We start from the raw sequence: 55660 nt of genomic DNA on the forward strand, positions 1-55660 counted from the left end.
CGTCAAGGGCGCCCGCCGGCGACTGCGAGTCATATGCGAATGGTGATCATCTCTTTCGTACGACAACGAAGTCGGCGAGTGCGGTGAGCTGCTCCCGTACCTGTCCCGGCATGTCGACGCCGTGCAGCGCCTCGATGGCTACCGCGTGCTGACGGCGGGCTTCCTGAGCGGTCCACTCACGGCCGCCCGCCTCCTCGATGAGTGCCGCGCGTGCGGCGAACTCCTCCTCGGAGAAGCTGGCGAAGTCGCTGCTCTTGGCGTCGGCGGCCAGCAGCTCTCCCAGCCGGGCGGAGGCCGGTCCGCCCGCGGCGAGCGCGGCGACGACGGGCAGGGACTTCTTGCGCTGGCGCAGGTCGCTCCAGGTCTGCTTGCCCGTGGACTCCGGGTCGCCCCAGATCCCGAGCAGGTCGTCGACGGCCTGGAAGGCGAGGCCGAGGTGGTAGCCGTACGCCTCCAGGATGTCGGCCGTGCGGTCGTCGGCGCCGCCGAGCACGGCACCGATGGACACGGCACAGGCGAGCAGCGCGCCCGTCTTGTTGCCCTCCATCTCCAGGCACTCCTCGACGGTGACCCGTTCGCGGTGCTCGTAGGAGATGTCCTGGGCCTGCCCGTCGATGAGCTTGCGGGTGGCGGTGGTCAGCCGGCGGGCGGCCCGGCCGGCCTCGACGGTGCCGAGCTCCAGCAGGATCTCGTTGGCCAGCGCGAAGAGCGCGTCGCCGACGAGGATGGCCTGGGCCGGTCCGTGCACCTTCCACACGGTGTCGCGGTGGCGGCGCTGCTCGTCGCCGTCCATCAGGTCGTCGTGCAGCAGCGAGAAGTTGTGCACGAGTTCGACGGCGACCGCGCCGGGGATCCCGGCCTCGGCCGGAGCGCCCGCCACCTCGGCGGACAGCAGGGCGAGCGCGGGGCGCACGGCCTTGCCGCCGTCGCCGTCGGCGGGCCGGCCCTGGGCGTCGATCCAGCCGAAGTGGTAGGCCGCGACGGTGTCCATGGGCGGCGCCAGCCGGTCCACGGCAGCGCGCAGCACCGGCGCTGACAGGGCCCTTCCACGCTCCAGAAGCGCGGTGACGTCCGTGGTGTCCGCCACGGTGTCGGAAGCCGGGTTCGCCGGGGTCACAGACTCTCCTCTTGTTCCGGTGGTACTGCTCATGCCGCCTCCTGCAGCGGATGTTCGTGGGGCCGTCCGAGGGCGTGCAGCGCTGCGTCCGCGGCGCTGAATCCACTGCGGACGGCGCCCTCCATCGTGGCGGGCCAGCCGGTGGCCGTCCATGCGCCTGCCAGGTGGAGTCCTGGGGCACGGGTGTGCGCACCCGGCCTCAGCCGTCCCACGCCCGGGGCGGGCGCGAAGGTCGCGGTGCGTTCCCGGGTGACGAAGAAGTCGCGGACGCCCGCGCCGCGCGTGGCGGGCAAGAGCTTCTCCAGCTCGGGGAGGTAGCGCCCGCGCAGCTCGGCGACGGGCAGGTCGATCTCGTCCTGGGCCGCGGACTGGGACAGTGCGAGGTACTGTCCGCCGCCCTGGAGCCCGGAGGTCGCGGTGCGGTCGAAGACCCACTGCACGGGTGAGCCGAGCGCGGCGAAGAACGGCCGGCGGAGCACCTTTCGGTCGTAGACGACGTGCACGTTGAGGATCGGCGAGTCCGTGAGGTCCAGGAGCCGGCCGGGGTTGTCGATCGCCCCGTCCGGCAGCAGTCCGTGGGCCTCGCCCTGGGGTACGGCCAGGACCACGGTGTCGGCCTCGAACCGCTCCCCGTCCGTCCCGACGGCCCACCGGCCGTCCTCGGTCCGGGTGAGGGAGGCGACCCGGGTGCGCGTGTGGATCCGCACGCCCGCCGATTCGAGCGCCTTGCGGGCGAGGGTGTCGTGGAGTTCGCCGAGCGGCACGGCGGCCCAGCCGATGTCGGCGGCGCCGGGCTCGGAGAGCAGGCCGGTCTTGAAGACCATGGCGGCCAGTGCCATGGAGGCGTTCGGCGCGGTGGCGTTGAGCGTGGCGACACCGACGAGGTCCCAGAGGGCTTCGACGGTGCGCCGGGACTGCCCGTGGCGGCGCAGCCAGGTCGCGAAGTCGACGCCGTCGAGCGCGGGGTCGGCCGGGTCGAGGCGGCCGAGCGCGAGTGCCGCGCGGGCGACGCCCGCCTTCTCGGCGAGCGAGAGGTGCGGGTAGGCGGCGAGTCCGCCGGCGAGGTGCAGCGGCACGGGCAGCCCGGTGCGGCGCAGTCGCCCGAGCCGCGGTCCACGGGCCCGGCCGACGTCGAGCACGGGCACGTCGAGACGTTCCTGCAGCGGGGCGAGGCCGGTTCCCCCGACGCGGTCCAGGAACCAGCGGTAGCCGGTGCAGCAGCGCAGGAAGACGTGCTGGCCGTTGTCGACGGACAGCTCGCCGCGGCGGAAGGAGAAGGCGAGGCCGCCGAGCCGGGGGCGGCCTTCGAGCAGGGTCACGTCGAGCCCCGCGTCGGCGAGACGGAGGGCGGTCGTCACTCCGGCGAGACCGCCGCCGACGACCACCGCGCGCGAGGAGCGCGGCTCCTGGCCGGTCATGCGTGCTCCTTCCGTCGTGCCGTCGCAGTCAGGGACGCGTGGGGTGGGTGCGGGGTTGCGCGCCCGGTGCCGTCCGCGGGGCGCATCAGGCACGTCCCCTGCTGGTACGGCGCGAGATGTAGCGGGCGTCGAGGCCCGACAGCCCGCGTACGGCGACGTAGGCCTTCTCGTGGCCGGGCAGCGAGACCCTGCCGCGCAGGACGGCCTCGGGGTCGCGCTCGATCCGGTCGAGGAGCCGTCGGTAGATCCCGGCCATGGCGGCCACGCAGGCGCCGCTGCGCCGGTCCAGCATCGGCAGCAGCCGGTAGCCCTCGGCGAACAGCGCGCGGGCGCGCCGGACCTCGAAGTGCACCAGGCCGGCGAAGTCGGAGCCGGGGGGCGGCGTGGCCCGGTGGAAGCCGGCGGAGCAGCCGAACTTGGCGAGGTCGTCGGCGGGCAGGTAGGTGCGCCCGTTGCCCGAGTCCTCGCGGACGTCGCGCAGGATGTTGGTGAGCTGGAGTGCGAGGCCGAGGGTGTCGGCGTACTCCGCCGCCCGGTCTGCGCCTGGTGCGCCCGGTTCCGTGCCGAAGACGCCGAGGCTGAGCCGTCCGATCGCACCGGCGACGCAGCGGCAGTACGTCCTGAGGTCGTCCCAGGTCTCGTAGCTCTCGCCGCGCACGTCCATCAGGACGCCGTCGATGAGTTCGTCCAGGCCGCCGAGCGGCAGCGGGAACCGGCGCGCGGTGTCGGCGAGCGCGACGGCGACCGGGTCGGTGTCGTCCTCGTCGACCGCGCCGTCCCTGATCCGGTCGAGCAGCGTCCGGGTGTCCTCCAGCCGGGTCCGCTTGGTCTCCGGGGCCAGCTCGCCGTCGCCGATGTCGTCGACGCGACGGGAGAAGGCGTACAGCGCCGACATGGCCTGCCGCTTCTCGTACGGCAGCAGTCTGATGCCGTAGGCGAAGTTACGGGCCTGCTGTCCGGTGACGGCCTCGCAGTAGCTGTACGCGGCCTGTACCGGTGCCGACATGTACGTCGTCTGTCCCTCCACGGTCCGGCTCACCCCTCTCTGTGCGCTTTTCGCAGGACTACTCCCACTTCGCGCAGCAGCAGCGGCGCGGTGGGTCTGGGCGGTCCGGGCAGTACGTCGAAACCGGCGGCGGAGATCGCGGCGAGGGCGGCTCGCCCTCCGCCGACGAATCCGGCGAGCAGGAGTTTGAGCCTGCCCCGGACGCTGCCCACCAGGGGGATGCCCTCGTCCAGCAGGTCATGGGCGCGCTGCGCCTCGAACGCGATCAGGGCGCGCAGCGACGCGCTCCCGGACGGTACGGCCAGGTCGGATTCGGTGACGTGGAAGCGGGCCATGTCGTCCGCGGGCAGGTAGATCCGGTCCCGGGCGAGGTCCTCGGCGACGTCCTGGAGGTGCTCGGCGATCTGCAGGGCGGTGCAGACGGCGTCGGAGCGGCGGATCCGTTCAGGGCTCGCGGTACCGGTGATCTGCAGGACGAGGCGGCCGACGGGGTTGGCCGACAGCTCGCAGTAGGCGAGGAGCTCCTCGTACGTCCCGTAGCGGCGGACCTTCTGGTCCTGCCGGTTGGCCTCGATGAGCCCGAGGAAGGGGTCCGGGGTGAGCGCGCAGCGCCGCACGGTGGGGCGCAGTGCGCGCATCAGGGGGTGCAGCGGGCCGTCCGCGGTGTCCGCGAAGACGCGGTGGAGGTCGGCCTCCAGGGCGTCGAGCACGGCGAGCCGGTCCTCGGCGGCTCCGGGGTCGACGCCGAGGTGGCGGGCGTCGGCGCCACCGGGCGCGAGATCGCCGTCACCGATGTCGTCGACGAGGCGGGCGAAGCCGTAGACGGCCATCAGGTCCTCGCGCCAGGCGCGGGGCAGGAAGAAGGGGGCCACGGGGAAGTTCTCGTCCGCGGCCTTGTCGAGGGTGGGGGTGGCGTCGGTACGCGCCTGTCGCGTACGGGTCACGGCGTACCAACCGACGCGGAGACGGCGAACCCACATCGGAGCTGGAGATTTCCCATCATTGCCGTCATATCTCCCGTTCTACACTGCTGACCCAAAACATCCCTTTTCGGACACGCCGCTCGCCGCCCCGAGTGCGACAGGCTCACAACGGGTGATGTGCTGGGGGGCGTATCACCCCACATTGCCGCGAATCAGCTCCGGTACAGCTTACGTTGTGCAGCTCACAGGACCGCGCCGGGGTGCGACGCGTCCCGCTGCGACCCTTCGATCTCCGCCAACCTTCCCCGGATTCCGGTCGATTGACGTCATCCGGCGGGAGGAGATACCCGGTGCCCTCCGCCCCGCGCACCGCAGTGGCCCCCGCCGCTGTCTGCGGCGGGGGCCACTGGAACGGAGGGACCTACTTGCCGGTCTCCCGCTCGTACGCCTTGAGCACTTCTTCGGTGGGGCCGTCCATCAGGAGTTCGCCCCGCTCCAGCCACAGCACGCGGTCGCAGGTGTCGCGGATCGTCTTGTTGTTGTGGCTGACGAGGAAGACGGTTCCGGCCTCCTTGCGCAGCTCGCGGATCCGCTCCTCGGAGCGCACCCGGAACTTGCGGTCACCGGTGGCCAGCGCCTCGTCGATCATGAGGACGTCGTGGTTCTTGGCCGCGGCGATCGAGAAGCGCAGCCGCGCCGCCATGCCGGAGGAGTAGGTCCGCATGGGCAGCGTGATGAAGTCGCCCTTCTCGTTGATCCCCGAGAAGTCCACGATGTCCTGGTAGCGCGCGCGGATCTCCTCGCGGCTCATGCCCATCGCGAGACCGCCGAGCACGACGTTGCGCTCGCCGGTCAGGTCGCTCATCAGCGCGGCGTTGACGCCCAGCAGCGACGGCTGGCCGTCCGTGTAGACCTTGCCGTGCTCGGTCGGGAGCAGTCCGGCGATGGCCCGGAGCAGGGTGGACTTGCCCGAGCCGTTGGTGCCGATGAGACCGATCGCCTGGCCGCGGTAGGCGGTGAAGGAGACCCCCCGCACCGCGTGCACCTTGCGTACGCCGCGCGGCTCGTGGTTGCCGCGCCGCATGATCCGGCTGAGCGCCGCGGTGGCGCTGCCCTTGCCGCCCCCCGTCCCGTTGACCCGGTACACGATGTGTACGTCGTCGGCGATCACGGTGGGGATGTGTCCCTGGGACGATTCCTCAGCCACGGCCGTACCGTTCCTCTGCCTTCCAGAAGTACACGAAGCCCAGGACACCCACGACGAGCGCCCAGGCGAGCCCGACGGCCCAGACGTGCTGCGGCAGGTTCTCGGAGCCGTAGCCGTCGATCAGCGCGAAGCGGACCAGGTCCATGTAGATGGCCGCCGGGTTGTACTGCAGCACGTCCGCGATCCACTGCGGCTTGTCGGCCAGCATCACCGGGATGGAGAACATGACGCCCGAGGCGTACATCCAGGTCCGCATGACGAACGGCATCAGCTGCGCGAGGTCCGGGGTCTTGCTGCCCAGCCGGGCCATGACCAGGGCCAGACCGGTGTTGAACACGAACTGCAGGGCCAGCGCCGGGATCATCAGCAGCCAGGAGAGCCTGGGGTAGCTGCCGAAGCCCACGGCCACCGCGAGCAGCACGATCATCGAGTACAGCAGCTGCTGGAGCTGCTGGAGCGAGAACGAGACGGGCAGCGAGGCCCGGGGGAAGTGCAGGGCGCGGACCAGGCCGAGGTTGCCGGCGATGGACCGCACCCCCGCCATGACCGAGCTCTGGGTGAAGGTGAAGACGAAGACGCCCGTGACCAGGAACGGGACGAAGACCTCCTGGCTCATCCCCCTGCTGGTGCCCAGGATGAGCCCGAAGATCAGGAAGTAGACCAGGGCGTTCAGCAGCGGGGTGGCGACCTGCCACAGCTGGCCGAGCTTGGCCTGGCTGTACTGCGCGGTCAGCTTGGCCCTGGAGAACGCCAGGATGAAGTGCCGGCGGCCCCAGAGCTGCCGGACGTACGCGAACAGCCCGGGCCTGGCACCGCTCACCGTCAGACCGTACTTGTCGGCCAGCCGGGAGGCGCTCAGCCCCTCGTCGGCGGACGGCGGGCTGCTCAGCGCAAGCCCGCCGTCGTGGGTCGTATCACTCACAGGTAAGAACTCTCGTCTTCACAATGCGCAGCCGGACGCGGGTGCGGCCAAGGCGGACAGGTCCCGTACACAACGAACAGGGCTCATGGTCTCAGAGGCGAGCCTCTCAGATCACAGGCGGTCGGCCCAGTCTGGTGAGGCGCCACACCGTACGCCACCTCATGGGGCGCCGGGGCCCGCAGGGTGTCGTCCAGCCTTCCCGGAAACCTCCGAACCACGCCTTGAGCGCGGGCCTGGAGGGCCTGCGGACCAGCGTGAGCAGCAGCCAGACCCCGACGTACACGGGGACGAGCGGTGCGGGCAGGTTCCGGCGGGCCAGCCAGACCCGGTTGCGGGCCACCATGCGGTGGTAGACCGCGTGCCGCGAGGGAGCGGTGGTGGGGTGGTTGAGCACCATGTCCGCGCGGTAGTCGATCATCCAGCCGGCGTCCAGGGCCCGCCAGGCGAGGTCGGTCTCCTCGTGCGCGTAGAAGAAGTCGTCGGGGAGCGGGCCGACCTCGGCGATCACCCGGGTACGCACGGCGTTCGCCCCGCCGAGGAACGTCGTCACCCGGGACGAGCGCATCGGGTCGGCCGCCCGCAGCCGCGGCACGTGCCGGCGCTGGGTGGCCCCGGTGTCCGGGTCGGCGATGCGGAAGGTGATGATGCCGAGTTCCGGGTCGGCGTCGAAGGCCTGCCGGCACAGCTCGGCGGTGTCCTTCTTCGGCAGCAGCCCGTCGTCGTCGAGGAACAGCAGCGCGTCCACGTCGGTGCCGGCGGCGCCGAACGCCTCGATGCCGACGTTGCGTCCGCCGGGGATACCCAGGTTCTCGGGCAGCTCCACGGTCCGCACGCCCGCGGGCACGTCGGGCACCGGGGCGCCGTTGCCGACCACGACCACCTCGATCCGGTCGCCGTCCTGGACGGCGACCGAATCGAGCAGGGCACGCAGTTCGTCCGGGCGGTTGCCCATGGTGATGATGACCGCGCCGAGTTTCATGGGGGAGCTCACTTCAGCCTGCTGGACGCCAGGATCGACACCAGGTGCAGGACGGTCTGGAGAAGGGCGATGCCGGCCAGGACGGCGACCGCGAGGCGGCTGAAGAAGAGGTCGTCCCTGACCGTGTCGAGGACGGCGACCACCAGGATGACGAACGACGCCTCGATGCCGAGGATCAGCCGGTGGAACTTGAGCGCACCGGCGGCCCGTCGGGCGAACGCCATGCCGGAGGAGCGCGGCTCGGACGCGGCCTCCTTGACGGGCGGCAGCCCGCCCTGGTGACGGGCGACCCCGACGAGGTCGGTCTCGGCCTTGATCAGGATGGCGCCGAGCGCGGCGAGCGTGCCCAGGAAGGCCCACAGCCAGTCGACGCGTCCGGGGCCCCACAGGTCGGCGGCACGCAGGCCGAAGCCGACCAGCACCGCCGCGTCGCACAGATAGGCGGCCACCCGGTCCAGGTAGACGCCGCCCAGCGAGAACTGCTTCTTCCAGCGGGCCACTTCACCGTCGACGCAGTCGAACAGCAGGTACAGCTGGACCGCGAGCACACCGAGCAGGGCCCCGGGGATGCCGGGGATCAGCAGGGCGGGCACCGCGAGCACACCGGCGACGGTCATCACGTAGGTCAGCTGGTTGGGCGTCACCCTGGTGGTCACCAGGCGCCGGGTGATGCGCAGCGAGACCTCGCGCATGTAGAGCCGACCTGCCCAGTGCTCGCCACTGCGCCGGTCCTTCACGCCCGGAGGGTGCACGACCGGGCGGAGTTCAGCTATGGATGGCTTTTGCATAGTCGGCGTACGCGTCCCTGATCTGGTCGGTGGACAGGTTGAGGTGTTCCAGGATCGTGAAGCGTCCCGGGCGCGTCTGCGGGGCGTACTCGACGGCCCGCACGAACTCGTCGGCGGTGAAGCCGATCTCACCCGGCAGTACCGGCAGCCCGTGGCGCCGCAGCACGGACGCCATGTGCCGCGACTCCTCGCGGGCGCCCCGCAGGTGCATGGCGAAACAGGCGCCGAGGCCGACCTGCTCGCCGTGACTGGCCGCACGCTTGGGGTACAGCAGGTCGAAGGCGTGGTTGATCTCGTGGCAGCCGCCCGAGGCGGGCCGGGAGTCACCGGCGACCGACATCGAGATGCCGGTCAGGACGAGCCCTTCGGCCAGCACCTTGAGGAACGCGTCGTCGCCGACCCCGCCGGGGTGGCGCAGGACGGCTTCACCCGCCTGCCGGGCCATGGCCGCCGCGAGTCCGTCGATCTCCTCGCCCTGGATCTCGTGGGCGAGCTCCCAGTCGGCGACGCAGGAGATGTTGGAGACCGCGTCCCCGATGCCCGAGCGCACGAAGCGCGCGGGGGCCTCGCGGATCACGTCGAGGTCGATCACGACGGCGATCGGGGTGGGGACCCCGTAGGAGCCGCGCCCGTTGTCGTTGTCCAGGGTCGCGACCGGGGAGCAGAGCCCGTCGTGGGACAGGTTCGTCGCGACGGCGACCATGGGCATGCCGACCCGCGCCGCGGCGTACTTCGCCACGTCGATGATCTTCCCGCCGCCGAGGCCGACGACGGCGTCGTAGCGGTTGCCCTTGATGCCGTCGGCGAGCCGGACCGCGGAGTCGATCGTGCCGTCGGTGACCGGGTACCAGTCGGCTCCCGGCAGCAGCGGGGCGATCCTCTCGCGCAGGGCGCGCCCCGATCCTTCGCTGATCGCGATGGCGAGCTTGCCCGACGCGGAGATCCGCTGGTCGGCGAGGAGACCGGCCAGATCGTCCATGGCGCCGCGCCGGATGTCGACGACGACCGGGGACGGGATGAGGCGGGTCAGTACAGGCACGCGATCTCCCTGCCGCGGGCGAGGTCGTCGTGGTTGTCGATCTCCACCCAGGTCACCTCGCCGATCGGGGCCACGTCGATGGTGAGGCCACGGTTCACGAGCTCCTGGTAGCCGTCCTCGTAGTAGAGGTCGGGGTCGCGCTCGAACGTGGTCCTGAGCGCGTCGGCGAGCTCCTCGGCGGCCTCGGGCTCGATCAGTGTGACGCCGATGTACTCGCCGGTCGCGGTGGCCGGGTCCATCAGCTTGGTGATCCGGCGCACCCCCTTCTCACCGTCGGTGATGACCTTCATCTCCTCGTCGGCGAGGTTCTTCACCGTGTCGAGCGCGAGGATGATCCTCCTGCCCTCACCGCGGGCGTCCAGCAGGGTCCTCTCGACGGAGACCGGGTGCACGGTGTCGCCGTTGGCGAGGATGACGCCCTGCTTCAGGACCTCACGGGCGCACCAGAGGGAGTAGGCGTTGTTCCACTCCTCGGCCTTGTCGTTGTCGATGAGCGTCAGCTTCACGCCGTACGTGGCCTCGAACTCGGCCTTGCGGGCGTAGACGGCTTCCTTGCGGTAGCCGACGACGACCGCGACCTCGGTGAGTCCGACCTCGGCGAAGTTGGCCAGGGTCAGGTCGAGGACCGTCTTCTCGCCGTCCACGGGCACCAGGGCCTTGGGCAGGGTGTCCGTGTAGGGACGCAGACGGCGTCCGGCACCGGCAGCCAGTACGAGGCCGATCATGCGAGTTCTCCTTCGTCGTGTACGGCGGGGGCCGAGGAGGACACCCAGAAGCGGATGGACTCCACGAGCACCACCAGAGCCACGGCCGCCGCGAGCGCGGTCAGAGCCGTGGTGAAAGCTGAGGCTCCGGTCAGTACGGCGGCGAGTACGGCCACGACCAGGGTCCGGCCCTCGTGCCCGCCGATGGTGCGCACCAGCCACTGGGGCGGGGCGCCGGTACCGCCTCGGATGCGGTAGACCGTGTCGTAGTGATGGTAGGCGACTGCTGAAACCAGGCCGAATGCCGCGGGAACGGCGTGCGGCACATCGCTGCGGGCCGCCAGGACGAGGACCGTGCAGTATTCCGCGGCCCGGAAGACCGGGGGCACCAGCCAGTCGAGCGCGCCCTTGAGCGGCCGCGAGACCGCGAGGCCCGAGAAGACCGCGTACACCGCCGCGGCGCCGACGGTCAGCGGGCCGCCGTAGGGCGTGAACAGGGCCGCGGCGACCAGCACCAGGGCTCCGGTGAACGCCAGCAGCGGGGCGGTGAAGCCACCGCCCGGGCGGCGGACCACGGCGGCGACCGCCTGCGCGAGCGGTCCCGAGTCGGCGAGGTCGGCCAGCGCACCCGCCGCCCGGTCGGTGCGCCGCGCCTTGCGGGTCAGCGAGCGGAGCAGCCGGCCGGCCGTGGTGTAGCAGGCGGCCAGGGAGCAGCCGACGAGGAGGGCGTAGAAGACGATCCGGGGCGTGGTGACCGCGGTCAGCACGGCGATCATGGCCCAGCGTTCACCGATGGGCAGGACTATCATCCGGCGCAGCCAGACCGTCCAGCCGACGCTGTCGAGCCTGTCGGAGAGCGCGGCGGTGGGGCTCGTGTTGGAGACCGCGTCGTGGTTGGCCTCGTTGAACGAGAAGTCGACGACGTGGCGGCAGGCCTGGAGCACCATCGCGCCGAGTGCGAGGACCCACACGTCGTCGCCGCCCCGGGCGGCACCGAGGGCGAGGCCCGCGTAGTACGCGTACTCCTTGGCCCGGTCGAAGGTGGCGTCCAGCCAGGCGCCCATCGTCGAGTACTGCAGCGAGTAGCGGGCGAGCTGCCCGTCGGTGCAGTCCAGGACGAAGGAGAGGAGCAGGAGCACGCCGGCCGCGACGTAGCCGCCGCGGGTGCCGGTCGCCGCGCTGCCGGCCGCGATCAGTGCGGTGATCAGCGATGCGGTGGTGACCTGGTTCGGGGTGAGGCCCCGGCGGGCGCACCAGCGGGCGATGTAGCGGGAGTACGGGCTGATGAAGTAGGTGGTGAAGAACCCGTCGTGGGCCTTCACGGCGCTGCGCAGCCGTACGGCCTCGTCGTCCACGGCGGCGACGGCGGCCTGTGCGGCGCCCCGGTCCTCGGGGCCGGTGGGTACCGCGGCGGTGAGCGAGCCCAGCTCGGGTCGCTGCACCGGGGTGCCCTCGGCGTCCAGGGCCACCGCGAGGCGGCCGGGCACCGTGCGGTCCTCGGCGACGGGTTCGGCGCCGGGGGCGGCCACGGGGCTGCCGGCGCCGACCGCGGCCACGACCCTGCGCAGGGCGCGGAGCAGCGCGGGCCGTGCCTCGGGCTGCGCGGTGAGCGCTCCGGGGACGGTGGCGGCGGCGAAGCGGGGGTCGGTGAGTCCGAGCCTGAGGGCGTGGACATGGCCGACGAAACGGGGGTCGACGAGGGCGACGCGCCGGTTCGCGGGAACCGCCGCGAGCAGTTCGGCGGCCTCGGTCGCGCCGGTGGCGGCCCTTACGTCGAAGCCGAGTGACCGCAGATCGTCCTCGAGCGACGATCCGGGTACCGGCGCACCGGTGAGGATGGCGGTCGACAGACGAACTCACTCCTTGGTGCTGACGGGAACGGCGCGCGACAGTGCGGCCCGGAGGCGGGCCGGCGGCGCATCGGCTGAGGCTATCGGATGAACGGAAGGCCGAGTTCACCGACCGTTTGTGCTCCGTTCGGGCGAACCGGCCATGATGCGGCGCCGTTCGCGATCATCATCGTCGATCAGTGCCTCGCCCCACAAACCGCACCCGGCCCACGACCTGCGGGCCGGGCGGGGGGAGGGCCGCGCCGTGCCGGGCGCCGGTCGGCCTAAGCTGACGCGTATGACGTGGTTGATCACAGGCGGGGCCGGTTACATCGGGGCACATGTGGCGAGGGCCATGACGGGGGCCGGGGAGAAGGTCGTCGCGCTGGACGACATCTCGACGGGCATCGCCGGGCGGCTGCCCGCGGACGTCGAGCTGGTGCGCGGCTCGGCCCACGACCGGGGGCTGCTCGACCGGGTGCTGGCCGAGCACGCGATCACGGGTGTGGTGCATCTCGCGGCGAAGAAGCAGGTCGGCGAGTCCGTCGAGAAGCCGCTGCTCTACTACCGGGAGAACGTGGCCGGCCTCGCCGTGCTCCTGGAGGCCGTGGTCGCGGCAGGTGTGCGGAGGTTCCTGCTCTCCTCGTCCGCGGCCGTGTACGGCGTCCCGGACGCCGACCTCATCACCGAGGAGACCCCGTGCGCGCCCATCAACCCCTACGGCGAGACCAAGCTCGTCGGTGAGTGGATGGTGCGGGCGGCGGGGCGGGCGCACGGGCTCTCCACGGCCTGTCTGCGGTACTTCAACGTGGCGGGTGCCGCCGGGCCCGAGCTGTCCGACACGGGTGTCTCCAACGTCGTGCCGATGTTCTTCGACCGGCTGACGCGCGGTGAGGCGCCGCGGATCTTCGGCGACGACTACCCGACGCCGGACGGCACCTGTGTCCGTGACTACATCCATGTCGCCGATCTGGCGGACGCGCACCTCGCCGTGGCCGGGAAGCTGGCCGGCCAGGCCGCGGGCGAGGACCTGACCGTGAACATCGGCCGCGGCGAGGGTGTCTCGGTGCGGCAGCTCGCGGACCTGGTGGGCGAGGTCACCGGCCGGCCCGTGGAGCCCGTGGTCGAGGCACGCAGGCCGGGTGACGCGGCCCGCGCCGTCGCGTCGGCCGCCCGGATGACCGAGGAGCTGGGCTGGACGGCCCGGCGCGGGGTGCGCGAGATGGTCGAGTCGGCCTGGGAGGGCTGGTGCCTGCGCCATCCCGAGGCCCGCGCCGAGTGAGCCGGGGCATTGCGCCGACGCTCTGACCTGCAAACGTTTCCGCAGGTCAGAGCACATGACAACGGTGTTCAGTCCCGTGTTGCCCGATACCCCCGGCCCGTAGTTCACTGTGCCGTACCGGGCGGTCGGCGCCCGAGTGCCACGAGGCGTTCCGGAGGCGTTCCATGGGGGCTGGCCACGATCACGGGCATACGCGCCAAGGGCCGCCGGGCACGGCCGCCGCCGCGTACCAGGGCCGCCTCAGGGTCGCACTGGGGATCACGCTCGGCGTCATGGTCGTGGAGGTCGTCGGCGGGCTGCTCTCCGACTCCCTCGCGCTGATCGCGGACGCGGCCCATATGGCGACCGACGCGCTCGGCCTCGGCATGGCCCTGCTCGCGATCCACTTCGCCAACCGGCCGGCCGGACCCAACCGCACCTTCGGCTTCGCCCGCGCCGAGATCCTCGCGGCGCTGGCCAACTGTCTGCTGCTCCTGGGGGTCGGCGGCTATCTGGTGTTCGAGGCCGTGGACCGCTTCATCACCCCGGCCGGGACGCGCGGCGGACTCGCCATGGCCTTCGCCGCCGTGGGTCTGGTCGCCAACGTCGTCTCCCTGTCCCTGCTGATGCGCGGGCAGAAGGACAGCCTGAATGTGCGGGGCGCCTATCTGGAGGTGGTCGCGGACACCCTCGGTTCGGTCACGGTGCTGGTCTCCGCGGGCATCATCATGGCCACCGGCTGGCAGGCCGCCGACCCGATCGCCTCGCTGCTGATCGGTCTCATGATCGTCCCGCGGACGGTGAAGCTGCTGCGCGAGACGCTCAACGTGCTGCTGGAGTCGGCGCCCGAGGGCGTCGACATGGAAGAGGTACGCGCCCACATCACGGCCCTGCCCGGGGTGCTGGACGTCCACGACCTGCACGCCTGGACGATCACCTCGGGCATGCCGGTCCTGTCCGCGCACGTGGTCGTGCACCAGGAGATGCTGGACTCGATCGGGCACGAGAAGCTCCTGCACGATCTGCAGGGCTGCCTGGGCCATCACTTCGACGTCGAGCACTGCACCTTCCAGCTGGAGCCCAGCGGGCACGCGGAGCACGAGGCGAGGCTCTGCCACTGAGCGGGACCGGGTGTCAGGGTCCCCGCGTACGTTCGAGCGCGGAGCCCGGGGGAGAGAAGGAGCTGAGGTCGATGACTGTCGCGACGACGGCTGCCCGGCGCAGCAACCGGTCCTTCCTCATCTCCCGGGTTCTCGGCTAGCTCCGCGGCTGTTCCACGCCGCCGGGTCGGCCGGAACCCACCCGGGCCGAGGCGGCGGTGGCCGACGCGTTGCGCACCGACCCCGACGCCTGGCTGCCCGGTCTGTCGTACGTGGCCGAGGCCCCGGACGGTTCCGTGGCGGCACACGCCTGCTGACCCGGTGCCGGATCGGGGACGCGCCCGCGCTCGCGCCGGCCCCGGTGGCGACGGCCCCGGGTCATCAGCACCGGGGAGCGGGCCGGGCGGTCGTGCGGGCGGCTCTGGGCGCGGCGCGGCTGCGGGGCGAGTCACTCGTCCTGGTGCTCGGTCATCCCGGCTGTCCCCCGGCGTTCGGCTTCGTACCGGCGTCGCGTTTCGGGATCCGGGCCGGCTTCGACGTTCCCGACGAGGCGATGATGGCGCTGGTCCTGGACGCGTCCGTGCCGGTACCGGCGGGCACGATCCGCTATCCGGCCGCCTTCGGGGTCCGACGCGGCGTCCGCCCCGGCGTGCCCGTCGGGGTACCGGGGCGGACATGCCAGCTCCCGAAGTGCGGACAAGCGGCTTTTGTACGGCAGACTTGTCCGACCAGAGGGCTCGGCGCACCAGGCCGGGTGCCAAAGCGAAGGATGGGTATGCCGACCACACCAGCCACCGCGGCGCACAGCTCGTCGAACGGCACCGCAGACGCGATCATGCTCGAACTGGTCGACGAGAGCGGCACCACCATCGGCACCGCGGAGAAGCTCGCCGCCCACCAGGCTCCCGGTCAGCTGCACCGGGCGTTCTCCGTCTTCCTCTTCGACGAGCAGGGGCGGCTGCTGCTGCAGCGCCGCGCGCTCGGCAAGTACCACTCCCCCGGTGTGTGGTCGAACACCTGCTGCGGTCATCCGTACCCGGGTGAGGCGCCCTTCGCGGCAGCCGCCCGGCGCACGTACGAGGAGCTGGGGATCTCCCCCTCGCTGCTCGCCGCCGCGGGCACGGTGCGCTACAACCACCCGGACCCGGTCTCGGGGCTGGTGGAGCAGGAGTTCAACCACCTGTTCGTCGGCATGGCCCAGGAGCAGCTGCGGCCGGACGCCGAGGAGGTCGGCGAGACGGCGTACGTGACCGCGGGTGAGCTGGCGGAGCGGCACGCGGCCGCCCCGTTCTCCGCCTGGTTCATGACGGTGCTGGACGCCGCGCGCCCCGCCGTCCGGGAGCTGACGGGTCCGTCCGCGGGCTGGTGACATCGCGCGGCGGACGCGGGCGGCGGCGCGGGCGACGGAACGGGGTTCGCGGCGCGTCGTGTGGGGGACGTGGGCGGCGACGGGGCGAGGTGCGGGGACGTCGCGGCCGACGTGGGTGGTCAGAGCCGCGTCTTCAGAGGCAGCGCCGCCCAGATGACCTTGCCGCCTCCCGCCGTGTGCTCCACGTCGCAGGTGCCGCCCGCCTCGGCGGTGACCTCACGGACCAGCAGGAGCCCCCGCCCGCCGGTCTGCCCGTAGTCGGCGACCAGGGCGGTGGGGCGGTAGGGGTGGTTGTCCTCGACGGAGACCCTGATCCATTCGGCTCCGACGGCCACCTCGACGGCGAGCTCGGGCGAGAGCAGCGCCGCGTGCCTGACCGCGTTGGTGACCAGTTCCGAGACGATCAGCAGCAGGCCGTGCAGGACGTCGTCGTCGACGGGTACGCCCTGCCGGTCGATCAGGTCCCGCACCGCGTGCCGGGCCTGCGGTACCGAGGCGTCGACGGCGGGGGCGGTGAAGCGCCACACCCCTTCGTACGACGAGGGACGGGCCGGAACACTCCCGCGGCTCTCCATGGACCGGCACCCGCTCTCGACTCGTACCTCAGTGACTATCGAGTAATGAGTGTCGGGAAGAGCCTGGTCCGTACCGACACTCTGACCACAAGTGGTCGGTTATAGAAACAATGTGGCCGAGTGGGTATGACAGCGTCAGATGAAGGGGCTATTTCTCGTCCGCTTCGGGCGTCATCTGGTCGGTGACCAGGCTGACGACGCGTCGGCCGCCGACCCCGATCGCGATCAGCCCGAGACCGTCGAAGAGCAGGGCCAGCGAGAAGAAGCAGCCGAGCACGTAGAGGCTGCTGTGCGGCCAGTCGAAGAGCACCAGCAGTCCCAGCAGCAGCCCGAACGCCCCTTGCAGGAGCGTCCAGCCGAACTGCGGGCCGCGCACGACCACGCTGCCGACCAGCCGGAACACTCCCCCGGTGAGGAAGAGCAGTGCGGCGAACATGGTCAGCGCCTCGGCCGTGCCCTCCGGGTGACGCAGGACGACGACCCCGGCCGCGATGTTCAGCGCGGCGACGACCACGCCCAGCCAGAAGTACGGGGTGCCCCGGGCCTGGATCGCGTGGAGGAGGCCGACGAGGCCTCCGACGAGCAGCAGCCAGCCGAAGAGGAACATCGAGGTGAGGGTGGCGACACCGGTGTAGACGAGGCCGACGAGCCCCGCGATCACCAACAGGACACCGAGCACTGCGAGCCCGCCGAAACTGCGGTTGAGCTTCTTGCCCTCGGTCGTGGGTCCGGCCATCGACAGCTCCTCAGGGTGCGTGCCCGCTTCGCGACCCCTTCCCGATCATAGGTACGGAGCGTACGGATAGCATCCGGCGCATGGATCCCAGGGAGCAGGCGCGGCTGGAGCACACCGTCTCGGACGGCGTCGCCCGCGTCGTCATCAGCAACCCCGCCAAGCGGAACGCCATGACCACGGACATGTGGCGTTCGCTGCCCGGCCTGCTGGAGCGGCTGGCCGCCGACCCGGCGGTCCGGGTCCTGGTGCTCACCGGCGCCGGTGACACCTTCTGCGCCGGCGCGGACATCGGCTCGCTCCGGGAGCCGGGCAGCCCGGCGCAGGAACTCGCCGTGCGGGCGGAGGAGGCCCTGGCGGCCTTCCCCCGCCCGACGCTGGCCGCGGTGCGTGGGTACTGCGTGGGCGGCGGTGGTCAGCTCGCGGCGGCCTGCGATCTGCGGTTCGCCGAGGAGGGCGCGTCGTTCGGTGTCACCCCGGCCAGGCTCGGGATCGTCTACCCCTCCTCGTCGACGCGGCGGCTGGTCGCGCTGGTCGGCCCGGCCACCGCGAAGTTCCTCCTCTTCTCGGGCGAACTGATCGGCACGGAGCGGGCCCTGCGCGCGGGCCTGGTGGACGAGGTGCTGCCGGCGGGTGGACTGGAGGCGCGGGTGCGGTCGTTCGCACGGGTACTGGCGTCGCGTTCGCAGCTGACCCAGGCCGCGGCGAAGGAGTTCGCCGACGGCCGTACGGACCGGGACGCGTACTGGTCGCAGCAGGCGCGCGCAAGCGGCGACACCGCGGAGGGGGTCGCCGCCTTCCTGGAGCGCCGTACGCCCCGCTTCGCCTGGACCACGCCGTCGGCGGGGACGGCCGCTAGCGCAGGATGAACCGGCTGCCGTCCCGGAACTTCTCGACCAGGGCGGCCGGGGCCTTCGCGGGTGACCCGGCGTCGTAGGGCGGCTGGGGGTCGTACTCGGTGAGGAGCTGGACGGCCTGGGCGTGCTCGTCCCCGGCGATCCGGCCGAGCAGGGTGAGACCCATGTCGATGCCGGAGGACACCCCGGCGGCCGTGACGTACTTGCCGTCGAACACGACGCGCTCGCCGGTCGGCTCCGCCCCGTAGGTCCCGAGGACGTCGAGGGCCAGCCAGTGCGAGGTGGCGCGGCGGCCGTCGAGCAGTCCGGCCGCCGCGAGCAGCAGCGACCCGGTGCACACCGAGGTCGTCCAGGTGCTGGTGGCGTCGGCCGTGCGCAGCCAGCCGAGCAGGGTCTCGTTCTCCATCTGTGCGCTCTGCCCGGGACCGCCGGGCACGATGACCAGGTCGGGGGCGGGGACGTCGGCGAGCGTACGGTCGGCGACGAGCGAGAGGCTGCCGCTGTCGTTGCGCACCGGCCCGGTCCGCTCGGCGACGAACACGGTCTCGGCTCCGGGGGTGCGGCTGAGGATCTCGTAGGGGCCCACGGCGTCGAGGGCGGTGAAGCGGTCGAAGAGCACGATGGCGATCTGCACAGGATTCCTCGGGGTCGGTGTCAGGACTGCACGGGCTGTGGGCGGAAACGCCGCCGGTATTCGGCCGGCGCCGTTCCGAGTGCCTTGACGAAGGCGCGGCGCATCGCCTCCGGGGTGCCGTAGCCGCTGGCGCGGGAGATTCCGGCGACACCGTCGGTGGTGTCCTCCAGGAGGCGGCGGGCCTGTTCTAGGCGGACCCGCTCGACGTAGCGGCCCGGGGTCAGACCGGTCTCGGCCTGGAAGGCGCGGGCGAAGTGGCGGGGTGAGAGCCGGGCGCGGGCCGCGAGGGCCTCGACGGACAGATCGGCGTCCGGGTGTTCGGTGATCCAGTGCTGTACGTCCCGCAGCGGCTCGCGGACGGCGGTCTGGGCGGTCAGCTGGGCGCTGAACTGGGCCTGGTTCCCCGGGCGCCGCAGGAAGACGACGAGGTGGCGGGCCACGGTGAGCGCCGCGTCGCGGCCGTGCTCCTCCTCCACCAGGGCGAGTGCCAGGTCGATGCCGGCGGTGACGCCCGCCGAGGTGGCCAGCCGTCCGTCGCGTACGAAGATCGGGTCGGGGTCCACCTCGACCGCCGGGTGGTCACGGGCGAGCGTCTCGCAGACGGCCCAGTGGGTGGTCACGCGGTGGCCGTCGAGCTGCCCGGCCTCGGCGAGCAGCAGGGCCCCCGTACAGACGGAGACCAACTGCCCGGCGTGCGGGGCGTTCTCACGCAGCCAGCCGATGAGTGCCGGATCGGGGGCGCGGGTCCCGGACCCGCCGGGGACGAGGAGCACGTCGGGCACGTCCGCGTCGGCGAGAGGGCCGTCCGGGACCAGGGTGAGGCCGTTGGAGCAGCGGACCGGCGCACCGGTCAGGGAGGCGGTGCGCAGCTCGTAGGAGATCCCGGGGAAGTGGGAGGCCCCGGCGAAGACCTCCATCGGGCCGCTCACGTCGAGGCTCAGCACGTCCTCGAAGAGGACGACGAGTACGGATCGCTGCTTCATGTCCGCCATCCTGGGCGGCGCGGCCGGATGGCCGCAATGACGAGTTCCCCACCTTTCCTGCCATCCTGGGGTCACTGGTGAGATGCGGTCCATGTCACCCGGGCCCCGGGGTTCCTAGCGTACTGACCAGTCGGTAACGTGCTGGTATGAGCACTCTCCCGCCGCGCGCAGGGCGCCGCTGTCACAACTCGGTCAACCCCTTGCACTCCTGCGTCTACTTCTCCCCCGACCTGGGCAAGGAGTTCGCCGAGCTCGGCGTCGACGACCCGAGCGCCGCCTATTTCGCCGCCCGCGGCGCGGCGCTGGGCGCCGTCGGCGCCGGAGCGGTCACGGCCACCTTCTACAACTTCAACCACGAGCTGGTGGCCCGCCATCTGCCCGCCGTGTGGTCCGTGGTCCCGCCCCGGGCGGCACTCGGCGCGCGGCTGCGTGCCGCCGACTCGACGCTGCGCCGGGTGCTCGGCGAGGACGCCGTCGCCTCCGCCGGGATGGTGGAGGCCGCCGGGCTCGCCCTGCGCGCCGCGGAGGCCTGCACGCGCCACGCCCGGCCGCTGTACGCCGCCCACGCCGATCTTCCGGTGCCGGACGAGCCGCACCTGGCGTTCTGGCACGCGGCGACGCTGCTGCGCGAGCACCGGGGCGACGCCCACCTCGCCGCCCTGCTCGCGGCCGGACTCGATCCCGTCGAGGCCATGGTCAGCCACACCGCGACCGGCAAGGGCATGACGCCCCGCTGGGTCCTCGCCACCCGTGGCTGGCGGCGTACCGACTGGGACGCGGCGGTGGAGCGGCTGCGCGGGCGCGGCCTGCTGGACGACGCGGGCGAGCTGACGGACGCGGGCACGGCCCTGAGGGCGGACCTGGAGGAGGCGACGGACCGGATGGACGCCGCGCCGTACGAGCACCTGGGGGCGCGGGGCGTGGAGCGGCTGACGGAGCTGGCGCGCGGTTACCTGTTCGCCGCGGCGGCCGCCGGGGCGTTCCCGGACGGCCTCGTCGGGAAGGGCTGAGCCCGGGGTCGTCCAGGGGACGGATGAGCGCGGCCGATGTTTACCGGCCGCGGTCCGGGTCAGGCGCACAGACACGACAGCCCCGACGAAGGAGAACACCATGCGCACCATCGCAGACATCTTCCGCACCATCGGCTCCGCCGTGGGCACGGTGGTGACACTCCCCTTCCGCCTGGTGGCCAAGCTCTTCGGCGGCGCGTCGCGCGGCGGCCGGACCCGGCGCGCCTGAGCGAACGCTCCGGCGGCGCCGCGTCCGACGAGGTCACGCGACACGGCACCCGGCCACCCGGCACAATGCAGGCGAAGGGGACCACCCCGGATGTGGACCATTGCGTGGCCCACAGCCAGCACAGCCAGTACGAGAAGGCGAGTCGGGAAAACCGTGACGACGTCCATCGAAGGCAGGATCGCCGAGGAGCTCGGCGTACGCGAGCGTCAGGTGAAGGCCGCCGTCGAGCTGCTCGACGGCGGCTCGACCGTGCCGTTCATCGCGCGCTACCGCAAGGAAGCGACCGAGATGCTCGACGACGCGCAGCTGCGCGGGCTCGAGGAACGGCTGCGGTATCTGCGGGAGCTGGAGGACCGTCGCACGGCGGTCCTCGACTCCGTACGCGAGCAGGGCAAGCTCGACGCGGCGCTGGAGGCGCAGATCCGGGCGGCCGACACGAAGGCGCGCCTGGAGGACATCTATCTGCCCTTCAAGCCGAAGCGCCGCACGAAGGCGCAGATCGCTCGCGAGGCGGGGCTGGAGCCACTGGCGGACAGACTGCTCGGCGACCCGTCGGTGGACCCGTCGGCCGCCGCGGCGGCGTTCGTCGACGCGGACAAGGGTGTGGCGGACCCGGCGGCGGCCCTGGAGGGTGCCCGCTCCATCCTGGCCGAGCGTTTCTCGGAGGACGCCGACCTGACCGGTGAGCTGCGTGAACGCATGTGGTCGCGTGGGCGGGTCGTGGCGAAGGTGCGCGACGGCAAGGAGGAGGCGGGCGCGAAGTTCGCCGACTACTTCGATTTCGCGGAGCCGTTCACCGCGCTGCCCTCGCACCGGGTCCTGGCCATGCTCCGGGGCGAGAAGGAGGACGTCCTCGACCTGGTCCTGGAGCCCGAGGAGCCCCGGGACCAGGCCGAGCAGCCGGGCCCGTCCACGTACGAGAACATGATCGCCCGCCGGTTCGGCGTCGCCGACCGTGGCAGGCCGGGTGACAAGTGGCTGGGCGACACGGTGCGCTGGGCCTGGCGGACACGGATCCTGGTGCACCTCGGGATCGACATGCGGCTTCGGCTGCGCACGGCGGCGGAGGACGAGGCGGTGCGCGTCTTCGCGTCGAACCTGCGTGACCTGCTGCTCGCCGCACCGGCCGGCACCCGTGCGACGCTGGGGCTCGACCCCGGCTTCCGTACCGGGGTGAAGGTCGCCGTCGTGGACGCCACCGGCAAGGTCGTCGCGACGGAGGTCATCTACCCGCACGTGCCGGCGAACAGGTGGGACCAGTCGCTGGCCACGCTGGAGCGGCTGGCGAAGGAGCACCAGGTCGACCTGATCGCGATCGGCAACGGTACGGCGTCCCGCGAGACCGACAAGCTCGCCGGTGAACTGTGCGACAAACACCCCGAGTTGAAGCTCACCAAGGTGATGGTGTCGGAGGCGGGCGCGTCCGTTTACTCCGCGTCGGCCTTCGCCTCGCAGGAACTCCCCGACATGGACGTGTCGTTGCGTGGCGCCGTGTCGATCGCCAGGCGGCTGCAGGACCCGCTGGCCGAGCTGGTCAAGATCGACCCGAAGTCGATCGGCGTCGGCCAGTACCAGCACGACCTGTCCGAGGTGAAGCTGTCGCGTTCACTGGACGCGGTGGTGGAAGACTGTGTGAACGGTGTCGGCGTCGACGTCAACACCGCCTCGGCACCGTTGCTCTCCCGGGTGTCGGGCATCGGTTCCGGCCTCGCCGAGAACATCGTGGCGCACCGGGACACCAACGGTCCGTTCCGGTCCCGCCGGGCACTGAAGGACGTGGCCCGGCTGGGCCCGAAGGCGTACGAGCAGTGCGCGGGCTTCCTCCGGATCCGGGGCGACGACCCGCTGGACGCGTCGAGCGTGCACCCGGAGGCCTACCCCGTGGTGCGGACGATGGCGAAGACGACGGGCGGGGACGTCGCCTCGCTCATCGGCAACACGGGCGTCCTGCGGTCGCTGCGGGCCGACGACTTCGTGGACGAGAAGTTCGGACTGCCGACGGTCTCGGACATCCTCAGGGAGCTGGAGAAGCCGGGCCGTGACCCGCGCCCGGCCTTCAAGACCGCCACGTTCAAGGAGGGGGTCGAGAAGATCGGCGACCTCGCGGCCGGGATGGTGCTCGAGGGTGTCGTCACGAACGTCGCGGCGTTCGGCGCGTTCGTGGACATCGGCGTGCACCAGGACGGCCTGGTGCACGTGTCGGCGATGTCGCGGACGTTCGTCAAGGACCCGAGGGATGTCGTCAAGCCGGGCGACATCGTGAGGGTGAAGGTCATGGAGGTCGACATCCCACGCAAACGGATCTCGCTGACGCTGCGGCTGGACGACGAGGCCTCGGCCGCGCAGAGCGGCGGCCAGGGGCAGGGCCGGCGACGTGAGCGCAACGGTCAGGGCGACGGCGAGCGCCCGCCGCGCCAGCGGCAGGGCGGTCAGGGGCAGAGCGGACAAGGTTGGCGGCAGGAGGCGCAGGGTGGCGGCCAGGGACAGCGGCAGGGTCACGGCGGCGGCCAGGCGCGTGGGCGCGACGGTGACCAGGGCGCCGTCGCCCGTCCGGCCGCCGCTCCGGCCAACAGCGCGATGGCCGACGCGTTGCGGCGCGCAGGACTGACGGGTCCCGACCGCGGCGGCCGTAAGCGCTGAGGCGACGGAGCGGGCGGACGGGACTCCTCCCGTCCGCCCGCTCCGTGCGTTCCGGGCCCCGGAGCGCACGGAGCGGGCGGCACACGGCCGTTACGTGGAACGGGCATCGCCCGAAGCATTGACATGCTCAGGACCCGCCGTCACCCTGATGCCAGTCACCGAAGAAAGCGCTTGCAGAACGAACGGCGCCAGTCGGCACATCGCACGGGCCGCGCACCGCACATCCGCGCGGACGACACCGTCGCCGATTGGACCACCCCCGGGCGGCCATCGCCACCATGGCCGCCCGGGACCCACGGCCACCCCGGCACATCGCGCCGGCTGATCGTCCGTACCAACTTCTTGACCGTCCGAGGTGGGTGACGTACCGTCACCGCTGTTCATATACGCGAACCTGGTTCATTGATCAGAATTTGTTCGAGAGCCAGGCACGCCCTTCACCACCGCACCCATCCACTGACAGGTGCCTGCGGAGTACACCGCAGGCGGTGAGAGGAATTTCTAGTGCGTACCAGGAATCAGCACGTCAGAAGGCGTGGCGGCCGCGCGGCCGCCTCACTTGTCGCCACGGTTTCGGTGATCGCCGCAGGCCTCACCGCGCTGTTCGCGACCGGCTCGGCGACAGCCGCACCCGCCGCGGGCTCGTACAGCCTGAAGAACGCGGCCAGCGGACTGTGTCTGGGCGTACCGGGGGCGAGCTCCGCCGCGGGCACCCAGCTCGACCAGAGCGCCTGCGACGGCGCGGCCGACCAGACGTGGAAGCTCACCGCCTCCGGCAGCGGCTACACGCTGGCCGCCGCGCACAGCTCCCGGTGCGCCGGGGTGAAGGACGCCTCCACCAGCGCGGGCAAGGCCGTCGAACAGCAGAACTGCGTTGGTACGGCGACCCAGGTGTGGACGCTGACGGCGGTCAGCGGCAACACCTACCGGGTGGTCAACGGCAACGGCGGCAAGTGCCTGAACGTCAAGGACAGCTCGACGGCCTCGGGCGCCCTGGTCCAGCAGAACTCCTGCGACTCGGTGACCAGCAAGAACTGGACGTTCACCGCGTCGGGCACGACCCCCACGGACCCGCCCACCGATCCGACCGACCCGCCGACCGACCCGCCGACGGACCCGGGCTCCCGGCCGTCCTGGCCGACGGCCAACGGCAGCCAGGCCGTCTCCGCGACCATCGAGGTCTCGGGCACGTACGACGGTGGCCTGAAGCGCCTGTACGGCTCGGGTGACCTGGGCAGTGGTGGCCAGGACGAGGACCAGCCCCCGATGATCAGGCTGGCGGACGGCGCCACCCTGCAGAACGTCATCCTCGGCGCTCCGGCCGCGGACGGTGTGCACTGCGCGGCTACCTGCACCCTCAAGAACGTCTGGTGGGAGGACGTGGGCGAGGACGCGGCCACCTTCCGCGGCGGCTCCTCCTCGACGGTCCGTACGATCGACGGCGGTGGCGCGAAGCTGGCGGAGGACAAGGTCTTCCAGCACAACGGTGTCGGCACCCTCATCGTGAAGAACTTCCAGGTGGACGACTTCGGCAAGCTGGTCCGCTCCTGCGGCAACTGCTCCACGCAGAACGCCCGGCACATCCAGCTGCAGAACATCTGGGCGACGGCCCCCGGGACGAGCCTGGTCGGCATCAACACCAACTACGGCGACACGGCACGGATCTCGGGCGTCACGATCTACGAGGACGGCGACCGTGACATGAAGATCTGTACCAAGTACAGGGGAACGACCAGCGGCGAGCCGAGCGAGATCGGTTCGGGAGCGGACGGCACGAACTGCCTCTACTCCTCGTCCGACATCCGCTACGTCGACTGACGTCGTCCGCCGGGCACCGCTTCCCCGCACCACGGACCCGCCCTTCCCGCACACCGGGAGGGGCGGGTTCCCGCGTCAGTCGGTCTCGACGACCTTGCCGTCGACGACCTCGACCCGGCGGGTCGTGTGGACGGCGTCCAGCATCCGCCGGTCGTGCGTGACCAGCAGGAGGGTGCCGGTGTACGCGTCGAGCGCCGCTTCCAGCTGCTCGATCGCCGGAAGGTCCAGGTGGTTCGTCGGCTCGTCCAGGACCAGCAGGTTGACGCCCTTGCCCTGGAGCAGTGCGAGGCCGGCGCGGGTGCGTTCGCCCGGGGAGAGTGTCGTGGCCGGGCGCAGCACATGGGCGGCGCGCAGACCGAACTTGGCGAGCAGGGTGCGGACCTCGGCCGGTTCGGTGTCCGGGACGGCCGCGCAGAAGGCGTCCAGCAGGCTCTCCGGGCCGTGGAAGAGCCTGCGGGCCTGGTCGACCTCGCCGACGACGACGCCCGAGCCGAGCGAGGCGTGCCCGGAGTCCAGCGGCAGCCGGCCCAGCAGTGCGGCGAGCAGGGTGGACTTGCCCGCGCCGTTGGCACCGGTGATGGCGACGCGGTCGGCCCAGTCGATCTGCAGGGTGGCCGGGCCGAAGGAGAAGTCGCCGCGGGCCACGGCGGCGTCGCGGAGGGTGGCGACGACGGATCCGGAGCGTGGGGCGGAGGCGATCTCCATCCGCAGATCCCACTCCTTGCGGGGTTCCTCGACGACGTCGAGGCGCTCGATCATGCGCTGCGTCTGCTTGGCCTTCGCGGCCTGCTTCTCGCTGGCCTCGCTGCGGAACTTGCGGCCGATCTTGTCGTTGTCGGTCGCCTTGCGGCGGGCGTTCTTGACGCCCTTGTCCATCCATCCGCGCTGCATCTGCGCGCGGCCCTCCAGCGCGGAGCGCTTGTCCGCGTACTCCTCGAACTCCTCGCGGGCGTGTGAACGGGCGCGGTCGCGCTCCTCCAGGTAGGAGGCGTAGCCGCCGCCGTAGAGGTTGATCTGCTGCTGGGCGTGGTCCAGTTCCAGGACCTTGGTGACCGTACGCATGAGGAACTCGCGGTCGTGGCTGACGACGACGGTGCCGGCCCGCAGCCCGGACACGAAGCGTTCGAGGCGCTCCAGGCCGTCGAGGTCCAGGTCGTTGGTGGGCTCGTCGAGCAGGAACACGTCGTAGCGCGACAGCAGCAGCGACGCCAGTCCGGCACGGGCCGCCTGGCCGCCGGAGAGCGCGGTCATGGGGAGGTCGAGGCCGACGGTCAGGCCGAGGTCGGCGGCCACCTCCTCGGCGCGTTCGTCCAGGTCGGCGCCACCGAGGGCGAGCCAGCGCTCCAGCGTCTCGGAGTACGCGTCGTCCGCGCCGGGCGCTCCGTCGACGAGCGCCTGGGTCGCGGTGTCCATCGCGGTCTGGGCGTCGGCGACACCGGTGCGGCGGGCGAGGAATTCCCGTACGGACTCCCCCGCGCGACGCTCGGGCTCCTGCGGGAGGTGTCCGACGGTGGCACCGGGCGGGGAGAGCCGCAGTTCCCCCTCCTCGGGCCGGTCGAGCCCGGCGAGCAGTCGCAGCAGCGACGATTTACCCGCACCGTTGGCTCCGACGAGACCGATCACGTCGCCGGGGGCGACGACGAGGTCGAGTCCGGCGAAGAGCGTGCGGTCGCCGTGCCCGGCGGCGAGTTCCTTGGCGACGAGAGTGGCAGTCATCAGGGTGCCGATCCTAACGAACCCGCGCGGGCGTGTTCTCCCTGGATGGCCGTGGGACGACGAGTGCGGGCGAGTGCGGTGGGACGACCCCGGTGGGACGACGGGCCGCGGTGACCGGCACGCTCCCCGTCGCGCTCCCGTGCCGCGCGTTCCCGACGCGCGTTCCCGACGCGCGTTCCCGACGCGCGTTCCCGACGCGCGTTCCCGACGCGCGTTCCGCGGGTACCGGGGTGACGGTGGCGGCCCGACCGGTGCGCCGGGCCGCGGTACCCGGTCAGGCGGACGGGCCTTCCTTGTGCCGCTGATCGGTGGTGATCTCCGCGGTACCCGGACCGATCCGGATCTCGAAGTCCCCGTCGTACTTGGCGTGGCCTTCGATGACAGCGGATTCGACGGCTTCCACACCGAACTCCCTGCGGACGATCATGGGGTCCTGCCGCAGGTCCCGCATCAGCGAGACACACATCCCGATCATCACGAGGGTGAAGGGGGCGGCGACCAGGATGGTGAGGTTCTGGAGCCCCGCCAGCGCGTCGCCCTTGCCGTTGCCGATGAGCAGCATCACCGCCGCGACGGCACCCGTGACGACGCCCCAGAAGACGACGACCCACTTGGCGGGTTCGAGCACGCCCTTCTGGGAGAGCGTGCCCATCACGATCGAGGCGGCGTCCGCGCCGGAGACGAAGAAGATACCCACCAGGACCATGACCAGGATGCTCATCACCGTGGCGACGGGGAACTCCTGGAGTACGCCGAAGAGCTGGGCCTCCGGGGTGTCGCCGACGTCACTGAGCCGGCCGGCGTCCTCCAGCTCGATCGCGGAGCCGCCCATCACGGCGAACCAGACCAGGCTGACGGTGCTGGGCACCAGGATCACGCCGCCCACGAACTGCCGGATCGTCCGGCCCCGGCTGATCCTGGCGATGAACATGCCGACGAAGGGCGTCCAGGAGATCCACCAGGCCCAGTAGAAGACCGTCCAGCTGCCCAGCCAGTCGGCCACCGCGCCCTCGCCGGTCGCCTCGGTGCGCCCGGCGAGCTGGGCGAGGTCACCGAAGTACGCGGCGATCGAGGTGGGCAGCAGGTCGAGGATGATGATGGTGGGCCCGGCGATGAAGACGAAGACCACCAGGATCAGCGCGAGCACCATGTTGATGTTCGAGAGCCACTGGATGCCCTTCTCCACGCCGGACACCGCGGAGGCGACGAAGGCGACGGTCAGGACGGCGATGATCGCCACGAGGAGACCCGTGCCGGTCTTCTCCATCCAGTTGAGCTCCTGGAATCCGCTGCCGATCTGGAGCGCGCCGAGCCCCAGGGAGGCCGCGGATCCGAAGAGGGTGGCGAAGATGGCGAGGATGTCGATGATCCGGCCGCCGGTCCCGTGGGCGTGCCGGGTGCCGATGAGCGGTTCGAAGACGGCGCTGATCGTCTGCCGCCTGCGCCGGCGGTAGGTGCTGTACGCGATGGCGAGACCGACGACCGCGTAGATCGCCCAGGGGTGCAGCGTCCAGTGGAAGAGCGTGGTGGCCATCGCCGTCTGCATCGCCTCGGCGGCGTCGGCGGGGCGGGTGCCGGGGGGCGGATCGACGAAGTGGGCGAGCGGCTCGCTCACTCCGTAGAACATCAGGCCGATTCCCATGCCGGCGCTGAACATCATGGCGACCCAGGAAATCGTCCGGAATTCGGGCTTCTCACCCTCCTGGCCGAGCGAGATCGTCCCGTAGCGGCTGATCGCGAGCCAGAGTGCGAAGACGACGAACCCGGAGGCGGCCAGCATGAAGGCCCAACCGCCGTTGTGGATCAGCCCGTTGAGCAACCGGGTGGAGACGCTTTCCAGCGAGTCCGTCGCCGTGGAGCCCCAGACCACGAAGGCGACGGTGAGCCCCGCCGTGACGCCGAAGACCACCCGGTCGGTCGTGGGGCGCCGGCCGTGGTGCGGGATCTCCGGCAGATCGGCCGTGACCGGCAGGTACTCACCCCGCCCGCCCGTTCCCTGCTCGTCGTGTGACACAGATGGCACCTTTCACGCAGTGCGAAATTTGGCTCTCCGTAGGCAGTACCACACGCGGTGCTCATCTCACGGGATCAACAAGCTGTAACGGCTTGACCGTTTGTGAGCCGATATGTCGCCCTTTGTCCAACAGGAGCGGAACCAGCCCTCGGGCCGGCTGCCGCAGAGGCACGTACGCTCCGCCGTCGTCGGGACGGGAAGTGACACCGTGCAGGGCCAGTTCGTCGGCGACGTCCGCGTACTGCTCCGGGCCGAGCCGGTAGCCGCAGGGCGGGTCCGGGAGGGTCTCGTCCGGTTCGGCGGGATCGTTGTCGGCGCCGCCCAGGTGGACCGTGCCCCGGTCGGCGAGGCCGGCGCGGCGGGCCGCGACGGCGGCGGCGGCGGCGGCGATCCGATCGTGCCGCTCCCGGACGAAGGGGAACAGCCCGTCGAGTGCGGCCTGCTGATAGGCCTGTACGCGTGAAGAGCGGGCCTGTACGCGTGGGGGACGGGACTGTACGCGTGAAGGGGGAGGGCACGGGCGAGCGGTGGAGCATCAGCGACTGCATGCGGCGGGCGGGGGCAGGGCGCCCGCCCTCGTATCGGCGTGTGCGGAAGGTACTCCGGCCCGCTCCCGGGCAACAGGGTGCGAACATCCGTCCGGCCGCCCCGACCGGGCGGTTAGGCTGACCGCGTTCGTGCTGAACCCGCCAGTTCCGGCCCTTCCCGGCCGGGTCACGCGTGTACGAGGAGCGTCCCTTGCCCGACCCGATCCCCGATCCGCAGCGTGACGCCCGGCCCACCCTGGAAGCCGTGGCGGCCCGTGCGGGCGTGTCCCGGGCGACCGCGTCCCGGGTCGTCAACGGTGGCGCGGGGGTACGGCAGCCCCTGGTGGAACAGGTGCGCAAGGCGGTCGACGAGCTCGGCTACATCCCGAACCACGCGGCGCGGACCCTGGTCACCCGGCGCAACGGGGCGGTCGCCGTGATCATCGACGAGCCCGAGTTCCGGATCTTCTCCGACCCGTTCTTCTCCCGCCAGATCCGCGGTATCAGCCGCGAGCTGACGGCGCACGACGCCCAGCTGGTGCTGCTCCTGGTCGAGGGCAGCGGCGACTTCGACCGGGTGACCCGCTATCTGGCCGGTGGCCATGTGGACGGCGTACTGGCCTTCTCCCTGCACACCGACGACGAACTCCCCGCGATCATCCGGCGGTTCAGGGTGCCGACGGTCTACGGCGGCCGTCCGGAGCATCCGGCACCGGGCGCCGAGGCGGTGCCACCGGTGCCGTACGTCGACTGCGACAACCGGGGCGGCGCGCGTGAGGCCGTACGCCATCTGGTCTCGCTGGGCCGGCGGCGGATCGCGCACATCGCCGGGCCGCGCGACCAGACGTCCGCACTCGACCGGATCGACGGCTACCGCGATGTACTGCCCGACGGCGATCCGGCTCTGATCGTGGACGGCGACTTCACCGCCGAGGGCGGCGCCCGGGCCATGGCTCAGCTGCTGGCGGCCCGGCCGGATGTGGACGCGGTCTTCGTGTCCAACGACCTGATGGCCTCGGGTGCCCTGCGGGTGATCCGCGAGCAGGGGCTCCGGGTGCCGGAAGACGTGGCACTGGTCGGCTTCGACGACATGGAGTCGGTCGCGGAGAAGACCGACCCTCCCCTGACGACGGTCCGTCAGGACGTGGAGGGGATGGGGCGGTTGATGGTCCGGCTGCTGATGGGGCGGCTGAACGGCGACACGGGCGAGTGGCCCGCGTCCGTGATCACCCCGACCGAACTGATCCGGCGCGCCTCGGCCTGAGACCCGGCCCGCCCGTCCCCGCGTCCCCCCGGTCCTTCCGCTCCGCGTGCCAGGCCGCCCGTGCGGACCGGGCGAGCGGCAGATAGCGCAGCCGCTCGGGGAGCGCCGGCACCACCATCCGGATCACGGCGCACAGCCGCCGGAGCCTGCGCTCCTGGTCCGGGGTCCACGCGAGCCCGATGGCCGCACGGGCGTCCGGCGGCATCAGGCCCACGGTGATGAAGGCGCGGAACCGGGAGAGCGGGGGAAGCAGGAGCGGCCACACCGCCCTGACCAGCGGACGGACGGCCGGCGGGCCCAGGTCGGGCGGGGGTACGGGGCGGTCGGCGGCGACCAGCTCCCGGACGACCACGGTCGCCTCCACCTCCTCGGCCAGCATCTTCCGGTAGTAGGGCCAGAACTCCTCGACGGTCTGCGGCATGTCCCGGTCGTGGATGCCGAGGATCCGCCCCACCTGGAGCCACTCCCGGTACAGCGCCCGCTCCTGCGCGTCGGTGAGGGGGCGGACGAGATAGCGGGCCGCGTGCTGGTAGACCGGGAAGCCGGTGGCGTGCACCCAGGCGTAGTTCGCGGGCGTGAGCGCGTGGTAGCGGCGCCCACGGGTGTCGGTGCCCTGGATGGTGCGGTGCAGCTTGCGGAGCCTGCGCCCCTCCTCGGCGGCGGCCTCTCCCCCGTACACCCAGAGCTGGAGCGAGCGCAGCGAGCGTTCGCCGCGGCCCCACGGGTCCGTGCGGAAGACCGAGTGCTCGTCGACGCCCGCGCCGACCGCCGGGTGGGCGACCTGGAGTGTGAGGGCCGCGGGCAGCATCAGCAGGCCTCGGACGTCGCCGGCGAGGCTCCACAGCACGCCGCCCGGCGGGGGCGGGGCCGGGTCTTCTGCGCTGGTCATGCGGGGGCTCCCAGGGTCGGCGGTTGCTCGGACCGGTGCCGGGCCGTGTGTGTTCCAGTATGCGATCGCGGGGACGGCGGTGAGGTGCGGGGGTGGCGGGCCCGGGGCCCGCGCGCACCCCTTCCTGGAATCTGTGTCAGCAGTGTTGACGCACCCGGTGAAACAAGTCAATAGTATTTGTATCTTTGACTCTCAGGGGGTGAGGGAAAGGTCAAATGTGCTGCGCAGTGGGTGAGTTGAGCCGTGCACGAGCCCCCGCTCCCGGCCCCTCGGAGCCCGCGAACGCCGCGCCCACTCCGCCCGGGACATCCGAACCGCCCCGGAGCCGAACCGCCCCGTGGCCGAACCGCCCCGTGGCCGCTCCGGCCCGTAGCCGCACCGGCTCCATCACCGAGGAGGTTGCCCACCATGGGCCGTTACAGCCGACTGAGCGAGATCCGCCGGATGGATCCCGCCCGCGACTGCGCCGAGATACTCCGGCTGATGTCGCAGTACGAATTCCCCTGGGACTACCGGCAGGGCATCAGCGTCGCCTTCCTGCGCGACTACGGCGTCCCGAGGATCTCCGTACTGCTCGACCGCACCCAGGAGTTCGAGCGCAACGGTCAGAAGCGCTACGACGACACCGTCCTGTTCGGGTACGAGATGGCGGCCGACGGCTTCGATTCCGAGCGTGCGCACGCCGCCGCACGGCACCTCAACCGCATCCACGGCAAGTACCGCATCCCGAACGAGGACTACCTCTACGTGCTGGCCACGACCGTCGTCGGCCCCAAACGCTGGATCGACCGCTTCGGGTGGCGGCCCCTGTGCGCGCAGGAGGCCTCGGCGCTGGCGGAGGTGGGGCGGAGGATGGCCCTCATGATGGGCATCGAGGGCGCCCCCGACACCTACGAGGGGTTCGAGGAACTGCTCGACTCCTACGAGGACCGGATGTTCGCCTACGATCCGGCGAACCGCCGGGTCGCCAACGCCACCTTCCGGGTCATGGCGGCCTGGTACCCGGCCCCGCTGCGCCCGCTGGTGGCCAGACTCTCGCTCGCCTTGCTGGACGAGCCGCTGCTGCGCGCGCTCGGCTTCCCGGCCCAGCCGCCGTGGATGCGGGCGACGGCCACGCGGATGGTGCGTGCCCGGTCGCACGGCGTACGGCTGCTGCCCGCCAGGCCGCGCTGGCTTCCTTCCCGCCCCCGGCCACGCAGCTACCCCTTCGGATACCGGCTCGACGACCTCGGCCCGCACTGGGCCCAGGGCCGTCCGCTGGAACCCCTGCCCCTGGAGAAGTCATGACGACCGAGACGGACCGTGCCGTGCACGGCATCGAGGACATCCGCGCCGCGGTGGCACGGGCCAAGGACGCCGGCCGCACCTGGGCCGCGCTCGGGGCGCGGGAACGGCGCGCGGCCCTGCTCCGGTGGAAGCGCGCGCTGGCCGGACGGGCGGACGAGTTCGCCGAGGTGATCGCGGCCGAGACCGGGAAGCCGCCGCACGACGCCCGCGCCGAGGTGCTGCTGGCGGTGGTCCATCTGGACTGGGCCGCACGCAACGCCCGCCGGGTGCTGGGCCGGCGCCGGGTGTCCTCCGGTCTGCTGTCGGTCCATCAGCGGGCGCTGCTGGCGTACCGGCCGCTCGGGGTGATCGGGGTGATCGGGCCGTGGAACTACCCGCTCTACACACCGATGGGCTCGATCGGCTACGCCCTCGCCGCGGGCAACGCCGTCGTCTTCAAGCCGTCCGAACTCACCCCCGGGGTCGGGGTCCTGCTCGCCCGGAGCTTCGCCGAGGCCGTCCCTGACCACGCGGATCTGCTGCGGACGGTCACCGGCCCGGGTTCGACCGGTGCCGCCCTCGCCGGGGCGGACGGCCCGACCGGCGTGGACAAGATCGCCTTCACGGGCTCGCCGGCCACCGCCCGCAAGGTGGCGGCGGCCTGCGCGGCCACGCTCACACCGCTGCTCGCCGAGTGCGGGGGCAAGGACGCGGTACTGGTGGCGGCGGACGCCGATCTGGACGCGGCGGCGGACGCGATCGTGTGGGGGGCGATGGGGAACGCCGGTCAGACCTGCGCCGGTGTGGAGCGGGTGTACGCGGTGGCGTCCGTGCACGAGGAGCTGTGTGCGCGCATCGTGCTCCGGGCGCGGGCCCTGACTCCCGGCGAGGCGTACGGGCCGCTCACCCTGCCCTCCCAGCTCGACGTGGTGCGCCGCCACGTGGAACAGGCCCTGGCGGACGGCGGCCGGGCCGTGCTCGGCGGCCCCGACGCCTCGCTGACCCGCACGGTGGGACCGGTGGTGCTGACCGGCGTACCCGAGGACTCGCCGGCCGTCACCGAGGAGACCTTCGGCCCGGTCGTCGTCGTGAATCCGGTGCGTGACATGGACGAGGCCGTCGAGCGGGCCGACGCGTCGGCGTACTCGTTGGGCGCCGCGGTCTTCACCCGGTCCCGGGCGGCCGGGCTCGCGGTGGCCGAACGCCTCGACTCCGGTGCGGTGTCGGTGAATTCGGTGCTCGGCTTCGCCGCGATCCCCTCGCTCCCGTTCGGCGGGTCGGGCGAGTCGGGATACGGGCGGATCCACGGCGAGGAGGGGCTGCGGGCCTTCGTGGCGCCGCACTCCGTCACCGTGCGGCGGTTCGCGCCGGCGGTGGACCTGACGTCGTTCGCGACGCCCCGGGCCAAGGCCGCCCGGGCCGTCGAGCTCGGCAGGAAGCTGCACGCCCGGTTCTGAGCGCGCTCATCCCGTGCTGATCAGGGGCACCAGATAGCGGCGGGCGAAGGCACGCACCTGCTCGTCGTCGTCGAGTTCGAAGCAGCTCACCGGATTGAGGAGGAAGGAGACGGTGATCCGCACCATGAGCTCGGCGACCGGAGTCGGATCCGTCTCCGGCCGCCCTTCCGCGCGCTGGGCGTGGCGCAGCCGGTCGGCCAGGTACGCGCGCATCGCGAGGAAGGCCGGGCCGCTCTCCAGGGTGAGGAAGGGGAGCATGATCTCCGGCTCCAGCTTCAGCAGTCCGCCCACCAGGGGGTGTTCACGGATGTGCTGGAGGACGGCGGCGAAGCCGGCGACGAGCCGGTCCTCCATGGTGGGCAGGGCGGCCACGGCGCCGTCGACGTCCATGACGAAGCGGCGGTACTCGCGCAGGAGGCAGGCCGAGACCAGGCTGTCCTTGTTGCCGATCCTCCGGTACACGGTCACCCGCGAGACCTTGGCCCGTTTGGCGACGTCGTCGACGGTCGAGCGGCGCAGCCCGAAGGTCATGAACTGCTCGCGTGCCGCGTCGAGGATCTGCTCACTGAGCGCGTCCGAGGGCGGCGACTCGGCCAGCGCGCCGGCCAGCAGTGCCTCGTTGGTGCTCCGTGCCGGCATGAGCCCTCCCCGTTCCGCCGCGACCACTCAACCACAACGACCATGGAACACAGATACCCGGTCCGTCACTTTGTAACTTTCTCCCTTTCAGGAGGCACGTCTTGTCCGTCACCCATGACCTCCCCCGCTCGCTCTCCGCCGAACAGCGGGCGTTCGTCGCGGCCCTGCGCGATTTCGCCCGGCGCGAGTGCGGGACGCGCGAGCAGCGCGACGCGCTGGCCGCGGAGACGGGCGGCCCGCACGCCCCGTCGCTCTACGCCCGGCTGGCGGAGCTCGGCTGGCTCGGGGTGTGCCTGCCCGAGGCGTACGGAGGTGCGGGCGGCGGGATGACCGACGCCTGCCTCTTCCTCCGGGAGACGGCGCGGGGGCTCGTACCGGCGGGCGGCTTCATCACCTCGGTGATCACGGCGAAGGCGTACGAGCGTTTCGGCAGCGAGGCCCAGTGCGAGGCGGCGGTCGGTGGTGCGGTGGCCGGCCAGGTGCTGTCCATCGCGATGTCGGAGCCGGAGGCCGGGTCCGACGTGGGCGCGCTGCGGTGCGGGGCCGGGCGCACACCGGACGGCTGCTGGCTGGTGAACGGCCACAAGACGTGGATCTCCAACGCGCATCTGGCCGAGCACATCCTGCTGGTGGCCAGGACCGGTACGAGCGGAGCGAAGCACGACGGGCTGACCATGTTCCACGTCCCTGCGGGAACGCCGGGCATCCGGATACGGCCGATCGAGACGATGGGCGGCCGTGAGGTCAACGACGTCTACTTCACGGATGTCCGGCTGCCGGCCGACGCCGTGGTCGGCACGGCGGACCGTGCCTGGACCCAGCTGATGGCGGGGCTCAACGCGGAACGTCTCTTCCTCGCGGCGAACATGCTGGGTCTGGCGGAGCGGATCCTGGAGGACACCGTCACCTATGTGCGGGGGCGCGAGCAGTTCGGCCGCCCGGTCGGTTCCTTCCAGGCGCTGCGGCACCGGCTGGCCGACCTGGCGACCGAGATCGAGTGCGCGCGGCTGCTGGTCTTCGACGTGGCGGCGGCCTGCGACGCGGAGCCGGAGCGGCTGTTCCCGCGTGAGGCGTCCATGGCGAAGCTCAAGGCGACCGAGACGGCGAAGCTCGCCGCGCTGGAGGGCATGCAGATGATGGGCGGCTACGGCTACGCGACCGAGTACGACATGGAGGGCCATCTCCGGGCCGCGGTCGTGTCGACGGTGTACGGCGGGACCAGCGAGATCCAGCGGGACATCATCGGCAGGAGCTACGGGCTGTAGCCCCTGCCCCGGCTCCTGGTCATGCCTGCCCGTGGTCGTACACCGTCACCGCGACGCCTCGGTCCACCAGCCGCCCGGCTATGAGGGGTTCGACCCTGGACCAGGTGCCGCCGGCCAGGCCGCAGCCGATGCGCGGCATATGGACCGACGCCTCCAGCTCGGCGGCCCGCACGGCGACCTTCTCCAGCCCCGCGTCGATCGCCTCGTAGCGCACCGGCACACCCTGGCTGCCGGTGCGCGTCCCCCGCTGCCCGACCAGATTGGCCACCCATACGCAGGGCCCGGCCCGGACGAACTGGACGGCTCCCAGGCCGAAGTCGTTGCCCGCGCGCTCCCGGTGCCAGCGGCGGTACGCTGCCTCCGGCTCGGGCCAACGGCGGGAGAGGGCCAGGACGAAGCCCTTGCCCCAGCCGCCCAGATCGTTGCAGCAGTGCACGATCAGCTTGACGCCCTTGCCCTGCGGCGCGGTGGCGTCCCCCCGTACATAAGTGATCCCCGACATGCCCTCACCGTACGGGCCACCACTGACAGCCCACCGGGAGCGCTCCGGTTCCGGCCGGGCGTCCATGGCCCGAACCGGGGTGGGCGGCGCCTCGATGGCGCCGGAGACTTTCACAACACTGGTGAGACAGCAATACTGTTGCACTTGATCCGCGCACGGGCACAGCAGGACCGAGCAGTCGGCGACAAGGGAGCAGTCATGGCCACCGGGACCGAGGAACCGACGCTCACGGTCGACGAGCTGGCGGCACGCGCGGGAGTCACCGTGCGCACCGTCCGTTTCTACAGCACCAGAGGTCTGCTGCCGCCCCCGGTGATCGGGCCGCGCCGCGTCGGGCACTACGGTCCGGCCCATCTCTCGCGCCTCGCCCTGATCGAGGAGCTCCAGCACCAGGGCATGACACTCGCGGCCATCGAGCGGTATCTGGAGCAGCTGCCGCCGGACCTGAGCGCGCACGATCTGGCGATCCACCGGGCCCTGGTGGCGTCCTGGGCGCCGGACTCCGCCGAGGACATGACGCGGGCGGAGCTGGAGCGGCGTGCCGGCCGGGCCCTCACCGCCTCGGACGTGGACCGGCTCGCGGCGATGGGGGTGCTGGAGCGCCCCGGCGCCGACGACGACGTCTGCCGGGTCGACGTCGGGCTGCTGCGGCTCGGGGTGGAGCTGCTGGACGTACCGATCGCCCACGAGACGATCCTCGCGGCGCGTACGGTCCTGCTGGAGCACACCCGTTCGGCCGCCCACGAGCTGACGCGGCTGTTCCGGGACGAGGTGTGGAATCCGTACCGGGAACGGGAGTCGGACCCTGAGCATGTGAAGGCGATGAAGTCGCTGTCCGCCCATATGCAGCCGATGGTGCTCCAGGCCCTGCTCACCGCCTTCCAGCGGTCGTTGAAGGAGGAGCTGCGGGCCGCGTTCACCAAGGAGTGAACGCGGCCCCCGGGGGCGTGCCGGGTCAGTCGTGGAAGGTCTCGCCCTTCTCCGCCTTCTCCAGGAGCAGCGCGGGCGGCAGGAAGCGGTCGCCGTAGCGCTCGGCGAGCTGCCGGGCACGCGCCACGAAGCCGGGCAGGCCGCCCTCGTACCCGTTGACGTACTGGAGTACGCCGCCGGTCCAGGCCGGGAAGCCGATGCCCATGATGGAGCCGATGTTGGCGTCGGCGACGGTCATGAGGACGTTCTCCTCCAGGCAGCGGACGCTGTCCAGGGCCTCGGAGAAGAGCATCCGTTCCTGCATGTCCTCGAAGGGCACGTCGGTGCCGGGCTTCGTGAAGTGCTCACGCAGCCCGGGCCACAGCGCACCCCGCCTGCCGTCCTCGCCGTACTCGTAGAAACCCGCTCCCCCGCTGCGTCCGGGGCGCCCGAACTCGTCGACCATCCGGTCGATGACCTCGTCCGCGGGGTGCGTGTTCCAGGTGCCGCCCGCCTCCTCGACGGCCCGCCGGGTCTCGTTGCGGATCTTGCGGGGCAGGGTGAGCGTGAGCTCGTCCATCAGCGAGAGGACCTTGGCCGGGTAGCCGGCCTGCGCCGCCGCCTGCTCGACCGACGCGGGCTCGACGCCCTCGCCGACCATCGCGACGCCCTCGTTGATGAAGTGGCCGATGACGCGCGAGGTGAAGAAGCCGCGGGAGTCGTTGACGACGATCGGGGTCTTCTTGATCCGGCGCACCAGGTCGAAGGCGCGGGCCAGTGCCTCGTCGCCGGTCTTCTCGCCCTTGATGATCTCGACGAGCGGCATCTTGTCCACGGGTGAGAAGAAGTGCAGCCCGATGAAGTCGACGGGGCGCGTGACCCCTTCGGCGAGGGTGGTGATGGGCAGCGTCGAGGTGTTGGAACAGAGCAGGGCGTCGGGGTCGACGACGTCCTGGATCTCCTGGAACACCTTGTGCTTGAGCGCGGTGTCCTCGAAGACCGCCTCGATCACGGCGTCGCAGCCCGCGAGGTCGGCCGGGTCGCCGGTCGGGGTGATGCGGGCCAGCAGCTCGTCGCGCTGCGCCTCGGTCGTGCGGCCCCGGGAGAGTGCCTTGGCGAGCAGCTTCTCGCTGTACGCCTTGCCCTTGGCGGCGGCCTCGGCGGAGACGTCCTTGAGGACGACGTCGATGCCGGCGCGGGCGCAGGAGTACGCGATGCCCGCGCCCATCATCCCGGCGCCGAGGACGGCGACCTTGCGGACCTGGCGTGGTTCGACGCCCTTGGGACGGCTGGCACCGGAGTTGACGGCCTGGAGGTCGAAGAAGAAAGCCTGGATCATGTTCTTCGAGACCTGGCCGGTGACCAGTTCGGTGAAGTAGCGGGCCTCGATGGTCAGCGCGGTCTCGAAGTCGACCTGCGAGCCCTCGACCGCGGCGGCCAGGATGTTGCGGGGCGCGGGCATGGGGGCGCCCGCGAGCTGCTTCTTCAGGTTGGCCGGGAAGGCGGGCAGGTTGGCGGCGAACTTCGGGTGGGACGGGGTGCCGCCCGGGATCCGGTAGCCCTTGACGTCCCAGGGCTGCTGCGACTCCGGGTGGGCGTCGATGAACGCGCGGGCCTTGTCGAGCATGTCCTCGGGGCTGGCGGCGACCTCGTGGACCAGGCCGTTCTCCAGGGCGCGCCGCGGGGTGTACTGGGTGCCCTGGAGGAGGACCTTGAGCAGCGCGTCGGCGATGCCCATCAGCCGTACGGTGCGGGTGACGCCGCCACCCGCGGGCAGCAGGCCGAGGGTGACCTCGGGCAGGCCGATGCGGGAGCCGGGTGCGTCCAGGGCGATGCGGTGGTGGGCGGAGAGGGCGATCTCGTAACCGCCGCCGAGCGCGGCGCCGTTGATCGCGGCGACGACCGGCTTGCCGAGGGTCTCGATGCGGCGCAGCGACCGCTTGATCGCGGTGCCGGCGTCGAACGCGGCCTGCGCGTTCTCGGGGCCGATCCTGATCATGTCCTTGAGGTCACCGCCCGCGAAGAAGGTCTTCTTCGCGGAGGCGTAGATGATGCCCCGGATGGAGTCCTTCTCGGCCTCGGCCCGGTCGGCGACGGCCTCGATGGAGTCCCGGAAGGCCTGGTTCATCGTGTTGGCGGACTGGTTGGGGTCGTCGAGTACGAGGGTGACGACGCCGGTCTCGTCCTGTTCCCAGCGGATGGTCGTGCTCTCGGTCATGGTTGTTCTTCTCCGTAAGCAGTGGTGGCCGGGACGGTCAGAGACGCTCGATGACGGTGGCGACGCCCATGCCGCCGCCGACGCAGAGGGTGACGAGGCCGTAGCGCTTGTCGCGGCGCTCCAGTTCGTCGACGAGCGTGCCGAGGATCATCGCGCCGGTCGCGCCGAGCGGGTGGCCCAGCGCGATGGCACCGCCGTTGACGTTGACCTTGTCGAGGGAGAGGCCCATGTCCTTGACGAAGCGCAGTACGACGCCGGCGAAGGCCTCGTTGATCTCGACGAGGTCGATGTCGTCGATGGTGAGCCCGGCCTTGGCCAGCGCCTTGCGGGTGGCCGGTGCGGGTCCGGTCAGCATGATGGTGGGCTCGGAGCCGGAGACGGCCGCGGAGACGATCCGGGCGCGCGGGGTGAGGCCGTAGCGCTCGCCGACCTCCTTCGAGCCGATGGCGACGAGGGCGGCGCCGTCCACGATGCCGGAGGAGTTGCCCGCGTGGTGGACGTGGTCGATCTTCTCGACCCAGTGGTACTTCTGCAGGGCGACGGCGTCGAAGCCGCCCATCTCGCCGATCGCCGCGAAGGACGGCTTGAGGGAGGCGAGGGAGTCCGCGGTGGTGCCGGGCCGCATGTGCTCGTCGTGGTCGAGGACGAGCAGGCCGTTGCGGTCCCTGACGGGCACGACGGACCGGGCGAAGCGCTCGTCCTTCCAGGCCGCGGCGGCGCGTTCCTGGGAAAGGGCGGCGTACTCGTCGACGTCCCGTCGGGAGAAGCCCTCGATGGTGGCGATGAGGTCGGCGCCGATGCCCTGCGGGGCGAAGCCGGTCTCGAAGCTGGTCATCGGGTCCATGGCCCAGGCCCCGCCGTCGGAGCCCATCGGCACCCGGGACATCGACTCGACACCGCCGGCCAGGACGAGGTCCTCCCAGCCCGAACGGACCTTCGCGGCGGCGAGGTTGACCGCTTCCAGGCCCGAGGCACAGAAGCGGTTCTCCTGCACGCCGGCGACGGAGTCCGGAAGTCCGGCCGCGATCGCGGCGATCCGGGCGATGTCGGAGCCCTGGTCACCGAGCGGGCTGACCACGCCGAGGACGATGTCGTCGATGGCGGCGGGGTCGAGGTCCGGGAAGCGGGCCTGGATCTCGTGGATGAGGCCGACGACGAGGTCGATCGGCTTGGTTCCGTGCAGGGCGCCATTGGCCTTGCCGCGACCGCGCGGGGTGCGGATCGCGTCGTAGACGAACGCTTCGGTACTCAAGACAGCAGCCTTTCGAGGGTGGTTGCGCAACAGGGGTGGCGGGGCGGGGTCAGCCGAGCAGCGAGCGGCCGATGATCTCCTTCATGATCTCCGTCGTGCCGCCGTAGATGGTCTGGATGCGGCCGTCGGTGAACGCCTTCGCGACCCGGTACTCGGCCATGTAGCCGTACCCGCCGTGCAGTTGGAGGCAGCGGTCGGCGACGCGCTTCTGCAGTTCGGTGGCCCACCACTTGGCCATCGAGGCGTGTACGGCGTCGAGCGTCCCGTCCGAGTGGTCGACGATGCACCGGTCGAGGAAGGCCCGGGTGACGGCGCATTCGGTGGCCATCTCGGCGATCTCGAACCTGATGTGCTGAAGCTTGGAGAGCGGGCGCCCGAACGCTTCGCGCTCCTTGACGTACGTGGTGGTGATCTCCAGGAGGTGCTCGGCGGCGGCGATTCCGGCGACCGCTATGCCCATTCGCTCCTGGGCCAGGTTGGTCATGAGGTGGATGAAGGCGCCGTCGAGCTCGCCGAGGAGGTTCTCCTTGGGTACGCGGACGTCATTGAAGAACAGCTCGGCGGTGTCCTGGGACTTCTGGCCGATCTTGTCGAGGTTGCGGCCGCGCTCGAAGCCCTCCGCGCCGCGTTCGACGACGAGCAGCGAGAGGCCCTTCGCGCCGCCCTGCGGTGAGGTCTTGGCGACGACGACCACCAGGTCGGCGAGGATGCCGTTGGAGATGAAGGTCTTGGAGCCGTTGAGCAGCCAGTGGTCGCCCTTGTCCTCGGCGGACGTGCGGATGCCCTGGAGGTCGGAGCCCGCGCCGGGTTCGGTCATGGCGATGGCGGTGATGGTCTCGCCGCTGCAGAAGCCGGGCAGCCAGCGCCGCTTCTGCTCCTCGGTGCCGAGTCCGGTGAGGTAGGGGCCGATGATGTCGTTGTGGAGGCCGAGCGCGAGCCCGGCGGCTCCGGCCCGGGTGAACTCCTCGGCGAGGACGGCGCTGTAGCGGAAGTCGGCGTTGCCGCCGCCCCCGTACTCCTCGGGCACGGCGAGGCCGAGCAGCCCCTGCCGGCCGGCCGCGAGCCATGCCTCGCGCGAGACGATGCCGTCCTTCTCCCACTGCTCGTAGTGCGGGAGGACCTCCTTCGAAAGGAAGGTGCGGACGGTCTCACGGAACGCTTCGTGTTCTTCGGAGAAGATCTGCCGCTGCACTCAGGCCCCCTGGAGCATGGTCTTGACGGTGGAGATCAGGCGGGCCGGTTCGGGGCCGACGGGCGTGACGTTGAGCATGGTGACGCCTGCCTCGCGGAAGGCGTCGATGCGGTCGCGTACGTATCCCTCTGGTCCGCAGAGCGACATGAGTTCGCAGAATTCGTCCGGGACGGCGGCCTCGGCCTCCTTCTTCCTCCCCGAAAGGTAGAGCTCCTGGATCGTGGCTGCTTCCCGCCCGTACCCGTAGGCGACGGCGAGGTCGTTGTAGAAGTTCTTGCCGGGCGCGCCCATGCCGCCGACGTACAGCGCGATCTGCGGGCGGGCGAGGTCCCTGAGGGCCGCGGCGTCGTCGCCGATGGCGAGCAGGCCGCCCGCGACGGTCTGCAGCGGGCCGAGCGCCGGGTCGCGCTTCGCCGCGCCTTCGGCCAGGGCCGCGCCCCAGACCTGGTGGGCCTTCTCCGGGATGTAGAGGGTGGGCAGCCAGCCGTCGGCGATCTCGGCGGTCAGTGCCACGTTGGCGGGGCCGAGCGAGGCGATGTACAGGGGGATGGTGTCGCGCACCGGCCGGGTGAGGATCTTCAGGGGCCTGCCGAGCCGGCCGCCCTTCTCCTTCGGCAGCGGCATGTCGGTGATGCCGTGGTGGTCGATGACCTCGCGGCGCCAGATCCGCCGGCAGAGCTCGACACTCTCGCGGGTCCGGCCGAGCGGTTTGTCGTACGGCTTGCCGTGCCAGCCCTCCACGACCTGCGGGCCGGAGGCGCCGAGACCGAGCATGGCCCGGCCCCCGGAGATCGCGTCGAGCCCCGCTCCGGTCTGGGCGATGAGGGCGGGGGTGCGGGAGTACACGTTGAGGATCGCCGCGCCGATCTTCATGTGTTCGGTGCGTGCGGCCAGGTAGCCCATCAGGGTGGGCGAGTCGAAGCCGTAGGCCTCGGCGACCCAGACGGCGTCGAGTCCGGCGGACTCCAGCGCGGCGGCCTGGTCGCAGGCGGCGCGCGGGTCGCCCGCGTAGTTCAGCGGCAGGGAGAGTTCCATCAGCCGGTGGTTTCCTTCCCGGTGGTCGACAGGCCCGGTACGCCCCAGTCCGCCGCGACGTCCTGCGTGTCCGCCCCGGGCAGCGCGGGCCCGCCGCGTACGGAGACGGGCGTCACGGAGAAGCGGGGTGCGGGTGCGGGCTGGGTGAGGCCGCCGTGCTCCACGAAGGTGGAACGGGCGGCGAGGTGCGGGTGGTGGGGTGCCTCGCGGAGCGAGAGTACGGGGGCCACACAGGCGTCCGTCCCCTCGAAGACCTCGGTCCACTCGGCGCGCGTACGGGTCCGGAAGCGGCCGGCGACGACGGTGCGCAGCTCCTCCCAGCGGCTGAGGTCGCCGCGGTCGGGGGCCTCAGCCGCGATGCCGAGCAGCGTCACGAACTGCTCGTAGAACCGCTGTTCGAGCGGACCGACCGCCATGTGCAGGCCGTCGGACGTCTCGTAGATGCCGTAGAAGGGGCAGCCGCCGTCGAGAAGGTTCGAGCCGCGCCGGTCCTGCCAGCTGCCGGCCGCCAGCATCCCGTGGATCATCGTGGCGAGATGGGCGGCACCGTCGACGATGGCCGCGTCCACGACCTGTCCGGCGCCGCCGGGTGTACGGGCGTGCTGGAGCGCGGCGAGCACGCCGACGACGAGGTAGAGCGAGCCGCCCGCGTAGTCGCCGACCAGGTTGGCGGGGACCGTGGGCGGCTCGCCGGGCCTGCCGATCATGGAGAGGGTGCCGGTGAGGGCGATGTAGGCGATGTCGTGTCCGGCCCGCTCGGCCAGCGGACCGTCCTGGCCCCAGCCGGTCATCCGCCCGTAGACGAGCCGCGGATTGCGCTTCAGGCAGGCGTCGGGCCCCACACCGAGGCGTTCGGCGACACCCGGCCGGTAGCCCTCGATCAGCACGTCGGCGCGCTCGACGAGGTCCAGCACCGTGTCCGCCCCGCCGTCGGCCTTGAGGTCGACGAGGACCGAGCGCTTGTTGCGGTTGGTGAGGTCGAAGGCGGGGTCGATACCGAGCCCCGCCCCGCCGGGCCGGTCCACCCGCACCACGTCGGCGCCGAGGTCGGCCAGGAGCATCGCGGCGAACGGCCCGGGGCCGATGCCCGCCAGCTCGACGACGCGCACCCCGGCCAACGGGCCCTGCGGGCCGTGTCCTGTCGTTGCCATCAAGCCCCCAGAGGTATGACACAACTGCTGTAACATCGATGATGCTAAGAACTGTCCGCGCTCCGCACAACCCTTTTGGCCGAGCAAGCGCTTAGTCTTTCTCCGGCGATCCTCTCGCACCTGAGCCCGCCCGGCCGCACGACGCCACGAGCCCCTCCGCTAGCCTCTGCCTGCCACATCGGCGCCGGCCCCCGCGGAGGTAACACATGAACAGGCAGAACGGGGCAGAACGCCCCTATGACGTCGTCCTTTTCGGTGCCACCGGCTTCGTGGGCGAACTCACCGCCGCGTATCTGGCAGCCCACGCACCGGACGGCTTCCGCTGGGCCCTGGCGGGCCGCGGCCGGACCAAGCTGGAGAAGCTGCGTGAACGACTCACCGCGATCGACCCCCGTGCCGCGGACCTCCCGCTGCTGACGGCCGACGCGGACGACACCGACGCGCTGCGCGCGCTCGCCGAGTCCGCCCACGTGGTCGCGTCCACGGTCGGACCGTACGTCTGGTACGGCGAGAAGCTGGTCGGCGCCTGCGCGGAGGCGGGCACGGACTACGCCGATCTCACCGGCGAGGCGGAGTTCGTCGACCGGATGTTCCTGGCGCACGACACCCGGGCCCGCGAGACGGGGGCCAGGATCGTGCACGCCTGCGGCTTCGACTCCGTACCCCATGACCTCGGCGTCTACTTCACGGTGCGGCAGCTCCCCGAGGGCGTGCCGCTGACCGTCGACGGCTTCGTCCGCAGCAACGCCGTCTTCTCCGGCGGTACGTTCGCGTCGGCACTCACCGCGATGGGCCGTGGCCCGCAGACGGTGCGGGCCGCGAAGGAGCGCCGGCTGCACGAGCCCCGCCCGGTGGGCCGCCGGGCCCGCGCCCCGCAGGGCTCGCCCCACTTCAGCCGGGAGACCGGCACCTGGGCCCTGCCGCTGCCCACCCTGGACCCGCGCGTCGTGGAACGCTCGGCGCGGGCGCTGGAACGTTACGGCCCCGACTTCCGCTACCGGCACTTCGCCTCGGTGAAGCACCTGCCGGTGGCGATCGGCGGGGCTGCGGCCATCGGCGCGCTGGCGGGAGCCGCGCAGATCCCGGCCGTGCGCGGCTGGCTGATGGAGCGCTACGAGCCGGGCGCGGGCCCCGACGAGCAGCGCAGGAAGCGCAGTTGGTTCACGGTGCGCTTCATCGGGGACGGCGGTGGCCGACGGGTCTTCACCGAGGTGGCCGGCGGCGACCCGGGCTACGACGAGACGGCGAAGATGCTCGCCGAGTCGGCCCTCTCGCTCGCGCTGGACGAGCTGCCCGCGACGTCGGGTCAGGTCACGACGGCTGTGGCGATGGGCGACGCGCTGCTGGAACGGCTGACCGCGGCGGGCATGGGCTTCCGAGTCGTGGCGGTGCGCTGAGCCGAGGGCCCTGGGGGGGGCGGGGGCTCCGGGGGCCGGGGCTCCGGAAGCGGGGGCTGCGGAGGTCAGAGCATCCAGGCGGCCAGCGTGACGACCATGGACACGGTCCAGGCCGCTCCCGCGACCATGCCCAGCGTCATGCCCACGGCGACGCCGCGCTGCGAGAGGTGTACGGTCCCGGTGCTCATCTGGGGTGCGCGCTGCTCGATCATGTGTACCAGCCTGCCCTCGATGTTCGACGAGCAACATCCGTACATGTACTCAGTCGGCAACAATTCCGGCCGGCGGACGCAACGGCGGGACCGCGGTCAAGCGACCGCGTCACGCAGGGCGGCCCGGCACAGCGCGTCGGCCCTGCGCGTGGTCTCCGGCTGCCGGAAGTCGCGGGCCAGCGCGAGGGTGTGGGCGCAGGCGTCGTCCAGGCCGGTGCGGTGGCCGACGGAGACGAAGACGGGCTTGGTGCCGTCCTGGGTGCGCAGCGCCCGGCCCACCTCCTCGTCGCCGTCCATGAGCGGGGTGAAGTCGCCTCGCAGGGGGCCGGGTTGCTCGTACCGGAAGGTGAAAGGGTTCTTCGCGACGCCGATGACCGGCAGGCCGGTGAGGACTCCGAGGTGGCTGGCGAGCCCGAACCTGCGCGGATGCGCCCGGCCGTAGCCGTCGCAGACGACGAGCCCGGGGTCGACGGGCAGGGCCTCCAGCGCGGCCAGCACCGTCGGGATCTCCCGGAAGGCGAGCAGCCCGGGGACGTAGGGGAAGGTCACCCGGCCCCGCGCGGTGGACTCGGCGACCACGTCGAGTGTCGCCGCGTCCAGGACGACGGCCGCCGCGACGACGACGTCCCGTTCGTCGTCGTAGGCGACGTCGACCCCGGTCACCCGGCCGGAACCGGGCGGCGGCCCGGACTCGTCGAGCACCACCCGGGGACGCAACGCGTCCTGGACGGCGCGGGCTTCGGCCTCGTCGGCGGGCATCCGGAAAGTCGTCATGATGCGGTGAGTCTAGGCAGTGCGGCCCGGATCACGGAGGTCGAGGGCGACGCCCGGTGCCGCGCGTGGCCGCGCCCTTGGTCGTTCTGGTGGAACTAGGCTGCGCCGACCCCGGGACGACTTCGGCGCCGGGAACGGGAACGGTGAGGGCCCCGGGCGGGAGGCCGTCGTCCCGTAGCCTGGCGATCATGTTCGTACTCGAATTGACCTACACCGCACCGGTCGAGCGCGTGGACGCGCTGATGACGGACCATGTCGCTTGGCTGGACGGGCAGTACGCGGCCGGGGTGTTCATCGCCTCGGGGCGGAAGAACCCGCGCGACGGCGGTGTGATCATCGCCGTCGGGGACGACCGCGCGCGGATCGAGGAGATCGCGGCGGCCGACCCCTTCGCCGCACACGGGGTGTGCGCCTACCGGATCACGGAGTTCCTCGCGACGAAGACGTCCGAGGCACTGGCCCCGTACCGGCAGCAGTCGCCCGGCTAGTCGGCTACCGCAGCCGCGCGACCCTCCCCTTCTCCCCCGCCGCCCAGCAGCCGCCGTCCGCCGTGCAGTCCACCGTGTCGTACGAGCCGGTGTCCACGGTGCTCCAGGTGCGCCCGCCGTCCCGGGTGAGATCGGTGCCCGTGGGGCCGACCGCCAGTGCCGCCGACCGGCCGTGCGGGAGCCACGCGACGCCGGAGCGGTAGGCCGGGGGCGGGGTGGTGGAGCGGTGCCAGCTGCCGCCGCCGTCGCCGGTGACGGCCGCCGCGTCGGGCGATGCCTGACCGGCGCGGTAGTCGCCGCCGACCGCGATGCCGTGCGTACGGTCGCGGAAGGCCAGGCCGAAGACTCCGCGCGCCGGGTCCCCCGCCGGGATGCCCGACGCCGCCTCGGTCCAGTTCAGGCCGCGGTCGCGGGAGTGCAGCACACGGGCGGTGGCCGCGCCGCCGGTGGCCAGCCAGACGTCCTTGGCGCCCGCGGCGACCAGGCACTGGCCGCTCGCCGCGAAGCCGGCCTCGCCGGGCTGGGCGGCGGGCATCCCGGCATCCGGCAGCACCCGCCAGTTCCGGCCGCCGTCCGAGGTCGACAGGATGCGGAACTTCCCGCCGACCGGGTCGCTCATCGCCAGTCCGTGGCGGTGGTCGAAGAAGGTCAGGCAGTCGTAGAACGCCCGGGCGTCGGTGTTGCGGAAGGACTCGGTCCAGGTCCTGCCGCCGTCCTCGGTGCGCAGCACCCGGGACGCCTCGCCCTCACCGATGGCCAGGGCCACCGCCCGCCGTCGGTCGAACGCCTCGATGTCACGGAACTCCAGGTCCCCCGCACCGGCCGGCGAGACGTCACGCCAGTACCGTCCGCCGTCACCCGTGCGCAGCACCGTGCCCCCGGACCCGGCGACCCAGGCGGTGTCACGGCTGACGGCGGCGAGGCCGCGGAAACGCGCGTCGGAGCCCGTGTCGGTGAGCGCCCAGCCCGCATCGCGCCGTTCGTCCGGCGCGGCCTGTGCCGACGGTGCGGCCAGCACGGCGGTCACAGCCGCACCGCACAGACCCAGCGCCATCAGTCGTCTCGTCTTCCCCATGGCCCTCATGGCGGTGGAAGCTAGCAGCCCACGGGTGGTCACGCGTCCAGGGTGCGAGGGGCGAAACGGGGCAGTCGATCAGGGGGAGGACGAGCGGTGACGCAGCTCACGCCACCCACCGGTGCACGGATCGAGTCGTTCCGTCGTCTACTCCAGTGCCGGGAACCGTTCATCCGACGCGAGAGGGAGCAGGTCTTGTCCAGCGTTATCGAGCAGTCCGTGCAGGCCCGCATGGTCGCATCCGCTCCGCGGATGGAAACCCTGCCCGCCACCCTGCACTACGACCGCGGGGACCCGTTCGCCGTCCGCATGGCCTTCCCGGCACCGGCGACCCTCGAAGGCACCGAGGTGTTCTGGGAGTTCTCCCGTGAACTGCTCACGACCGGGATGGACGGACCCGCCGGAGTGGGTGACGTCCGCGTGCGGCCCTTCGGGTACGACCGCACGGTGCTGGAGTTCCACGCGGTCGAGGGCATCGCCATGGTGCACGTCCGCACGGCGGAGCTGCGCCGCTTCCTGAAGCGGGCCCAGGAGCTCGTCCCGGTGGGGGACGAGCACCGGTTCCTGGACCTGGACGGCGATCTCACCGATCTGCTGGGCGAGTCCGGCTGACGGGGCACGACCGGGAATCGGTTGCGGGCCGCGAGGCCCTGCTCGTAGCGTGACCGGAGCCTGCCCCACCGGCCGAACGCCGGGCCTGGGATGCCTGATCTGCCCGGACCGGGGAAAGTGGCTGTAGGACCGAAGGAGCCTGAATCATCCAGCCTCGCACAGCCCCGACCTGCGCACATAGCGGTACGTAATCGGGCACCGCGAGGACCGGGCTTGGCTGTGCCCTTACCGCCGCCTTAACCTACGGTCACGTAACCTACGAAGCCGTAGGTAATTCTCCCGTCCCCAGGAGCCCCCGTGACGATCGCCTCTCCCCACCTCGGCAGTTCGAAGGCGTGGACCGACGCCCAGCTGCTGTACGCGCTGGAGGAGGTGGTGGAGAAGGAACTCAACCGCCATCTCAAGGTCGCCAAGGACTGGATGCCCCACGAGTACGTTCCGTTCACCGACGGCCGGAATTTCCCCGGCGTCTTCGAGGACGGCGAAGCGTGGGAGACCAGCCAGTCCAAGGTCACCGACATCGGCCGGATCGCGCTCGTCGTGAACCTGCTGACCGAGGACAACCTCCCCAGCTACCACCACGAGATCGCTTCCCTCTTCGGCCGCGACGGCGCCTGGGGCACCTGGGTGCACCGCTGGACCGCGGAGGAGGGCCGGCACGGCATCGTGATGCGCGACTACCTGCTCACCTCGCGCGCCGTGGACCCGGACAAGCTCGAGCAGTTCCGCATGGCCCACATGGCGGAGGGCTTCGAGTCCGACAACCGTCACTCCATGCTGCACTCCGTGGCGTACGTCGCCTTCCAGGAGCTGGCGACCCGCGTCTCGCACCGCAACACCGGCCACCAGTCGGGCGACCCGGTCTGCGACCGCATGCTGGCCCGGATCGCCACCGACGAGAACCTGCACATGGTCTTCTACCGCAACCTGCTCGGCGCCGCCTTCGAGCTCGCCCCGGACCTCACGATGCAGTCCGTGCGCGACGTCGTCGTCAACTTCCGGATGCCCGGCCACGGCATGCCCGGCTTCGAGCGGGCCGCCGCGCAGATGGCGATCGGCGAGATCTACAACATGCGCATCCACCACGACGACGTGCTCCAGCCCGTGCTGCGCTACCTCAAGGTCCTCGACATCGAGGGCCTCGGCCCGGAGGGTCTGAAGGCGCAGGAGGAGCTCGGCCTGTACATGAACGGGCTCGACACCGAGGCGTCGAAGTTCGACGAGAAGCTCGCCGCCCGCAAGGTCCGCATGGCGGCCCGCGCCAACGCCTGACCCCACCGGAGGTGGCGGCGCGTGCCCGATCGCGCGCCGCCACCTTCGCGCGTTCCACCCCGGACCGGACGATCTCTCCCCCACGGGTTCACGGAACGTACTCTGTGCCGGGTGAAACCAGTGACGCGTCTTGTTCTTTTCGGTGCGCCGATCGCCATCGTCGTTTCGGTCCTGTTCAGCAGCAGGGGCGATTCCGGGCCGCCCGAGCTCGTCCCTCAGCCGGCCGGGTCCACCGGGGCGAGCCCGGCACGCCCCGCGGCGGAGGACGACGGGACGGCGGAGAAGATCGACGCCCTGCCGCCCGGGCTGGCCGCCCCGGAGCTGAAGGAGATCGCCTCCCGGCTGCTGGCCAGCGCGGACGCCTCCACACTGGACTGGCGCAGCCGGTACGGGGCGATCGAGGACCTCGGTGACGGCAACGGCTACACGGCCGGGATCGTCGGTTTCTGCTCCGGTACGAACGACATGCTGCAGCTCGTCGAGGCCTACACCGAGGACCGTCCGGACAATCCGCTGGCCCCGTTCGTCCCGGCGCTGCGCGCCGTGGACGGCACCGACTCGCACGAGGGCCTGGGCGCCGCCTTCACCGCAGCGTGGCAGCAGGCGGCCGAGGACCCGGCGTTCCGGACGGCCCAGGACCGGACCCGCGACAGGCTGTACTTCGAGCCCGCGGTCCGGCTGGCGAAGCTGGACGGTCTCGGCACCCTGGGGCAGTTCGTCTACTACGACGCGATGGTCCTGCACGGGCCGGGGGTCGAGGCGAACGGCTTCTACGGCATCCGCGACGCCGCGATGGCGTCGGCGGACACGGCGGCGGAGGGCGGCGACGAGACGGCGTACCTCGGCGCGTTCCTGGACGAGAGCCGTTCGGCGATCAGGGCCCGCCCGGTCCAGCGCGACACGACCCGCATCGACACGGCCCAGCGGGTGTTCCTGCGCGACGGGAATCTGGAGCTGAACACGCCGCTGGAGTGGCAGGTGTACGGCGAGACCTTCCGCATCCCGTGAGCGGACGGCTCCCCTGGAGACGGGGGGACGCGGGAGGCCACAGGCGGATACGGCGGACACGCCCGCTCAGGCCTCGCGGCGGCCCCTGCGCAGCCGGTCGCGCTCCTTCTCGGAAAGCCCGCCCCAGACGCCGAAGCGCTCGTCGTGGGCGAGGGCGTACTCCAGGCAGGCCACCCGGCCCTCGCAGGCGTTGCACAGCTGCTTGGCCTCGCGGGTGGAACTGCCCGGTGCCGGGAAGAAGAACTCCGGACCGGCCTGCGCGCACAAGGCTGTCTCCTGCCAGGCGAGCGCGTCGTCGGTCATCGTGTTGGTCTGCATGGCCACACGGTGCCCGGTCGCGATAAACACCTGATCAACGATTCATCAACCCGCTCCTCCCCCACGGCCGAACCCGCCCCTTCCCCGTCCCGCGCAGGCGGCCGGGCGGGACGCTCACCGTCCCGCCCGGCCCCGTCGGAACCGGCGCTACGGCATCGGCGCGGGCTTGATCACCGCGAAGTCCGCACCGGCCGGATCGGCGAACGTGGCGATCCTGCCGACCTCCGGCACGTCCATGGTGGCCATCGTCACCTTGCCGCCCAGCCGCTCGACGGCGGACACCGTCGCGTCGCAGTCGTCCACGGCGAAGTACGGCAGCCAGTGCGGGCCCGCCGCGGCCTGGGTGGGTACGTCGTCGATGGGCACGAGCCCGCCGAACGAGGAGTCGGTGCCGTTGTCCCCCGCAGGGCGGACCATCGTGTACGTACCGCCGGGGAACGTCATGTCCTCGGTCTGCCACCCGAAGACCGTGTGGAAGAAGGCGGCAGCCGCCGGGACGTCCCGGGTGTACAGCTCGGACCAGATCAGCGAGCCCGGCTCCAGGATCATGCCGAGGCCGGTGTTCGTCCCCGGCTGCCACACCCCGAAGTACGCCCCGCCGTTGTCCGTGAAGCCGCCCATGCGCCCGTAGTCCAGCACGTCCATCGGAGGGAACGCGGCGGTGCCGCCCGCCTGCTCCACCGTCCGCGCGGTGGCGTCCGCGTCGGGGGTCTGGAAGTAGACCGACCAGGCGGGCTTCCCCTGGTCCTCGGGCACGGTCATGACGCCGGCGACGGTCCTGCCCCTGAGCTGGTACATCCCGTACCCACCGGTCTCGGGGCCGCCCGGCACCAGCTCCCAGCCGAAGAGTCCCTGGTAGAAGGCCGTGGCCGTGTCGATATCGGGGGTGCCGAGGTCGATCCAGTTGGGGGCACCGGTGACGAAACTGGGGTCGAGCATGGTGTGCTCCTCGGGCGAGTCGCGTCTCTCTCTCGCTCGCTCATCGTGCGGGCAGTTCCCTGACCTTCCGAGTCTTGCACCGGGCACCGACAACCGCAGCCCGCACGGTCCGGCCGGGGCACCGGGCCGTGCGGGCCGGCCGGTCGCGGACCGTGCGACCGCCGAACGCCGACCCCGCCGGACCGGCCGGCGCGCGGCCCGTCAGCGTGTGACGCCGAGGGCCGGGAGCACTGTCTCCGCGACCCGGTATGCCTCCTCCAGCAGCGGGTTCCCGGACAGGATGAAAGTGTCGACCCCCAGGTCCTCGAACTCCTTGAGGCGTTCGACGACCTGCGCCGTCGAGCCTACGACCGCCGTACCGGGGCCCGGCCGGAACAGGCTCATGCCCGGCCACATGTTGGGGTGCGTCTCCAGTTCCCGTGCCCGGGCCGGGACCTTGCCCCCGTGCTGGCGGAACTGGCGCTGCCAGCCCACCCCGTCCTCCCCCGCGCGGTCACCTAGCTGTCGGGCGTACGTCGCCTCGCTCGTGACGTCCAGCAGCCGGTCGGCCGCCGCCCACGCCTCGACCTCCGTGTCGCGGACGATGAGGTGGAGGCGCAGCCCGATGCGGAGGGTCCGGCCGTACGCGGCGGCCCGAGCCCGGACCCGCTCGAGCTTCTCCTTCAGCAGGTGCGGGGGTTCGCCCCAGGTGAGGAAGACGTCGACGTGCTCGGCCGCCATCTCGATGCCGGGCGCGGACGAACCGCCGAACCAGAGGGGGATGTGCGGGTCCTGGACGGGCTTCAGCTCACGGAAGGAGGCGCCCGCGTTCTTCAGGTCGTAGAAGCGGCCCTGGTGGTCGAAGACCTCGCCGGCCGTCAGCCGCTTCACGATGGACCAGTACTCGGCGCTGAGTTCGTACCGTTCGTCGTGCTCCACGTGGAGTCCGTATTCCTGGAGCGACTTCGTGGAGCCGTTGACGACGTTGAAGCGCAGCCGGCCCCCGAAGAGCTGGTCGAAGCTGAGCGCCATCTTGGCCAGCAGGGTGGGCGAGATGAGACCGGGGTGGACCGCGAGCAGGGGTTTGAAGCCGGTGCTGGTGGAGGCGGCGAGGGCACTGCCGAGCGGCCAGACGTCGTACAGGTCGGTGGCGAGCAGGGCGCCGCTGTATCCGAGTTGCTCCACGGTCCCGGCGAGCCGGCTGAGGTAGCCGAGGTCGGCGGTGCGGCGGCCTTCGGGTTCCCAGGGGTAGGCGCCTTCGCGCGGGATGATGTACCAGAGGACTTCGGTCGCCATGCCGGTCAGACCGCCTTCGGGCCGGAGGCGGCGGCCGGGGCACCGGCAGGGGTGCCCGCGTGCGCCCGGGCGGCGGCCACGGTGACCGGCCGGTCGATGAATCCGGTGCGGTGGAAGATGTCGGCGGCTTCCTGCTGTTCGGCGATGAAGGCGTCGCTCACGGCCTCGATCTTCCACGGAAGGGCGCGCAGGGCGGTCTCCCAGTCGTCGGCGCCGCCGCCCAGGTCGGCGGCGGCGATCTCGGCCGCGGCACGGGGGTGGGACGCCGCCCAGTCGTCGGCGCGCCGGAGGGCGCGGGTGAGTGCGTCGACGACCTCCGGCCGGTTCTCGGCGAGTTCGCGCCGGGTGAAGAAGACGGACCGGTCGGTGATGACGTCGCCGGTGGCGACGAGCGTACGCAGTCCGCCGGTCCTGCGCGCGGCAGCCAGCTGGGGCCCCTGGGCGACCCAGGCGGCGATGTCCCCGGAGCGGAGCAGCTGTTCGCTGTCGTCGGTGCTGCGGACCGCGGTGATGTCGTCGGCGTACGAGAGTCCGGCGTCGTCCAGGGCCTTGGCGATCAGGTGGGTCTGCCAGGACCCGATGGCGAGGTGGACGGTGGTGCCCTTGAGGTCGGCGACCGTACGGACGGGGCTGTCCACGGGGACGAGGAGCGCGCCGTGCCCGGGGCGCGGGGCGGACACGGCGGTGTAGACGAGGTCGTGGCCCGCCGCCTGGGCGGTGACCGGCGGGGTGGAACCGGTGCCGCCGAAGTCGATGACGCCCTGGGTGAGCAGCTCACCGGTGCGGACCCCGTTGGTGTACGGGTGGAAGGCGACCCTCTCGCCGAGTACGGCCAGCTCCTCCTGGGCGATGCCGAGGCGGGTGAGGTGATAGAGGTGGAAGAGGGACGGGTTGCTGCTGTGGACACCGATGGTGATGGTCATTCAGATCACTCCGACTTCGGCGAGTTCGACAGGGGCGGGGGCAGGTGCGGGGGACGGCGAGGGGGCGGGGGCGGCGTCGACCCCGAGGTCGTTCAGCAGCCGGCGGCGCAGTGCCGCGAACGCGGGATCGCCGGGATCCCTCGGCCGGTCGACGTCGACGGTCTCGTCGGTGACGAGCCGCCCGTCGCGCAGCACGGCGACGCGGTCGGCGAGCCGTACCGCCTCGTCGACGTCGTGGGTGACCAGGAGGACGGCGGGGCGGTGCTTGCGGCACAGCTCTCCCACCAAGTCCTGCATCTTCAGCCGGGTCAGGGCGTCCAGCGCGGCGAACGGCTCGTCCAGTAGAAGCAGTTCGGGCTCCCGCACCAGTGCCCGCGCGAGTGCCACGCGCTGGGCCTCGCCGCCGGAGAGGGTGCCCGGCCAGGCGTCGGCGTGCCGTTCCAGGCCGACTTCGGCCAGGGCCCTGAGCCCGTGCGCGGAGCGGTTGCGGGGCAGTGCGACGGTCACGTTGGCGAGGACCTTCTTGGACGGTACGAGGCGGGGCTCCTGGAAGACGATGGTGCGGGCCTCGGGGACGAGCACCTCTCCCCCGTCGGCGCCGTCCAGTGCGCCCAGGATGCGGAGCAGGGTCGTCTTGCCGCTGCCGCTGGCACCGAGCAGGGCGACGAACTCGCCCCGGGCGATGTCGAGCCGGAGGTCGTCGAGCACGGCCCGGGTGCCGAAGACCCGGCGCAGTGCGCGGACCCGTACGGCGGGCCGTGGTGTTCCGTCGGTCATCGTGCCTCTCCTTGCGGGCGCCGCCAGGGCATCAGGACACGTTCCAGCAGCCGTACGAGGATGTCGGCGGACAGTCCCAGGAGGCCGTAGATCAGGATGCAGACGGCGAGGATGTCGGTGCGGGCGTAGCTCTGCGCCTGCGACATCAGGTAG

General features: G+C 71.7%; 52 protein-coding genes and 3 pseudogenes (1 of these 55 cut by a window edge). 20 read left to right on the forward strand and 35 right to left on the reverse strand.

Annotated features, from left to right (window positions below; all coding sequences use genetic code 11):
• Nucleotides 1-46 precede the first annotated feature (46 nt).
• The 11 genes from ACFWVP_RS15345 to ACFWVP_RS15395 all read right to left on the reverse strand — a co-directional run bounded on the left by ACFWVP_RS15345 (nt 47) and on the right by ACFWVP_RS15395 (nt 11896).
• Nucleotides 47-1150: a polyprenyl synthetase family protein gene (locus ACFWVP_RS15345; RefSeq protein WP_384496862.1), complete on the reverse strand. Its 1104-nt coding sequence runs from the start codon at nt 1148-1150 to the stop codon at nt 47-49.
• Complete coding sequence (gene hpnE / locus ACFWVP_RS15350) at nt 1147-2535, reverse strand: hydroxysqualene dehydroxylase HpnE (RefSeq protein WP_384496864.1); 1389 nt, start codon at nt 2533-2535, stop codon at nt 1147-1149. Before hpnE ends, ACFWVP_RS15345 begins: the two co-directional genes overlap by 4 nt.
• 85 nt (nt 2536-2620) lie before the next feature.
• On the reverse strand, nt 2621-3541 hold the full coding sequence (gene hpnD / locus ACFWVP_RS15355; RefSeq protein ID WP_384496866.1) for a presqualene diphosphate synthase HpnD: 921 nt from the start codon (nt 3539-3541) through the stop codon (nt 2621-2623).
• A gap of 29 nt (nt 3542-3570) precedes the next feature.
• A complete protein-coding gene (hpnC, locus tag ACFWVP_RS15360; protein WP_384496868.1) occupies nt 3571-4485 on the reverse strand; it encodes a squalene synthase HpnC in 915 nt (304 codons plus the stop codon).
• 400 nt (nt 4486-4885) lie between these two features.
• The gene (locus ACFWVP_RS15365) at nt 4886-5671 is read right to left on the reverse strand and encodes an ABC transporter ATP-binding protein (protein ID WP_384496869.1); all 786 of its coding nucleotides are present in this window, start codon (nt 5669-5671) and stop codon (nt 4886-4888) included.
• A complete protein-coding gene (locus ACFWVP_RS15370) occupies nt 5664-6593 on the reverse strand; it encodes an ABC transporter permease (protein WP_384496871.1) in 930 nt (309 codons plus the stop codon). The genes ACFWVP_RS15365 and ACFWVP_RS15370 overlap by 8 nt, the downstream gene beginning before the upstream one ends.
• Nucleotides 6594-6699: 106 nt before the next feature.
• The gene (locus ACFWVP_RS15375) at nt 6700-7572 is read right to left on the reverse strand and encodes a glycosyltransferase family 2 protein (protein ID WP_384497139.1); all 873 of its coding nucleotides are present in this window, start codon (nt 7570-7572) and stop codon (nt 6700-6702) included.
• An 8-nt stretch (nt 7573-7580) separates the two neighbouring features.
• Nucleotides 7581-8360, reverse strand: a complete 780-nt coding sequence (locus ACFWVP_RS15380; RefSeq protein WP_384496873.1) for a CDP-alcohol phosphatidyltransferase family protein — start codon at nt 8358-8360, stop codon at nt 7581-7583.
• Complete coding sequence (locus tag ACFWVP_RS15385; protein WP_384496875.1) at nt 8338-9399, reverse strand: iron-containing alcohol dehydrogenase family protein; 1062 nt, start codon at nt 9397-9399, stop codon at nt 8338-8340. Before ACFWVP_RS15385 ends, ACFWVP_RS15380 begins: the two co-directional genes overlap by 23 nt.
• The gene (locus tag ACFWVP_RS15390) at nt 9387-10124 is read right to left on the reverse strand and encodes a sugar phosphate nucleotidyltransferase (RefSeq protein WP_384496877.1); all 738 of its coding nucleotides are present in this window, start codon (nt 10122-10124) and stop codon (nt 9387-9389) included. Before ACFWVP_RS15390 ends, ACFWVP_RS15385 begins: the two co-directional genes overlap by 13 nt.
• Entirely contained in the window at nt 10121-11896 is a 1776-nt protein-coding gene (locus ACFWVP_RS15395) for a DUF5941 domain-containing protein (protein WP_384497141.1), read from the reverse strand. The genes ACFWVP_RS15390 and ACFWVP_RS15395 overlap by 4 nt, the downstream gene beginning before the upstream one ends.
• Nucleotides 11897-12230: 334 nt before the next feature.
• On the opposite strand from ACFWVP_RS15395, the gene galE reads away from it, so the two are divergent.
• The 4 genes and pseudogenes from galE to idi all read left to right on the forward strand — a co-directional run bounded on the left by galE (nt 12231) and on the right by idi (nt 15662).
• Complete coding sequence (gene galE / locus ACFWVP_RS15400; protein WP_384496879.1) at nt 12231-13214, forward strand: UDP-glucose 4-epimerase GalE; 984 nt, start codon at nt 12231-12233, stop codon at nt 13212-13214.
• A gap of 164 nt (nt 13215-13378) precedes the next feature.
• The gene (locus tag ACFWVP_RS15405; RefSeq protein ID WP_384496880.1) at nt 13379-14314 is read left to right on the forward strand and encodes a cation diffusion facilitator family transporter; all 936 of its coding nucleotides are present in this window, start codon (nt 13379-13381) and stop codon (nt 14312-14314) included.
• A gap of 176 nt (nt 14315-14490) precedes the next feature.
• Nucleotides 14491-14921 (forward strand): annotated as a pseudogene (locus ACFWVP_RS15410) (GNAT family N-acetyltransferase); the annotation flags it as partial.
• Nucleotides 14922-15068: 147 nt separating this feature from the next.
• Nucleotides 15069-15662 (forward strand): isopentenyl-diphosphate Delta-isomerase, encoded by a 594-nt coding sequence (idi, locus tag ACFWVP_RS15415; protein WP_384496882.1) that lies wholly within the window; start codon nt 15069-15071, stop codon nt 15660-15662.
• A gap of 119 nt (nt 15663-15781) precedes the next feature.
• Here the strand turns inward: idi and ACFWVP_RS15420 are convergent, their stop codons facing one another.
• Complete coding sequence (locus ACFWVP_RS15420; protein WP_384496883.1) at nt 15782-16237, reverse strand: ATP-binding protein; 456 nt, start codon at nt 16235-16237, stop codon at nt 15782-15784.
• 148 nt (nt 16238-16385) lie between these two features.
• The gene (locus ACFWVP_RS15425) at nt 16386-16973 is read right to left on the reverse strand and encodes an HdeD family acid-resistance protein (RefSeq protein WP_384496884.1); all 588 of its coding nucleotides are present in this window, start codon (nt 16971-16973) and stop codon (nt 16386-16388) included.
• A gap of 80 nt (nt 16974-17053) precedes the next feature.
• On the opposite strand from ACFWVP_RS15425, the gene ACFWVP_RS15430 reads away from it, so the two are divergent.
• Nucleotides 17054-17839, forward strand: a complete 786-nt coding sequence (locus tag ACFWVP_RS15430) for an enoyl-CoA hydratase/isomerase family protein (RefSeq protein ID WP_384496885.1) — start codon at nt 17054-17056, stop codon at nt 17837-17839.
• On the opposite strand, the gene ACFWVP_RS15435 is transcribed toward ACFWVP_RS15430, so the two are convergent.
• Both ACFWVP_RS15435 and ACFWVP_RS15440 read right to left on the reverse strand, forming a co-directional pair.
• Nucleotides 17826-18461: a DJ-1/PfpI family protein gene (locus ACFWVP_RS15435; RefSeq protein ID WP_384496887.1), complete on the reverse strand. Its 636-nt coding sequence runs from the start codon at nt 18459-18461 to the stop codon at nt 17826-17828. The genes ACFWVP_RS15430 and ACFWVP_RS15435 overlap by 14 nt on opposite strands.
• Nucleotides 18462-18481: 20 nt before the next feature.
• The gene (locus tag ACFWVP_RS15440; protein WP_384496888.1) at nt 18482-19444 is read right to left on the reverse strand and encodes a GlxA family transcriptional regulator; all 963 of its coding nucleotides are present in this window, start codon (nt 19442-19444) and stop codon (nt 18482-18484) included.
• 146 nt (nt 19445-19590) lie between these two features.
• Here ACFWVP_RS15440 and ACFWVP_RS15445 point away from each other — a divergent pair, with 146 nt between their 5' ends.
• From ACFWVP_RS15445 to ACFWVP_RS15465, 5 genes and pseudogenes are all read left to right on the forward strand, one after another.
• Nucleotides 19591-20454 (forward strand): hypothetical protein, encoded by an 864-nt coding sequence (locus ACFWVP_RS15445; protein WP_384496890.1) that lies wholly within the window; start codon nt 19591-19593, stop codon nt 20452-20454.
• Nucleotides 20455-20554: 100 nt separating this feature from the next.
• Nucleotides 20555-20683: an LPFR motif small protein gene (locus tag ACFWVP_RS15450; protein WP_384496891.1), complete on the forward strand. Its 129-nt coding sequence runs from the start codon at nt 20555-20557 to the stop codon at nt 20681-20683.
• Between the two features lie 153 nt (nt 20684-20836).
• Nucleotides 20837-23323 carry a Tex family protein gene (locus tag ACFWVP_RS15455; protein WP_384496893.1) on the forward strand — a complete coding sequence of 829 codons (2487 nt, stop codon included), beginning with the start codon at nt 20837-20839 and terminating at the stop codon, nt 23321-23323.
• A 576-nt stretch (nt 23324-23899) separates the two neighbouring features.
• A pseudogene (locus tag ACFWVP_RS15460) lies at nt 23900-24370 on the forward strand (RICIN domain-containing protein); the annotation flags it as partial.
• Nucleotides 24344-25141, forward strand: a complete 798-nt coding sequence (locus tag ACFWVP_RS15465; RefSeq protein WP_384497143.1) for a pectate lyase — start codon at nt 24344-24346, stop codon at nt 25139-25141. The pseudogene ACFWVP_RS15460 and the gene ACFWVP_RS15465, both read left to right, overlap by 27 nt.
• A 75-nt stretch (nt 25142-25216) precedes the next feature.
• Here the strand turns inward: ACFWVP_RS15465 and ACFWVP_RS15470 are convergent, their stop codons facing one another.
• The 3 genes and pseudogenes from ACFWVP_RS15470 to ACFWVP_RS15480 form a co-directional block, all read right to left on the reverse strand.
• Nucleotides 25217-26857, reverse strand: a complete 1641-nt coding sequence (locus ACFWVP_RS15470) for an ABC-F family ATP-binding cassette domain-containing protein (RefSeq protein WP_384496894.1) — start codon at nt 26855-26857, stop codon at nt 25217-25219.
• Between the two features lie 274 nt (nt 26858-27131).
• Complete coding sequence (locus tag ACFWVP_RS15475; protein ID WP_384496896.1) at nt 27132-28871, reverse strand: BCCT family transporter; 1740 nt, start codon at nt 28869-28871, stop codon at nt 27132-27134.
• A 74-nt stretch (nt 28872-28945) separates the two neighbouring features.
• Nucleotides 28946-29316: pseudogene (locus ACFWVP_RS15480) on the reverse strand (carboxypeptidase); the annotation flags it as partial.
• 293 nt (nt 29317-29609) lie between these two features.
• Here ACFWVP_RS15480 and ACFWVP_RS15485 point away from each other — a divergent pair.
• Nucleotides 29610-30662, forward strand: coding sequence for a LacI family DNA-binding transcriptional regulator (locus ACFWVP_RS15485; protein WP_384496898.1), 1053 nt, complete (start codon nt 29610-29612; stop codon nt 30660-30662).
• Here ACFWVP_RS15485 and ACFWVP_RS15490 read toward each other — a convergent pair.
• A complete protein-coding gene (locus ACFWVP_RS15490) occupies nt 30625-31551 on the reverse strand; it encodes an oxygenase MpaB family protein (protein ID WP_384496899.1) in 927 nt (308 codons plus the stop codon). The two genes, ACFWVP_RS15485 and ACFWVP_RS15490, sit on opposite strands and share 38 nt — an antisense overlap.
• Nucleotides 31552-31959: 408 nt before the next feature.
• Between ACFWVP_RS15490 and ACFWVP_RS15495 the strand changes: the two genes are divergently transcribed.
• The gene (locus ACFWVP_RS15495) at nt 31960-32838 is read left to right on the forward strand and encodes an oxygenase MpaB family protein (protein ID WP_384496901.1); all 879 of its coding nucleotides are present in this window, start codon (nt 31960-31962) and stop codon (nt 32836-32838) included.
• Nucleotides 32835-34274 carry an aldehyde dehydrogenase family protein gene (locus tag ACFWVP_RS15500; RefSeq protein WP_384496903.1) on the forward strand — a complete coding sequence of 480 codons (1440 nt, stop codon included), beginning with the start codon at nt 32835-32837 and terminating at the stop codon, nt 34272-34274. Before ACFWVP_RS15495 ends, ACFWVP_RS15500 begins: the two co-directional genes overlap by 4 nt.
• A 6-nt stretch (nt 34275-34280) precedes the next feature.
• Here the strand turns inward: ACFWVP_RS15500 and ACFWVP_RS15505 are convergent, their stop codons facing one another.
• Nucleotides 34281-34913 carry a TetR/AcrR family transcriptional regulator gene (locus ACFWVP_RS15505; RefSeq protein ID WP_384496905.1) on the reverse strand — a complete coding sequence of 211 codons (633 nt, stop codon included), beginning with the start codon at nt 34911-34913 and terminating at the stop codon, nt 34281-34283.
• A 101-nt stretch (nt 34914-35014) separates the two neighbouring features.
• Between ACFWVP_RS15505 and ACFWVP_RS15510 the strand changes: the two genes are divergently transcribed.
• Nucleotides 35015-36178: an acyl-CoA dehydrogenase family protein gene (locus tag ACFWVP_RS15510; RefSeq protein WP_384496907.1), complete on the forward strand. Its 1164-nt coding sequence runs from the start codon at nt 35015-35017 to the stop codon at nt 36176-36178.
• Nucleotides 36179-36197: 19 nt separating this feature from the next.
• On the opposite strand, the gene ACFWVP_RS15515 is transcribed toward ACFWVP_RS15510, so the two are convergent.
• Nucleotides 36198-36680: a macro domain-containing protein gene (locus tag ACFWVP_RS15515; protein WP_384496908.1), complete on the reverse strand. Its 483-nt coding sequence runs from the start codon at nt 36678-36680 to the stop codon at nt 36198-36200.
• A 198-nt stretch (nt 36681-36878) separates the two neighbouring features.
• On the opposite strand from ACFWVP_RS15515, the gene ACFWVP_RS15520 reads away from it, so the two are divergent.
• Nucleotides 36879-37610 (forward strand): MerR family transcriptional regulator, encoded by a 732-nt coding sequence (locus tag ACFWVP_RS15520; protein WP_384496910.1) that lies wholly within the window; start codon nt 36879-36881, stop codon nt 37608-37610.
• 25 nt (nt 37611-37635) lie between these two features.
• On the opposite strand, the gene ACFWVP_RS15525 is transcribed toward ACFWVP_RS15520, so the two are convergent.
• The 5 genes from ACFWVP_RS15525 to ACFWVP_RS15545 are packed head-to-tail and all read right to left on the reverse strand — an operon-like array spanning nt 37636 to nt 44437.
• A complete protein-coding gene (locus ACFWVP_RS15525; protein ID WP_384496912.1) occupies nt 37636-39807 on the reverse strand; it encodes a 3-hydroxyacyl-CoA dehydrogenase NAD-binding domain-containing protein in 2172 nt (723 codons plus the stop codon).
• A 37-nt stretch (nt 39808-39844) separates the two neighbouring features.
• Nucleotides 39845-41059 carry an acetyl-CoA C-acetyltransferase gene (locus ACFWVP_RS15530; RefSeq protein WP_124280494.1) on the reverse strand — a complete coding sequence of 405 codons (1215 nt, stop codon included), beginning with the start codon at nt 41057-41059 and terminating at the stop codon, nt 39845-39847.
• Between the two features lie 49 nt (nt 41060-41108).
• Nucleotides 41109-42251, reverse strand: coding sequence for an acyl-CoA dehydrogenase family protein (locus tag ACFWVP_RS15535; protein WP_384496914.1), 1143 nt, complete (start codon nt 42249-42251; stop codon nt 41109-41111).
• Nucleotides 42252-43286, reverse strand: coding sequence for an LLM class F420-dependent oxidoreductase (locus ACFWVP_RS15540; RefSeq protein ID WP_384496916.1), 1035 nt, complete (start codon nt 43284-43286; stop codon nt 42252-42254).
• Complete coding sequence (locus ACFWVP_RS15545; protein ID WP_384496917.1) at nt 43286-44437, reverse strand: CaiB/BaiF CoA transferase family protein; 1152 nt, start codon at nt 44435-44437, stop codon at nt 43286-43288. Before ACFWVP_RS15545 ends, ACFWVP_RS15540 begins: the two co-directional genes overlap by 1 nt.
• Nucleotides 44438-44643: 206 nt before the next feature.
• On the opposite strand from ACFWVP_RS15545, the gene ACFWVP_RS15550 reads away from it, so the two are divergent.
• On the forward strand, nt 44644-45834 hold the full coding sequence (locus ACFWVP_RS15550; protein ID WP_384496919.1) for a saccharopine dehydrogenase family protein: 1191 nt from the start codon (nt 44644-44646) through the stop codon (nt 45832-45834).
• Nucleotides 45835-45899: 65 nt separating this feature from the next.
• Here ACFWVP_RS15550 and mmpA read toward each other — a convergent pair whose 3' ends face one another.
• Both mmpA and ACFWVP_RS15560 read right to left on the reverse strand, forming a co-directional pair.
• On the reverse strand, nt 45900-46046 hold the full coding sequence (mmpA, locus tag ACFWVP_RS15555; protein ID WP_384496920.1) for a morphogenic membrane protein MmpA: 147 nt from the start codon (nt 46044-46046) through the stop codon (nt 45900-45902).
• Nucleotides 46047-46142: 96 nt separating this feature from the next.
• Nucleotides 46143-46820 carry an endonuclease V gene (locus ACFWVP_RS15560; RefSeq protein ID WP_384496922.1) on the reverse strand — a complete coding sequence of 226 codons (678 nt, stop codon included), beginning with the start codon at nt 46818-46820 and terminating at the stop codon, nt 46143-46145.
• A gap of 188 nt (nt 46821-47008) precedes the next feature.
• On the opposite strand from ACFWVP_RS15560, the gene ACFWVP_RS15565 reads away from it, so the two are divergent.
• A complete protein-coding gene (locus tag ACFWVP_RS15565) occupies nt 47009-47308 on the forward strand; it encodes a YciI family protein (protein WP_384496924.1) in 300 nt (99 codons plus the stop codon).
• A gap of 4 nt (nt 47309-47312) precedes the next feature.
• On the opposite strand, the gene ACFWVP_RS15570 is transcribed toward ACFWVP_RS15565, so the two are convergent.
• A complete protein-coding gene (locus tag ACFWVP_RS15570) occupies nt 47313-48392 on the reverse strand; it encodes a WD40/YVTN/BNR-like repeat-containing protein (protein WP_384496925.1) in 1080 nt (359 codons plus the stop codon).
• 186 nt (nt 48393-48578) lie between these two features.
• On the opposite strand from ACFWVP_RS15570, the gene ACFWVP_RS15575 reads away from it, so the two are divergent.
• The 3 genes from ACFWVP_RS15575 to ACFWVP_RS15585 all read left to right on the forward strand — a co-directional run bounded on the left by ACFWVP_RS15575 (nt 48579) and on the right by ACFWVP_RS15585 (nt 51275).
• Nucleotides 48579-48995, forward strand: a complete 417-nt coding sequence (locus ACFWVP_RS15575) for an SsgA family sporulation/cell division regulator (protein ID WP_384496927.1) — start codon at nt 48579-48581, stop codon at nt 48993-48995.
• Between the two features lie 297 nt (nt 48996-49292).
• The gene (locus tag ACFWVP_RS15580; RefSeq protein WP_384496928.1) at nt 49293-50267 is read left to right on the forward strand and encodes an acyl-ACP desaturase; all 975 of its coding nucleotides are present in this window, start codon (nt 49293-49295) and stop codon (nt 50265-50267) included.
• Between the two features lie 120 nt (nt 50268-50387).
• Nucleotides 50388-51275, forward strand: a complete 888-nt coding sequence (locus ACFWVP_RS15585; RefSeq protein ID WP_384497145.1) for a chitosanase — start codon at nt 50388-50390, stop codon at nt 51273-51275.
• A gap of 66 nt (nt 51276-51341) precedes the next feature.
• On the opposite strand, the gene ACFWVP_RS15590 is transcribed toward ACFWVP_RS15585, so the two are convergent.
• The 6 genes from ACFWVP_RS15590 to ACFWVP_RS15615 all read right to left on the reverse strand — a co-directional run.
• Nucleotides 51342-51593 carry a WhiB family transcriptional regulator gene (locus ACFWVP_RS15590; RefSeq protein ID WP_384496930.1) on the reverse strand — a complete coding sequence of 84 codons (252 nt, stop codon included), beginning with the start codon at nt 51591-51593 and terminating at the stop codon, nt 51342-51344.
• Nucleotides 51594-51740: 147 nt separating this feature from the next.
• Nucleotides 51741-52532 carry a VOC family protein gene (locus ACFWVP_RS15595; RefSeq protein WP_384496932.1) on the reverse strand — a complete coding sequence of 264 codons (792 nt, stop codon included), beginning with the start codon at nt 52530-52532 and terminating at the stop codon, nt 51741-51743.
• A 201-nt stretch (nt 52533-52733) separates the two neighbouring features.
• The gene (locus tag ACFWVP_RS15600) at nt 52734-53807 is read right to left on the reverse strand and encodes an LLM class flavin-dependent oxidoreductase (protein WP_384496934.1); all 1074 of its coding nucleotides are present in this window, start codon (nt 53805-53807) and stop codon (nt 52734-52736) included.
• Between the two features lie 5 nt (nt 53808-53812).
• On the reverse strand, nt 53813-54730 hold the full coding sequence (locus tag ACFWVP_RS15605) for an ABC transporter substrate-binding protein (protein ID WP_384496936.1): 918 nt from the start codon (nt 54728-54730) through the stop codon (nt 53813-53815).
• Nucleotides 54731-55507, reverse strand: coding sequence for an ABC transporter ATP-binding protein (locus ACFWVP_RS15610; protein WP_384496938.1), 777 nt, complete (start codon nt 55505-55507; stop codon nt 54731-54733).
• Nucleotides 55504-55660, reverse strand: the 3' end of a protein-coding gene (locus ACFWVP_RS15615) for an ABC transporter permease (RefSeq protein WP_384496940.1). 680 nt of this gene lie beyond the right edge of the window; the window shows 157 of its 837 coding nt (coding positions 681-837); its start codon lies beyond the right edge, outside the window — the gene reads right to left on this strand; the stop codon is at nt 55504-55506. Before ACFWVP_RS15615 ends, ACFWVP_RS15610 begins: the two co-directional genes overlap by 4 nt.

The sequence above is a fragment of the Streptomyces sp. NPDC058637 genome, assembly GCF_042717325.1.
Lineage (GTDB): Bacteria > Actinomycetota > Actinomycetes > Streptomycetales > Streptomycetaceae > Streptomyces.

What these genes read in the sequence shown, in the direction of transcription:
- ACFWVP_RS15490 (WP_384496899.1), bottom strand. Translation starts at nt 31,551, where the DNA reads ATGACCAGCGCAGAAGACCCGGCCCCGCCCCCGCCGGGCGGCGTGCTG.
- ACFWVP_RS15440 (WP_384496888.1), bottom strand. Translation starts at nt 19,444, where the DNA reads ATGAAGCAGCGATCCGTACTCGTCGTCCTCTTCGAGGACGTGCTGAGC.
- ACFWVP_RS15425 (WP_384496884.1), bottom strand. Translation starts at nt 16,973, where the DNA reads ATGGCCGGACCCACGACCGAGGGCAAGAAGCTCAACCGCAGTTTCGGC.
- hpnE (WP_384496864.1), bottom strand. Translation starts at nt 2,535, where the DNA reads ATGACCGGCCAGGAGCCGCGCTCCTCGCGCGCGGTGGTCGTCGGCGGC.
- ACFWVP_RS15505 (WP_384496905.1), bottom strand. Translation starts at nt 34,913, where the DNA reads ATGCCGGCACGGAGCACCAACGAGGCACTGCTGGCCGGCGCGCTGGCC.
- ACFWVP_RS15595 (WP_384496932.1), bottom strand. Translation starts at nt 52,532, where the DNA reads ATGCTCGACCCCAGTTTCGTCACCGGTGCCCCCAACTGGATCGACCTC.
- ACFWVP_RS15390 (WP_384496877.1), bottom strand. Translation starts at nt 10,124, where the DNA reads ATGATCGGCCTCGTACTGGCTGCCGGTGCCGGACGCCGTCTGCGTCCC.
- ACFWVP_RS15565 (WP_384496924.1), top strand. Translation starts at nt 47,009, where the DNA reads ATGTTCGTACTCGAATTGACCTACACCGCACCGGTCGAGCGCGTGGAC.
- ACFWVP_RS15430 (WP_384496885.1), top strand. Translation starts at nt 17,054, where the DNA reads ATGGATCCCAGGGAGCAGGCGCGGCTGGAGCACACCGTCTCGGACGGC.
- ACFWVP_RS15405 (WP_384496880.1), top strand. Translation starts at nt 13,379, where the DNA reads ATGGGGGCTGGCCACGATCACGGGCATACGCGCCAAGGGCCGCCGGGC.
- ACFWVP_RS15600 (WP_384496934.1), bottom strand. Translation starts at nt 53,807, where the DNA reads ATGGCGACCGAAGTCCTCTGGTACATCATCCCGCGCGAAGGCGCCTAC.
- ACFWVP_RS15545 (WP_384496917.1), bottom strand. Translation starts at nt 44,437, where the DNA reads ATGGCAACGACAGGACACGGCCCGCAGGGCCCGTTGGCCGGGGTGCGC.
- ACFWVP_RS15610 (WP_384496938.1), bottom strand. Translation starts at nt 55,507, where the DNA reads ATGACCGACGGAACACCACGGCCCGCCGTACGGGTCCGCGCACTGCGC.
- hpnD (WP_384496866.1), bottom strand. Translation starts at nt 3,541, where the DNA reads ATGTCGGCACCGGTACAGGCCGCGTACAGCTACTGCGAGGCCGTCACC.
- ACFWVP_RS15500 (WP_384496903.1), top strand. Translation starts at nt 32,835, where the DNA reads ATGACGACCGAGACGGACCGTGCCGTGCACGGCATCGAGGACATCCGC.
- ACFWVP_RS15520 (WP_384496910.1), top strand. Translation starts at nt 36,879, where the DNA reads ATGGCCACCGGGACCGAGGAACCGACGCTCACGGTCGACGAGCTGGCG.
- ACFWVP_RS15470 (WP_384496894.1), bottom strand. Translation starts at nt 26,857, where the DNA reads ATGACTGCCACTCTCGTCGCCAAGGAACTCGCCGCCGGGCACGGCGAC.
- ACFWVP_RS15540 (WP_384496916.1), bottom strand. Translation starts at nt 43,286, where the DNA reads ATGGAACTCTCCCTGCCGCTGAACTACGCGGGCGACCCGCGCGCCGCC.
- ACFWVP_RS15420 (WP_384496883.1), bottom strand. Translation starts at nt 16,237, where the DNA reads ATGGAGAGCCGCGGGAGTGTTCCGGCCCGTCCCTCGTCGTACGAAGGG.
- ACFWVP_RS15495 (WP_384496901.1), top strand. Translation starts at nt 31,960, where the DNA reads ATGGGCCGTTACAGCCGACTGAGCGAGATCCGCCGGATGGATCCCGCC.
- ACFWVP_RS15605 (WP_384496936.1), bottom strand. Translation starts at nt 54,730, where the DNA reads ATGACCATCACCATCGGTGTCCACAGCAGCAACCCGTCCCTCTTCCAC.
- ACFWVP_RS15560 (WP_384496922.1), bottom strand. Translation starts at nt 46,820, where the DNA reads ATGACGACTTTCCGGATGCCCGCCGACGAGGCCGAAGCCCGCGCCGTC.
- ACFWVP_RS15450 (WP_384496891.1), top strand. Translation starts at nt 20,555, where the DNA reads ATGCGCACCATCGCAGACATCTTCCGCACCATCGGCTCCGCCGTGGGC.
- ACFWVP_RS15570 (WP_384496925.1), bottom strand. Translation starts at nt 48,392, where the DNA reads ATGAGGGCCATGGGGAAGACGAGACGACTGATGGCGCTGGGTCTGTGC.
- ACFWVP_RS15345 (WP_384496862.1), bottom strand. Translation starts at nt 1,150, where the DNA reads ATGAGCAGTACCACCGGAACAAGAGGAGAGTCTGTGACCCCGGCGAAC.
- ACFWVP_RS15590 (WP_384496930.1), bottom strand. Translation starts at nt 51,593, where the DNA reads ATGCAGACCAACACGATGACCGACGACGCGCTCGCCTGGCAGGAGACA.
- mmpA (WP_384496920.1), bottom strand. Translation starts at nt 46,046, where the DNA reads ATGATCGAGCAGCGCGCACCCCAGATGAGCACCGGGACCGTACACCTC.
- ACFWVP_RS15525 (WP_384496912.1), bottom strand. Translation starts at nt 39,807, where the DNA reads ATGACCGAGAGCACGACCATCCGCTGGGAACAGGACGAGACCGGCGTC.
- ACFWVP_RS15550 (WP_384496919.1), top strand. Translation starts at nt 44,644, where the DNA reads ATGAACAGGCAGAACGGGGCAGAACGCCCCTATGACGTCGTCCTTTTC.
- ACFWVP_RS15515 (WP_384496908.1), bottom strand. Translation starts at nt 36,680, where the DNA reads ATGTCGGGGATCACTTATGTACGGGGGGACGCCACCGCGCCGCAGGGC.
- ACFWVP_RS15380 (WP_384496873.1), bottom strand. Translation starts at nt 8,360, where the DNA reads ATGCAAAAGCCATCCATAGCTGAACTCCGCCCGGTCGTGCACCCTCCG.
- idi (WP_384496882.1), top strand. Translation starts at nt 15,069, where the DNA reads ATGCCGACCACACCAGCCACCGCGGCGCACAGCTCGTCGAACGGCACC.
- ACFWVP_RS15445 (WP_384496890.1), top strand. Translation starts at nt 19,591, where the DNA reads ATGAGCACTCTCCCGCCGCGCGCAGGGCGCCGCTGTCACAACTCGGTC.
- ACFWVP_RS15375 (WP_384497139.1), bottom strand. Translation starts at nt 7,572, where the DNA reads ATGAAACTCGGCGCGGTCATCATCACCATGGGCAACCGCCCGGACGAA.
- galE (WP_384496879.1), top strand. Translation starts at nt 12,231, where the DNA reads ATGACGTGGTTGATCACAGGCGGGGCCGGTTACATCGGGGCACATGTG.